This is a genomic window from Methylobacterium sp. D54C, from assembly GCF_053345595.1.
This window is the reverse complement of the sequence record NZ_JBKFAK010000005.1, coordinates 222286-277885: the sequence shown is the minus strand read 5'-3', so window position 1 is coordinate 277885 and position 55600 is coordinate 222286. Positions and strand designations below refer to the sequence as shown.

Annotated in this window: 55 protein-coding genes and 1 pseudogene (2 of these 56 running past the window's edge); 42 read left to right on the top strand and 14 right to left on the bottom strand. The window is 72.6% G+C overall.

Annotated features, from left to right (window positions below):
• A protein-coding gene (gene lipA, locus ACLBYB_RS14730) for a lipoyl synthase (RefSeq protein ID WP_447699199.1) crosses the window boundary here: on the top strand, positions 1-789 show its 3' portion. Its footprint begins 195 nt before the window's first position; the window shows 789 of its 984 coding nt (coding positions 196-984); the start codon falls outside the window, past its left edge; it ends in the stop codon at positions 787-789.
• A 15-nt stretch (positions 790-804) separates the two neighbouring features.
• Positions 805-1263: a type II toxin-antitoxin system RatA family toxin gene (locus ACLBYB_RS14725; protein WP_020095415.1), complete on the top strand. Its 459-nt coding sequence runs from the start codon at positions 805-807 to the stop codon at positions 1261-1263.
• 278 nt (positions 1264-1541) lie between these two features.
• On the opposite strand, the pseudogene ACLBYB_RS14720 reads toward ACLBYB_RS14725, so the two are convergent.
• A pseudogene (locus ACLBYB_RS14720) lies at positions 1542-1690 on the bottom strand (FAD-dependent oxidoreductase); the annotation flags it as partial.
• A gap of 77 nt (positions 1691-1767) precedes the next feature.
• Positions 1768-2265 carry a CinA family protein gene (locus ACLBYB_RS14715; protein ID WP_447681042.1) on the bottom strand — a complete coding sequence of 166 codons (498 nt, stop codon included), beginning with the start codon at positions 2263-2265 and terminating at the stop codon, positions 1768-1770.
• A 103-nt stretch (positions 2266-2368) separates the two neighbouring features.
• Between ACLBYB_RS14715 and ACLBYB_RS14710 the strand changes: the two genes are divergently transcribed.
• A complete protein-coding gene (locus ACLBYB_RS14710; RefSeq protein WP_020095413.1) occupies positions 2369-2767 on the top strand; it encodes an MAPEG family protein in 399 nt (132 codons plus the stop codon).
• A 59-nt stretch (positions 2768-2826) separates the two neighbouring features.
• On the opposite strand, the gene ACLBYB_RS14705 is transcribed toward ACLBYB_RS14710, so the two are convergent.
• Positions 2827-4158 (bottom strand): bifunctional 2-C-methyl-D-erythritol 4-phosphate cytidylyltransferase/2-C-methyl-D-erythritol 2,4-cyclodiphosphate synthase, encoded by a 1332-nt coding sequence (locus tag ACLBYB_RS14705; protein ID WP_447699198.1) that lies wholly within the window; start codon positions 4156-4158, stop codon positions 2827-2829.
• Positions 4159-4329: 171 nt separating this feature from the next.
• On the opposite strand from ACLBYB_RS14705, the gene dusB reads away from it, so the two are divergent.
• Genes dusB through ntrC form a run of 3 tightly spaced genes read left to right on the top strand, consistent with a single transcriptional unit; the run spans position 4330 to position 8018 of the window.
• Positions 4330-5364 carry a tRNA dihydrouridine synthase DusB gene (gene dusB, locus ACLBYB_RS14700; protein ID WP_447699197.1) on the top strand — a complete coding sequence of 345 codons (1035 nt, stop codon included), beginning with the start codon at positions 4330-4332 and terminating at the stop codon, positions 5362-5364.
• Entirely contained in the window at positions 5361-6503 is a 1143-nt protein-coding gene (locus ACLBYB_RS14695) for a two-component system sensor histidine kinase NtrB (RefSeq protein WP_020095410.1), read from the top strand. Before dusB ends, ACLBYB_RS14695 begins: the two co-directional genes overlap by 4 nt.
• 48 nt (positions 6504-6551) lie before the next feature.
• Positions 6552-8018, top strand: coding sequence for a nitrogen regulation protein NR(I) (gene ntrC / locus ACLBYB_RS14690; protein ID WP_012319142.1), 1467 nt, complete (start codon positions 6552-6554; stop codon positions 8016-8018).
• A 99-nt stretch (positions 8019-8117) separates the two neighbouring features.
• Here ntrC and ACLBYB_RS14685 read toward each other — a convergent pair whose 3' ends face one another.
• Positions 8118-8387: a hypothetical protein gene (locus ACLBYB_RS14685; protein WP_056532366.1), complete on the bottom strand. Its 270-nt coding sequence runs from the start codon at positions 8385-8387 to the stop codon at positions 8118-8120.
• An 88-nt stretch (positions 8388-8475) separates the two neighbouring features.
• Between ACLBYB_RS14685 and ACLBYB_RS14680 the strand changes: the two genes are divergently transcribed.
• The 10 genes from ACLBYB_RS14680 (at position 8476) to ACLBYB_RS14635 (ending at position 18033) form a co-directional block, all read left to right on the top strand.
• Complete coding sequence (locus tag ACLBYB_RS14680; RefSeq protein ID WP_012319140.1) at positions 8476-8649, top strand: ribosome modulation factor; 174 nt, start codon at positions 8476-8478, stop codon at positions 8647-8649.
• A 107-nt stretch (positions 8650-8756) separates the two neighbouring features.
• The gene (gene metC, locus ACLBYB_RS14675) at positions 8757-9947 is read left to right on the top strand and encodes a cystathionine beta-lyase (protein WP_132367446.1); all 1191 of its coding nucleotides are present in this window, start codon (positions 8757-8759) and stop codon (positions 9945-9947) included.
• A gap of 165 nt (positions 9948-10112) precedes the next feature.
• Positions 10113-11834 (top strand): glycosyltransferase family 39 protein, encoded by a 1722-nt coding sequence (locus ACLBYB_RS14670; protein WP_447699209.1) that lies wholly within the window; start codon positions 10113-10115, stop codon positions 11832-11834.
• Complete coding sequence (locus tag ACLBYB_RS14665) at positions 11831-12622, top strand: glycosyltransferase family 2 protein (RefSeq protein WP_447699196.1); 792 nt, start codon at positions 11831-11833, stop codon at positions 12620-12622. The genes ACLBYB_RS14670 and ACLBYB_RS14665 overlap by 4 nt, the downstream gene beginning before the upstream one ends.
• The gene (locus ACLBYB_RS14660; protein ID WP_020095404.1) at positions 12616-12948 is read left to right on the top strand and encodes a lipid-A-disaccharide synthase N-terminal domain-containing protein; all 333 of its coding nucleotides are present in this window, start codon (positions 12616-12618) and stop codon (positions 12946-12948) included. Before ACLBYB_RS14665 ends, ACLBYB_RS14660 begins: the two co-directional genes overlap by 7 nt.
• On the top strand, positions 12945-13547 hold the full coding sequence (locus ACLBYB_RS14655) for a pyridoxamine 5'-phosphate oxidase family protein (RefSeq protein WP_447699195.1): 603 nt from the start codon (positions 12945-12947) through the stop codon (positions 13545-13547). The genes ACLBYB_RS14660 and ACLBYB_RS14655 overlap by 4 nt, the downstream gene beginning before the upstream one ends.
• Positions 13548-13694: 147 nt before the next feature.
• Positions 13695-14591, top strand: a complete 897-nt coding sequence (gene rarD, locus ACLBYB_RS14650) for an EamA family transporter RarD (protein ID WP_020095402.1) — start codon at positions 13695-13697, stop codon at positions 14589-14591.
• Positions 14592-14643: 52 nt separating this feature from the next.
• On the top strand, positions 14644-17034 hold the full coding sequence (locus ACLBYB_RS14645) for a response regulator (RefSeq protein WP_447699194.1): 2391 nt from the start codon (positions 14644-14646) through the stop codon (positions 17032-17034).
• Positions 17031-17312: a hypothetical protein gene (locus ACLBYB_RS14640; RefSeq protein ID WP_020095400.1), complete on the top strand. Its 282-nt coding sequence runs from the start codon at positions 17031-17033 to the stop codon at positions 17310-17312. Before ACLBYB_RS14645 ends, ACLBYB_RS14640 begins: the two co-directional genes overlap by 4 nt.
• A 106-nt stretch (positions 17313-17418) precedes the next feature.
• Complete coding sequence (locus ACLBYB_RS14635) at positions 17419-18033, top strand: NIPSNAP family protein (RefSeq protein WP_447699193.1); 615 nt, start codon at positions 17419-17421, stop codon at positions 18031-18033.
• A gap of 66 nt (positions 18034-18099) precedes the next feature.
• Here ACLBYB_RS14635 and ACLBYB_RS14630 read toward each other — a convergent pair whose 3' ends face one another.
• Complete coding sequence (locus ACLBYB_RS14630) at positions 18100-18366, bottom strand: GCG_CRPN prefix-to-repeats domain-containing protein (protein ID WP_165923109.1); 267 nt, start codon at positions 18364-18366, stop codon at positions 18100-18102.
• Positions 18367-18488: 122 nt separating this feature from the next.
• Positions 18489-19511: a P1 family peptidase gene (locus ACLBYB_RS14625; protein WP_447699192.1), complete on the bottom strand. Its 1023-nt coding sequence runs from the start codon at positions 19509-19511 to the stop codon at positions 18489-18491.
• On the opposite strand from ACLBYB_RS14625, the gene ACLBYB_RS14620 reads away from it, so the two are divergent.
• Positions 19405-20490, top strand: coding sequence for an NAD(P)-dependent oxidoreductase (locus ACLBYB_RS14620; RefSeq protein ID WP_348273195.1), 1086 nt, complete (start codon positions 19405-19407; stop codon positions 20488-20490). The two genes, ACLBYB_RS14625 and ACLBYB_RS14620, sit on opposite strands and share 107 nt — an antisense overlap.
• A 97-nt stretch (positions 20491-20587) precedes the next feature.
• Positions 20588-22306 (top strand): methyl-accepting chemotaxis protein, encoded by a 1719-nt coding sequence (locus tag ACLBYB_RS14615; protein WP_447699191.1) that lies wholly within the window; start codon positions 20588-20590, stop codon positions 22304-22306.
• Between the two features lie 4 nt (positions 22307-22310).
• Here ACLBYB_RS14615 and ACLBYB_RS14610 read toward each other — a convergent pair whose 3' ends face one another.
• Entirely contained in the window at positions 22311-23168 is an 858-nt protein-coding gene (locus ACLBYB_RS14610) for a S49 family peptidase (protein WP_091977340.1), read from the bottom strand.
• Positions 23169-23401: 233 nt separating this feature from the next.
• Here ACLBYB_RS14610 and ACLBYB_RS14605 point away from each other — a divergent pair, with 233 nt between their 5' ends.
• The 6 genes from ACLBYB_RS14605 (at position 23402) to ACLBYB_RS14580 (ending at position 28847) form a co-directional block, all read left to right on the top strand.
• Positions 23402-23731 carry a hypothetical protein gene (locus tag ACLBYB_RS14605; RefSeq protein ID WP_056532391.1) on the top strand — a complete coding sequence of 110 codons (330 nt, stop codon included), beginning with the start codon at positions 23402-23404 and terminating at the stop codon, positions 23729-23731.
• 213 nt (positions 23732-23944) lie between these two features.
• Complete coding sequence (gene gyrA / locus ACLBYB_RS14600) at positions 23945-26677, top strand: DNA gyrase subunit A (RefSeq protein WP_091927538.1); 2733 nt, start codon at positions 23945-23947, stop codon at positions 26675-26677.
• 49 nt (positions 26678-26726) lie between these two features.
• Complete coding sequence (coaD, locus tag ACLBYB_RS14595) at positions 26727-27230, top strand: pantetheine-phosphate adenylyltransferase (RefSeq protein ID WP_020095391.1); 504 nt, start codon at positions 26727-26729, stop codon at positions 27228-27230.
• Positions 27231-27257: 27 nt separating this feature from the next.
• Positions 27258-27806, top strand: a complete 549-nt coding sequence (locus tag ACLBYB_RS14590; protein WP_020095390.1) for a peptidylprolyl isomerase — start codon at positions 27258-27260, stop codon at positions 27804-27806.
• Positions 27807-27813: 7 nt separating this feature from the next.
• The gene (locus tag ACLBYB_RS14585; protein WP_447699190.1) at positions 27814-28311 is read left to right on the top strand and encodes a hypothetical protein; all 498 of its coding nucleotides are present in this window, start codon (positions 27814-27816) and stop codon (positions 28309-28311) included.
• 77 nt (positions 28312-28388) lie between these two features.
• A complete protein-coding gene (locus ACLBYB_RS14580; RefSeq protein ID WP_010686120.1) occupies positions 28389-28847 on the top strand; it encodes a peptidylprolyl isomerase in 459 nt (152 codons plus the stop codon).
• A 152-nt stretch (positions 28848-28999) separates the two neighbouring features.
• Here the strand turns inward: ACLBYB_RS14580 and mobA are convergent, their stop codons facing one another.
• From mobA to ACLBYB_RS14565, 3 genes are all read right to left on the bottom strand, one after another.
• Positions 29000-29548: a molybdenum cofactor guanylyltransferase MobA gene (mobA, locus tag ACLBYB_RS14575; protein ID WP_244534938.1), complete on the bottom strand. Its 549-nt coding sequence runs from the start codon at positions 29546-29548 to the stop codon at positions 29000-29002.
• Between the two features lie 70 nt (positions 29549-29618).
• Positions 29619-30767, bottom strand: a complete 1149-nt coding sequence (locus ACLBYB_RS14570) for an Mrp/NBP35 family ATP-binding protein (RefSeq protein ID WP_447699189.1) — start codon at positions 30765-30767, stop codon at positions 29619-29621.
• A gap of 155 nt (positions 30768-30922) precedes the next feature.
• On the bottom strand, positions 30923-31225 hold the full coding sequence (locus tag ACLBYB_RS14565) for a hypothetical protein (RefSeq protein WP_447699188.1): 303 nt from the start codon (positions 31223-31225) through the stop codon (positions 30923-30925).
• Between the two features lie 127 nt (positions 31226-31352).
• On the opposite strand from ACLBYB_RS14565, the gene ACLBYB_RS14560 reads away from it, so the two are divergent.
• From ACLBYB_RS14560 to ACLBYB_RS14525, 8 genes are all read left to right on the top strand, one after another.
• Positions 31353-31856, top strand: a complete 504-nt coding sequence (locus ACLBYB_RS14560; protein ID WP_010686116.1) for a pyridoxamine 5'-phosphate oxidase family protein — start codon at positions 31353-31355, stop codon at positions 31854-31856.
• Between the two features lie 122 nt (positions 31857-31978).
• Positions 31979-33271 carry a nicotinate phosphoribosyltransferase gene (gene pncB, locus ACLBYB_RS14555; protein WP_447699187.1) on the top strand — a complete coding sequence of 431 codons (1293 nt, stop codon included), beginning with the start codon at positions 31979-31981 and terminating at the stop codon, positions 33269-33271.
• 276 nt (positions 33272-33547) lie between these two features.
• Positions 33548-35002, top strand: coding sequence for an MmgE/PrpD family protein (locus ACLBYB_RS14550; RefSeq protein ID WP_447699186.1), 1455 nt, complete (start codon positions 33548-33550; stop codon positions 35000-35002).
• A gap of 114 nt (positions 35003-35116) precedes the next feature.
• Positions 35117-37216: an AI-2E family transporter gene (locus ACLBYB_RS14545; protein WP_447699185.1), complete on the top strand. Its 2100-nt coding sequence runs from the start codon at positions 35117-35119 to the stop codon at positions 37214-37216.
• Between the two features lie 108 nt (positions 37217-37324).
• Positions 37325-38113, top strand: a complete 789-nt coding sequence (gene hisN / locus ACLBYB_RS14540) for a histidinol-phosphatase (protein ID WP_447699184.1) — start codon at positions 37325-37327, stop codon at positions 38111-38113.
• Positions 38114-38159: 46 nt separating this feature from the next.
• A complete protein-coding gene (locus ACLBYB_RS14535) occupies positions 38160-39269 on the top strand; it encodes a hypothetical protein (RefSeq protein WP_447699183.1) in 1110 nt (369 codons plus the stop codon).
• 86 nt (positions 39270-39355) lie between these two features.
• Positions 39356-40801 (top strand): YcjX family protein, encoded by a 1446-nt coding sequence (locus tag ACLBYB_RS14530; protein WP_447699182.1) that lies wholly within the window; start codon positions 39356-39358, stop codon positions 40799-40801.
• A 28-nt stretch (positions 40802-40829) separates the two neighbouring features.
• On the top strand, positions 40830-41858 hold the full coding sequence (locus ACLBYB_RS14525) for a YcjF family protein (RefSeq protein WP_100252337.1): 1029 nt from the start codon (positions 40830-40832) through the stop codon (positions 41856-41858).
• An 8-nt stretch (positions 41859-41866) separates the two neighbouring features.
• On the opposite strand, the gene ACLBYB_RS14520 is transcribed toward ACLBYB_RS14525, so the two are convergent.
• The 3 genes from ACLBYB_RS14520 to ACLBYB_RS14510 form a co-directional block, all read right to left on the bottom strand.
• On the bottom strand, positions 41867-42094 hold the full coding sequence (locus ACLBYB_RS14520) for a hypothetical protein (RefSeq protein WP_447699181.1): 228 nt from the start codon (positions 42092-42094) through the stop codon (positions 41867-41869).
• A gap of 154 nt (positions 42095-42248) precedes the next feature.
• Entirely contained in the window at positions 42249-42800 is a 552-nt protein-coding gene (locus ACLBYB_RS14515) for an RBBP9/YdeN family alpha/beta hydrolase (protein ID WP_447699180.1), read from the bottom strand.
• Positions 42801-42846: 46 nt separating this feature from the next.
• A complete protein-coding gene (locus ACLBYB_RS14510; protein WP_447699179.1) occupies positions 42847-43920 on the bottom strand; it encodes a UV damage endonuclease UvsE in 1074 nt (357 codons plus the stop codon).
• A 113-nt stretch (positions 43921-44033) separates the two neighbouring features.
• Here ACLBYB_RS14510 and ACLBYB_RS14505 point away from each other — a divergent pair, with 113 nt between their 5' ends.
• From ACLBYB_RS14505 to ACLBYB_RS14480, 6 genes are all read left to right on the top strand, one after another.
• Positions 44034-45224: a YihY/virulence factor BrkB family protein gene (locus ACLBYB_RS14505; protein ID WP_447699178.1), complete on the top strand. Its 1191-nt coding sequence runs from the start codon at positions 44034-44036 to the stop codon at positions 45222-45224.
• Positions 45225-45323: 99 nt separating this feature from the next.
• Entirely contained in the window at positions 45324-45734 is a 411-nt protein-coding gene (gene msrB, locus ACLBYB_RS14500; RefSeq protein WP_020095375.1) for a peptide-methionine (R)-S-oxide reductase MsrB, read from the top strand.
• 318 nt (positions 45735-46052) lie between these two features.
• Positions 46053-47042, top strand: coding sequence for a hypothetical protein (locus ACLBYB_RS14495; RefSeq protein ID WP_091680378.1), 990 nt, complete (start codon positions 46053-46055; stop codon positions 47040-47042).
• Between the two features lie 231 nt (positions 47043-47273).
• Positions 47274-48647 carry a dicarboxylate/amino acid:cation symporter gene (locus ACLBYB_RS14490; protein ID WP_447681063.1) on the top strand — a complete coding sequence of 458 codons (1374 nt, stop codon included), beginning with the start codon at positions 47274-47276 and terminating at the stop codon, positions 48645-48647.
• Positions 48647-49585 carry an ROK family protein gene (locus ACLBYB_RS14485; protein ID WP_447699177.1) on the top strand — a complete coding sequence of 313 codons (939 nt, stop codon included), beginning with the start codon at positions 48647-48649 and terminating at the stop codon, positions 49583-49585. Before ACLBYB_RS14490 ends, ACLBYB_RS14485 begins: the two co-directional genes overlap by 1 nt.
• 123 nt (positions 49586-49708) lie before the next feature.
• Positions 49709-50605 carry a bestrophin family protein gene (locus tag ACLBYB_RS14480; protein WP_447699176.1) on the top strand — a complete coding sequence of 299 codons (897 nt, stop codon included), beginning with the start codon at positions 49709-49711 and terminating at the stop codon, positions 50603-50605.
• Positions 50606-50608: 3 nt separating this feature from the next.
• On the opposite strand, the gene ACLBYB_RS14475 is transcribed toward ACLBYB_RS14480, so the two are convergent.
• On the bottom strand, positions 50609-51190 hold the full coding sequence (locus ACLBYB_RS14475; protein WP_447681065.1) for a histidine phosphatase family protein: 582 nt from the start codon (positions 51188-51190) through the stop codon (positions 50609-50611).
• 186 nt (positions 51191-51376) lie between these two features.
• Between ACLBYB_RS14475 and ACLBYB_RS14470 the strand changes: the two genes are divergently transcribed.
• The 4 genes from ACLBYB_RS14470 to metH all read left to right on the top strand — a co-directional run.
• A complete protein-coding gene (locus ACLBYB_RS14470) occupies positions 51377-52402 on the top strand; it encodes an ArsR/SmtB family transcription factor (protein ID WP_447699175.1) in 1026 nt (341 codons plus the stop codon).
• 56 nt (positions 52403-52458) lie between these two features.
• Positions 52459-53379 carry a methylenetetrahydrofolate reductase [NAD(P)H] gene (gene metF / locus ACLBYB_RS14465; RefSeq protein WP_447681066.1) on the top strand — a complete coding sequence of 307 codons (921 nt, stop codon included), beginning with the start codon at positions 52459-52461 and terminating at the stop codon, positions 53377-53379.
• Positions 53380-53421: 42 nt separating this feature from the next.
• Positions 53422-53673: a hypothetical protein gene (locus ACLBYB_RS14460; protein ID WP_091927525.1), complete on the top strand. Its 252-nt coding sequence runs from the start codon at positions 53422-53424 to the stop codon at positions 53671-53673.
• A gap of 165 nt (positions 53674-53838) precedes the next feature.
• Positions 53839-55600, top strand: the beginning of a protein-coding gene (metH, locus tag ACLBYB_RS14455) for a methionine synthase (protein ID WP_447699174.1). The gene runs 1991 nt beyond the window's last position; 1762 of the gene's 3753 nt are visible here — the first part of the coding sequence; it begins with the start codon at positions 53839-53841; the stop codon falls past the right edge of the window.

Sequence of the window (55600 nt, the reverse complement as noted above, 5' to 3'; positions counted from 1 at the left end):
GAGGCGGGCTGCCCGAATATCGGCGAGTGCTGGGAGAAGCGGCACGCCACCTTCATGATCATGGGCGACACCTGCACGCGGGCCTGCGCCTTCTGCAACGTGCGCACCGGCCTGCCCGACGCCCTCGACCTGGGCGAGCCGGACAAGATCGCCGATTCGGTGGCCAAGCTCGGCCTGCACCACGTGGTCATCACCTCGGTGGACCGGGACGACCTGAAGGACGGCGGCGCCGAGCATTTCGCCCGGACCATCGCGGCCATCCGGCTCGCGAGCCCCGGCACGACCGTCGAGATCCTGACGCCCGACTTCCTGCGCAAGGACGGGGCGCTGGAGGTCGTGGTCGCCGCCAAGCCCGACGTGTTCAATCACAACCTGGAGACGGTGCCGGCCAAGTACCTCACGGTGCGGCCGGGTGCCCGCTACTTCCACTCGGTGCGCCTGCTGCAGCGGGTGAAGGAGCTCGACCCGACGATCTTCACCAAGTCCGGCATCATGGTCGGGCTCGGCGAGGAGCGGAACGAGGTGCTCCAGCTCATGGACGACCTGCGCTCGGCCGAAGTCGACTTCCTCACCATCGGCCAGTACCTGCAGCCGTCGAAGAAGCACCACGAGGTCGTGCGCTTCGTCCCCCCCGACGAGTTCAAGGCCTACGAGACCACCGCCTACGCCAAGGGTTTCCTGCTGGTCTCGGCCACGCCGCTCACGCGCTCGTCGCACCATGCCGGCGAGGATTTCGCGCGTTTGCAGGCGGCGCGTCTGGCCAAACTGTCGCCCGCGCTCTCGGCCTGAGGATATCCGAAGACCATGCCGTCCTTCCGGGTCACCCGCGCGGTGAAGCACACGCCGCAGCAGATGTACGACCTCGTCGCCGACGTGGAGCGCTACCCCGAGTTCCTGCCGCTCTGCGAATCCCTGCGGGTGATCCGTCGGCAGGACATGCCCGAGGGCGGGCAGGTGCTGATCGCCGAGATGGGCGTCGGCTACAAGGCGATCCGCGAGCGCTTCACCACCCGGGTCACCCTCGATCCGGCGAGTCTCAAGATCGTCGCCGAGTACATCGACGGCCCGTTCCGGCACCTGGAGAACCGCTGGCTGTTCAAGGACGGCCCCGACGGCGGCTGCAACGTCGACTTCTTCATCACCTACGAGTTCAAGAGCCGCACCCTGGGGCTCCTCATGGGCACGATGTTCGACCGCGCCTTCCGCAAGTTCACCGACGCCTTCGAGGGGCGGGCGAACCGGATGTACGGGGCGCGGGCTTAGCCGCCGTCCTCGCGCGCGCCGTGAAGCGACCCGGGGAAATGGGACGCCTCCGAATGTGGCGTTGCCCTGGATCGCTTCGCTGCGCTCACAAAGACGGTGCGCAGGGATGGCGTCAGGCCCGCAGCGACACGCGCACGTGCTCGGGCCGCACATACATCCCGATCCTCCGCGCCGGCAGGACCTGAAGCCGCGGCAGGGCGTCGAGGAGGCGCAGGGCGAGCGGCGCCCGGAACGGCACGTCGGCCGCCAGCGACGCGGCGATCACGCGGGACTGAATGGGGGAGGGCGCGGAAGCGCTCGGTGAAGCCCGGCTCGTCCATCGGCCGGAGGGGTGGATGGTCTCGCCGCGGAAGTCGCGCAGGAAGTCCGCGTGCTGCTCCAGAACGGTGACGTCGAGGCTCGCGCGGACGAAGAGCAGGCCGGCCATCGTCCGGGCGGGGCCCCCGCCGACGAGGCAGAGGCGGGTCGTCACCGTACCCGAGGGCCGTCCTTCCCGTGCCGCGATCAGTCGCCGAGGGCGTCCTCCAACAGACCGAGCGCGTCGGCCACGGCGGCGCGGCGGATGCCCGCGCGCCCGAGATCGCCGTAGCGCCGCTCCAGGTGGCGCGTGTCGCCATCTCGCCGACTGAGGCCGAAATGCACCAGCCCCACTGGCTTCTCGGCGCTCCCGCCCCCCGGGCCGGCGATGCCGGTGATCGCCACCGCGACGGAGGCCCGCGACGCGGCCAGCGCCCCGGCGGCCATCGCCCGCGCCACGGGCTCGCTGACCGCGCCGTGCCGGCGGATCAGGTCGATGGGCACACCGATCGCCTCGGCCTTCGCGTCGTTCGAGTAGGTGACGAAGCCGCGCTCCAGGACGGCCGACGAGCCCGGCACCGCGGTGAGCAGCCCGGCCACGAGGCCGCCCGTGCAGGATTCGGCGGTGGCGACGGTGCGCCCGTCCGCCGCGTAGGCGGTCACCAGCGCCTCGGCCCGGGCGAGAAGCTCTGCGTCGTCGACCATCGCGAACGGGCTCCCCTCGGGCGCCGCCGCCCTATCTCCTGTTGTGACCCATGGCCGAGCCCGGCTCAAGGACCGGCGGCCGCCGACTGGAGACAGCCCTTCCATGATCTTCCCCGCGACCACGGCCTTCTACGCCGGGCTGCTCGCCCTCGTGTACCTGGGCCTCTCGGGATGGGTGATCGGGGCCCGCGTCTCCGGGAACGTGCTGCTCGGCGACGGCGGCGACGACACGGTCCTCAGGCGCGTGCGCTCGCACGCCAATTTCGCGGAATACGTGCCGCTGGCCCTGATCGTCATCGGCCTGCTGGAGGCGAGCGGCGGCAGCCACGGGCTCGTCCGGGCGCTGCTTGTCGCCCTGCTGGTCGCCCGGATCCTGCACCCGATCGGGATGTTCGCGCCCCCGAACTCGCCGCGCCAGTTCGCCTGCCGGGGCGGCGGCATCCTGCTGACGATGGCAGTCCTGGGCGTCGCGGCGATCGCGCTGCTGGTGCGGGTGGCCTAACACCGAGCGCGACGCGCCCGGTCCTGGCCGCCCAGCCCTGGCCGCCCAGCCCTGGCCGCTCAGCCCTGCCGCATCGTCGTCTCGGCCTGCGCGTCGAGGGCGGGGCCGTCCTCCTCGGGCAGCCGGACAGTCGCGGCCGCCTGGGCGGCGAGCCCCTCCGCCCGGCCGACGAAGCCGAGCTTCTCGGTGGTCGTCGCCTTGATGGAGACCGCCGAGAGCGGGACGCCCGCGATGGCGGCGATGCGCGCGCGGATCTCCTCGCGGTGCTTGCCGATGCGGGGAGCCTCGGCGAGCACGGTGATGTCGAGGTGGTCGATGCGGCCGCCGCGGGCACGGACGAGGTCGCAGGCATGGGCCAGGAACTGGTCCGAGGAAGCCCCGCGCCAGCGCTCGTCGGAGGGCGGGAAGTGGGTGCCGATATCGCCGTCCGCGATGGCCCCGAGCAGGGCGTCGGTCAGGGCGTGCAGCGCGACGTCACCGTCCGAATGGGCGAGCACGCCGCGGTCGGCGGGGATCTTCACTCCGCCCAGCCAGACATGGTCGCCGGTGGTGAAGGCGTGCACGTCGAAGCCGGTGCCGAGGCGGGTCACGTAGGTGGTCATGGCGCGGGCTCCCGGCGCTGGCAATGCGGTGGTCTCGGTCGCGAAGGCGCGGTCCGCCTCGATCAGGTCGGCGGGCTGGGTGATCTTGCGGTTGGCGACGTCGCCCGCGAACACCACCACCGGCAGGCCGGCCCATTCGGCGAGGGCGCCGTCGTCGGTGAAACCGTCGAGGCCCTGCGCGGCGGCGTCCCGGTGGGCGCCGAGCAGGGGGCCGAACACGAAGGCCTGGGGTGTCTGGACCGCGCGCAGGTGCTCCCGCGGCGGGGTCTCGTGCACCCGGCCGATGCCGGGCGCGATGTCGACGACGCGCTTGACCGTGTCGGTGACCGGCACGCCGGGAACGGCCGCCCCGTGGTCGCGGCCGGCCGCGATCGCCCGGGCGATCAAAGCGGAATCCACGTAGGGGCGAGCGGCATCGTGGACGAGCACGATCTCGGGCGCGTCGCCGGCGGCCAGGGCCTCGAGACCGGCGCGCACGGAGAGCTGGCGGGTCGCGCCGCCCTCGACCGGCGGCGTGATCTTGGCGCGGATCGCGGGCGCGAGCTCCTCCAGGCAGTCGCGGAAGAACTCCGCCGCGTCGGCGGCGATCACAGGCTGGATCCGCGCGATCGCGTCGTCCGCCGCGAGCGCAGCCAGGGTGCGGGTGAGGACCGCCTGGCCGCCGACGCGGCGGTACTGCTTGGGGGTGCCGCCGCCGATGCGGATGCCGCGTCCGGCCGCCACCACCACCGCGGCGACGCCGGCTCCCGCGCTGGCGGGTCCGGTGGCTGGCGTGCCGGTGGCGGGCATGGGCAACGAGCTCGTGACGTCCTGAGGGGCGGAATGGCGGCCAGCGCGCGGGCCAGGCGTGCCGCCGTGACCCTGCCGCGGAGGGTGCCCGTCGTTTAAGCGGGGGAGGGCCCGAAATCAACGCGCGGTCCCGCTTGCCAGCGGACCGGCTTTGCCTCATTGTTGTGCAGAATGACGACTGACCAATATTTGAGCGCGCTGCGCCGTGCGGGAGCGACCGCGGAGGGGGCAAACGGGACCGATCCCGCCCCGCTCTGCCTGCTCGCGCCGCTCTCGGGCGTCACCGACCTGCACATGCGCCGCATCGCCCGCCGCTGCGGCGCCGACGCGGTCGTCTCCGAGATGGTGGCGGCCCGGGAACTCGCGCGCGGGTCCGGCGAGGCCGCGATGCGCGCCGAGGGCTCCGGGGTCGACCTGCACGTGGTCCAGCTCGCGGGCTGCGAGGCGGGCCCGATGGCGGAGGCCGCCCGGATCGCGGAGGCCGGGGGCGCCGACGTGATCGACGTGAACATGGGCTGCCCGGCCAAGATCGTGACGGGGATCGCCTCGGGCTCGGCCCTGATGCGCGACCTCGACCACGCCGAGCGCCTGCTCGCCGCGGTCCGGTGCGCGGTGTCGGTCCCGGTGACGGTGAAGATGCGCCTCGGCTGGGACGACGCGAGCCGCAACGCCGCGGATCTCGCCGCCCGGGCCGAGCGGCTGGGCCTGAACGCCGTGACGGTCCACGGGCGCACCCGGCAGCAATTCTACAAGGGCAGCGCCGACTGGTCGGCGATCCGGGCCGTCGTCGCGGCGGTGTCGATCCCGGTGATCGCCAACGGCGACGTGACCGACCTCGCCAGCGCCCGCGCCTGCCTGGACGCCTCCGGCGCCGCGGGCGTCATGATCGGCCGTGCGGCGACCGGCCGCCCCTGGCTGGTCGGCCAAGTCGCCGCGGCGCTCGCGGGCCGGCCGGCCGCGGAGCCGTCCCGGGCCGCGCAGGCCGCCCTGGCCGCGGAACACTACGCGGGGCTGCTGTCGCTGTACGGCCGCGACATGGGCGTGCGCCACGCCCGCAAGCACCTCGCCGCCTACGCCGAGACCGGCGGCGCGCTGGGTTCCGCGGAACGCGCGACCCTCCTCACCACCACCGACCCGGAGATCGCGCTCAACCTGCTGGCCCAGGCCTTCGCGGGCGCGACGAACCCCGTGCAGGAGGCCGCGTGAGCGACGAGCCCCTCCCGCGCGAACCCGGCACCCGGCGCGACACGGCCGCCGAGGCCGTCCTGAACGCGCTGCCGCTGCCGGTCCTGACCATCGGCGCCGACGAGCAGATCCTCCACTGCAACCACGCCGCGGAGGCGTTCTTCGACTACTCGGCGCGGCTGATGCAGCGCCGGCGGCTGCGCGACATCATCCCGTTCGCCTCGCCGATCATCGCGCTCGTGGCCGAGGTCCGACGGCGCCGCGCGAGCGTCAGCGAGTACCGGGTCGAACTGACCCAGCCGCGCCTCGGCCTGGAGCGCAGCGTCGACGTGTTCGCGACGCCGCTCGGCGACGACGGCGAGGCCGTGGTGATGATGCTCCAGGAGCGCACCATCGCCGACAAGATGAACCGCCAGCTCACCCATCGCGGCGCGGCGCGCTCGATGGTGGCGCTCGGCGCGATGCTGGCCCACGAGATCAAGAACCCGCTCGCCGGCATCCGCGGCGCGGCGCAGCTCCTCGAGAGCACCGGCGCCGAGGAGGACCGGCTGCTCACCCGCCTGATCTGCGACGAGTCGGACCGGATCGTCCGCATCGTCGAGCGCATGGAGCTGTTCGGCGACGAGCGCCCCTCGGATCGCGGCGCCGTCAACGTCCACGGGGTGCTCGACCAGGTGAAGCGCTCGGCGCAGTCGGGCTTCGCGCGGCACATCCGGTTCATCGAGACCTACGACCCATCGCTGCCGCCGGTGCTCGGCAACCGCGACCAGCTGATCCAGGTGATCCTGAACCTCGTGAAGAACGCCGCCGAGGCGATCGGCCCGGACGCGGTCGAGGGCGAGATCACCCTGTCGACCGCCTTCCGCACCGGCCTGCGCCTGCAGGTTCCGGGCTCCCGCGAGCGGGTCAGCCTGCCGATCGAGGTGGCGGTGCGCGACAACGGCCCGGGCATCTCGGCCGACCTGCTGCCCGACCTGTTCGACCCGTTCGTCACCACCAAGGCGCAGGGCTCCGGCCTGGGTCTTGCTTTGGTGGCCAAGATCGTCGGCGATCACGGCGGGATCGTCGAGTGCGATCCCGCCCCGCGCCGCACGGCGTTCCGCATCCTTCTGCCGATGTCGAGTGCCCGGGACGGGCGCGAATCGGCGGTCGATCCGTGATGTCGATCCCCGAATCCGGCCCCCCGTCGGAGGTCTGAGTAGAGAGTCATGCCGAACGGCCACATCATCGTCGCCGACGACGACGCCGCCATCCGCACCGTGCTGAACCAAGCGCTGTCCCGGGCGGGCTACGAGGTCCGCTCGACGGGCAACTGCGCCACCCTCTGGCGCTGGGTCGCGCAGGGGGAGGGCGACCTCGTCATCACCGACGTGGTCATGCCCGACGAGAACGTGTTCGACCTGCTGCCGCGCATCAAGCGGGTGCGGCCGGAGCTGCCGATCATCGTGATGAGCGCGCAGAACACCTTCATGACGGCGATCCGCGCCTCGGAGCGGGGCGCCTACGAGTACCTGCCGAAGCCCTTCGACCTGAAGGAGCTGATCGCCATCGTGGGCCGGGCGCTCTCGCGCCCCCGCGGCGCGGCGCCGGCCGGGGCGCCCCCCGAGAACGAGGACATCCCGCTGGTCGGCCGCTCGCCGGCCATGCAGGAGATCTACCGGGCGCTCGCCCGGCTGATGCCGACCGACCTCACCGTGATGATCACCGGCGAGTCGGGCACCGGCAAGGAGCTGGTCGCCCGCGCGCTGCACGATTACGGCCGCCGCCGCACCGGCCCGTTCGTGCCGGTCAACATGGCGGCGATCCCGCGCGACCTGATCGAGTCCGAGCTGTTCGGCCACGAGAAGGGCGCGTTCACGGGGGCGCTCCAGCGCTCCGCCGGCCGGTTCGAGCAGGCCGAGGGCGGCACGCTGTTCCTCGACGAGATCGGCGACATGCCCATGGAGGCGCAGACCCGGCTGCTGCGCGTGCTCCAGCAGGGCGAGTACACGACGGTGGGCGGGCGGGTCCCGATCCGCACCAACGTCCGGATCATCGCGGCCACCAACAAGGACCTGCGGGTCTCGATCCAGCAGGGCATCTTCCGCGAGGACCTGTTCTTCCGCCTCAACGTCGTGCCGCTGCGGCTTCCGGCCCTGCGCGAGCGCTCCGAGGACGTGCCGGACCTCGTCCGCCACTTCTTCGTGCTGGTCGAGCGCGAGGGCCTGACCCGGAAGACCCTCGACGGCGACGCCATGGAGCGGCTGAAGCGCTACCGCTGGCCCGGCAACGTCCGCGAGCTCGAGAACCTCGTCCGGCGGCTCGCCGCCCTCTACCCGCAGGAGACGATCACCGGCCCGGTGATCGAGGCCGAGCTCGACACGCTGCCGCTGGCGACACCCGCGGCGCCGGCCGCCAACGGCGCCGCCCGCAAGGCCAACGGCGAGTCGGAGACCCTGTCCAGCGCGGTGGAGCGCCACCTCTCGGACTACTTCTCCGGCTATCGCGACACGCTGCCGCCCCCCGGGCTGTATCACCGGATCCTGCGGGAGATCGAAGGCCCGCTGATCGGCGCGGCGCTCGCCGCCACCCGCGGCAACCAGATCCGGGCCGCGGAGCTGCTCGGCGTCAACCGCAACACCCTGCGCAAGAAGGTCCGCGACCTCGACCTGCAGGTCTTCCGGACGGCGCGGTAGGGCGATCCCAGGCCGATCCGGCCAAGATCCCTCATCCCGAGGCGCCCGACGCGCCTCGCGATGAGGTCCGAAACGGGATGAGCGCGCTCCGGCCCGCTCTCAGCGGCCCGGCAGGATCGGGTCGCCGCGCATCAGCGCGTGCAGCCGCTCCGTGTCGAACCCGTTGGGGATGCTGGGCACGGCCGGCTTCGGCGCCGGTGCGGCCTTCGCCGGAAGCGGGATCGACCCCGTCGCCGACGGCTCGGCCTGGGCGGCACGGACCACCGGCGCCGGCGCCAGATGGGCGAGCCGGTCGGCGCTGACGAGGGCGACGGTCGCCGTCGAGACGAGGACGAGGACGGCGCCGAGGAGGGAACGCAGGATACGCAAGCGACCACCCGGGACGCGACTTGAGACGGCAACAGATTTACGGCGCGGCCGTTAACGAAGCCCCACTCCAAGTCTTCGGGAGGCGATATTGACCAACGTCCAGGCCACCGCGAGCGACAGCCCGTTCATCCAGGGCCGCAACGCGCGCCTCTACGGGAAGCCCGTGAGCGAATGCCCCTATCCGGAGGGCTCCCAGGAGCGCGCCGCGTGGATGGAGGCCTACGAGGAGGCCGTGGTCTCGGATCCGCCCGAGAAGCCGTGACGGCGGAAAACGCGGCGGCCCGGCACTGCGAGCCCGCGCGTCCGGCTTGACCTCGCCGGGCGCGGCGCGCTTCGTGCGGTGCACCGCAACGCGATCTCCGAGCCTCGATGTCCCTGAAGCCCTCGCCCGACGCCACGCAGACCTTCGCGCCCGCGACGCGCCTCGTCCACGCGGGCCGCGACCCGGGCGAGCAGCACGGCTTCGTGAACACGCCGATCTACCGCGGCTCCACGGTCCTCTACCCGACCTACGACGCGATCAAGAACCGGCGCGGGCGCTACAATTACGGCACCTCGGCGACGCCCACCATGGACGCGCTGACGGGGGCCTGGACGGAACTCGCCGGCGCCGCCGGCACTGTCGTGACGCCCTCGGGCCTGGCGGCGCTCACCGTCGCGCTGATGGCCGCGGTGTCGGCGGGCGACCACCTCCTCGTCACCGATTCCGCCTACCGGCCGACCCGCCAGTTCTGCGACGGCGTGCTGGCGCGCTACGGCGTCGAGATCACCTACTACGACCCGGTCATCGGCGCCGGCATCGCGGAACTGATGCGCCCGAACACCCGGGCCGTGCTGGTCGAGGCGCCCGGATCTCAGAGCTTCGAGATGCAGGACATCCCGGCTATCGCCGAGGTGGCGCACGCCCACGATGCCTGCGTGATCATGGACAATACCTGGGCGACGCCGCTGCTGTTCCCGCCGCACGCGCGCGGTGTCGACATCGCGGTCGAGGCCGGCACCAAGTACCTGAGCGGCGGCTCGGACCTGCTGATCGGCCTGACCTCCGCGAATGCCCGGTACTACCCGGCCGTGCGCCGCACCTTCGACCATTTCGCCATGTGCGCCGGCGCCGAGGACATCTTCCTGGCGCTGCGCGGCCTGCGGACGATGAACCTGCGGCTGCGCGAGCACGGCCGCGCCGGGCTGGAGATGGCCCAGTGGTTCCAGGCGCGGCCCGAGGTGCTGCGGGTGCTCCATCCCGGCCTGCCGGAGGATCCGGGCCACGCGATCTGGAAGCGCGACTTCGCGGGCGCCTCCGGTCTGTTCGGGGTGATCCTCAAGCCGGTGCCCGAGGCGGCGGTGGCGGCCATGCTCGACGGGCTGCAGCTCTTCGGGATGGGCTTCTCCTGGGGCGGCTTCGAGAGCCTCGTGATCCCGTTCGACTGCGCGGGCTACCGGACCGCGACCCGGTGGGCCCCCGGCGGACCGGCGCTCCGCTTCCACATCGGCCTCGAGGACACCGCCGATCTCAAGGCCGACCTCGACGCCGGCTTCGCGCGCCTCCGGGCGGCGTCGTAGGGCGGTCCCGTCCACGACAGGCGGGGACCGGCGAACCTCAGGGCCGGGACCCGCGGCGGGAGCGGCGCCACATCCGCGCATCGTGATGTGCGCGCGCGCCGTCGCGACCGGCGACGGCACCGCCGTATTTGACCTCGCGCCGTGTTCCTGATTGACCGGCCCGGCATGACCACGAGCCTCTCCGCCGGCGGCGCGCCGCGCCTTGCCCCCGTCGACCGGATCGGCCGCGGGCTCGACGCGCTGAGCCTCACCCACGGCAGGGCCGCCGCCGCCCTGCTGGCGCTGTGCCTGCTCCTGTTCCTGCCGGGCCAGATCTCGCTGCAGCCGATGGACCGGGACGAGCCCCGCTTCGCCCAGGCCTCGAAGCAGATGCTGGAGAGCGGCGACCTCGTGGATATCCGCTTCCAGGGCGAGGCGCGGCACAAGAAGCCGGTGGGGATCTACTGGGCGCAGGCCGCCGCCGTGGCGGCCGGCGAGGCGCTGGGCGTGCCCAGCGCCCGCACCCAGATCGCCCTGTACCGCATCCCGTCGCTGATCGGCGCCGTCGCCTCGGTCCTGCTCGCCTACTGGGGGGCGCTCGCCTTCCTGCCCCGACGGTCGGCGCTACTCGCCGCCGCCCTCTACGGCGCCTGCCTGATGCTCTCGGCCGAGGCCCACCTCGCCAAGACGGACGCGCTGCTCGCCGCCTGCGCCACCGCGAGCCTCGCCGCGCTCGCCCGCGCGTGGCTGGCGCCGCGGGACGGCAGGCCGGTCTCGGGGCCGACCTTCGCGGCGTTCTGGCTCGGCATGGCGGTCGGGATCCTGGTGAAGGGGCCGATGGTGCCACTCTTCGTCGCGCTGCCGGCGCTCGGCCTGTCGCTCGTCGCGCGGTCCGGCCGCTGGCTGCTGCCCCTGCGGCCGTGGCCGGGCCTCGCTCTGACGCTCCTGCTGGTGGCGCCCTGGTTCGCGGCGATCGCCTGGAAGAGCGGCGGCGCGTTCTACGCCGAGGCGGTCGGGCACGACATGCTCGGCAAGGTCGGCGGGGTGGCCGAGCGGCACTGGGGACCGCCCGGAGCCTACGCGCTCGTGTTCTTCGCGACCTTCTGGCCCGGGGCGGCCTTCGCCGCCATGAGCCTGCCCTTCGCGTGGCGGGCGCGGCGGGAGCCCGCCGTGATCTTCCTGATCGCCGCGGTGCTGCCGGCCTGGCTGATCTTCGAGGCGGTGCCGACCAAGCTGCCCCACTACGTGCTGCCGCTGATGCCCTGGCTCGCGATCCTGACCGTGCTGGCGCTGAACCGGGGCGCGCTGGACCCGCGCCTGCGGGGCGCCCGCCTGACTGCCCTGCTGCTGCCGGCGATCCCGGTCGCCCTGACCCTCGGCCTCTGCCTCGCCGGCTGGCGCCTCGACGCCCACACGATCCCGTGGCCGGCCCTCCCGCTGCTCGCCGTGGCCTGCGCAGTCGCATTCCTGGCCTGGCTCGCCTTCGCGCACGGGTCGGCCGAGCGCGCGCTCGTCCTCGGCGTGCTGGCCTCCGCCCTGCTCGGGCCCGCGGTGCTCGGCGTGGCGCAGCGCTCGCTGCCGGCCCTGAAGGTCTCGCCGCGGCTCGCGGCCCTGCGCGAGCGGATGCCCTGCCCGAACCCGCTCGTGGCGAGCCTCGGCTACCGCGAGCCGAGCCTCGTCTTCCTCGTCGGCACCGGCCTCGCCCTGCCGCCCGACGGCGCCGCCGCCCGATCTTTCCTCGAGGGCGGCGGCTGCCGCCTGCTCTTCGTGGAATCCCGGGACCGCGACGATTTCAACGCGGCCTGGCCGGTGGGACGCGGCGCGCCCGCGCCCCTTGCGGAGGTCGAGGGCTTCAACCTCAACACCGGCCGCCGGGTCTTCGTGACGGCCTACGCGGTGGCGCCGTGAGCGGATCCCCCCATCTCAGCGTCGTCGTTCCGGTCAAGAACGAGGCCGGCAACATCGCGCCCCTGGTGGCCGAGATCGAGGCCGCCTGCGCGGGCCTCGCCTTCGAGCTGATCTACGTGGATGACGGCTCCACCGACGGCACGCCGGCGGCCCTGGCGGCGGCCCGGGCGGGGCGCCCCTGGCTGCGGGTGCTGCGCCACGCGCGGAGCGGCGGCCAGTCGGCGGCGGTGCGCAGCGGCGTCCTGGCGGCCCGCGGCGGGATCGTCGCGACCCTCGACGGCGACGGCCAGAACGATCCGGCCTTCATCCCCGCGCTGCTCGCGGCCCTGGAGGCGGCGGGACCGTCGGCCGGCCTCGCCCAGGGCCAGCGGCGCGGCCGCAAGGACGGCCGCTTCAAGATGCTCCAGTCCCGGATCGCCAACGGCGTGCGCGGGCGGATCCTCAACGATTCCACCCGCGACACCGGCTGCGGTCTGAAGGTCTTCCGCCGCGCCGTGTATCTCAGGCTGCCGTACTTCGACGCCCTGCACCGGTTCATGCCGGCCCTGGTCGCCCGCGAGGGCTTCGCGGTCGTCCACCGCGACGTGGTCGACCGGCCGCGGCTGACGGGCGTGTCCAATTACGGCCTGTTCGACCGCCTCTGGGTGGGGCTTCTGGATCTCGCCGGCGTCTGGTGGCTGATCCGGCGCAAGCGCGCGGACCCGCGGCCCGAGGAGATCGCCGGCCCCGCCGGCGCGCCGGCGGAGCCGCCGGCCGGCCAACCCGCGGACCAGGACGTCGGATGCTGATCCAGCTCGCCCACGATCTGCCGGCCTATTTCTACGACGTGTTCGTCACCCGGCTCGACTTCTGGCTGGTGTTCGGAATCGTCGCCCAGGTGGTGTTCGGATCGCGCTTCATCCTGCAATGGATCGCCAGCGAGCGGGCCGGGCGGAGCGTGATGCCGCTGTCGTTCTGGTTCCTGTCGATCCTCGGCGGGATGATGACGCTGGTCTACGGGTTCGTGCGCCGCGAGCCGGTGATCATCATCGGCCAGAGCCTCTCCACCGGCATCTACCTGCGCAACCTCGCGCTGATCTTCCGCGAGCGGCGGAGGAAGCGGGGCGCCGCATGACACGGACGCCGCTGCCCGCCTTCTACGACGACCTCGACGCCACCTTCGCGGAGCTGTGGCGGCTGCTGGCGGACGGGGCCGCCCGTGGCCGTGGCGGCTTCCACCTGCCGACTCTGGCGACGCTCGGGGCCGACGGCGGGCCGCGGCTGCGCACCGTGGTCCTGCGCGCCGCCGACCCGGTCGAGGGGACGCTCCGGTTCCACTGCGACCGCCGCTCCGACAAGGCCGCCGAGATCCTGGCCGATCCGGCCTGCGCCCTCGCCGCCTACGACGCGGCCGCGAAGATCCAGATCCGCGTCGAGGGTCGCGCCGCGCTGCACACCGACGACGCTCTGGCCGAGGCGGCCTGGACCGGATCCCGGGCGATGAGCCGGGTCTGCTACGGGGCCGAGCCCGGCCCCGGCACGGCGCTTCCGGCGGGGGACGCCTACAGCCTGCCGGACGAGACCGCGGCCGCGACGCTCGGCCGGCCGCACTTCGCCGCCGTTCTGGTCCGGGCCGAGCGGCTGGATTTCCTCTATCTCGACCGCCGCGGACACCGCCGGGCCGCCTGGCATCGGCTGGCCGGCGGGTGGTCCGGTGGCTGGATCGCGCCGTAGCCGGAGCGCCGTCCGCGAGCCGGGCCGCCCCGGGGTCGGCCCGCCGGTCCGGATGGCAGCCCTGCACCGCCCGGTCTGTCGCGATCGGGCCGTCCGGGCTAAAGCCCGCGGACCCGGCCGCCCATCCGGGTCGACCGGGAGGACTCCGTGGGCCTCGTCTACGCGCTCGCCGCCTACCTGAGCTGGGGCCTCGTGGTCCCGGTGCATTTCCGGATGCTCGGGGCCTACACGCCGTACCACATCCTGTCGGAGCGGATCGTCTGGTCGAGCGTGTTCGCCGGCGCGCTGGCGCTGATCCTGGCGGCCCGCCACCGCCTCAACCTGCCGCTGCCGCTCCGGAAGCGCCACGCGCTGCTGGTGCTCTCGGCGGCGATGATCGGCGTGAACTGGCTGCTCTACCTCTACGCCGTCAGCGGGGGTCACCTGCTCGACGCGAGCCTCGGCTACTACATCAATCCCCTGGTGAGCGTGGCCTTCGGCCGGGTGGTGCTGGGCGAGCGCCTGCGGCCGGCGCAGGCCGTCGCGATCGGCATCGCCGCGACGGGCGTCGCCGTCGCGGTGGTGTGGGCCGGGGAACTGCCCCTGATGTCGCTGTCGCTGGCGGTGAGCTTCGCCCTCTACGGGCTCGCCCGAAAGATCGTCGGCGTCGACGCGCTGGTCGGCTTCCTGGCCGAGACCCTGCTGCTGCTGCCGGCGGCGATCGTCTGGCTCGTCCTGTCGCCCGAGCCGTTCCTGCCGGCCGCGCCGGGGGACCGTGCCCTGCTGATGCTGACGGGGCTGACCACCGCGCTGCCGCTGATCTGGTTCGCCGCGGCGGCGGTGCGCCTGCGGCTCACCACCCTGGGCCTCCTGCAGTACGTGGCGCCGACCTGCCTGCTCGTCCTGAGCGTCCTCGTCTACGGCGAGCGCGTCGAGCCGCATCGGGCGCTGATGCTCGCGCTGATCTGGGTGGCGCTCGCGCTCTACACGATCGACGCCCTGCGGTTTCGCCGGCCGCCGGCTCCCGCGGCCCCGCGGTCGGATCCGGACGCGATGCGTGTATAAGGAATACTGGTTCGAGCCGCCGCGGGGCGGGTGACGGGACAGCGTCGGGTCGATGAGCGAGACTGAGAGCGGCCCAGGATCCGTCACGGAGGCCGATTACCGCAACCTCGCCGAGACGCTGCCGCAGCTCGCCTGGATCGCCGAGGCCGACGGCACCATCGTCTGGTACAATCAGCGCTGGTACGACTACACGGGCACCTCCCTCGACGAGATGCGGGGCTGGGGCTGGCGCACGGTCCACCACCCGGACCACGTCGCGTCGGTGACCGAGCGCTACCGCGCCGCGATCACGCTGGGCCGGTCCTGGGAAGACACGTTCCCGCTGCGCGGCCGCGACGGGAGCTACCGCTGGTTCCTGTCGAAGGCGCTGCCCCACCGGGACGGATCCGGGCGGATCCTGCGTTGGTACGGGACCAACACCGACATCACCGTCCGCCGCGCGGTCGAGGAGCGCCTGCGCCATTCCGAGCAGCGCTTCCGGGCGCTGGTGGACGCCTCGGCGGCGGTGATCTGGAACACGGACGCGGCGGGCGAACTGATGCCGCCGCAGGTCCGGTGGAGCACCTATACCGGCCAGACCGAGGAGGCCTACCAGGGCTGGGGCTGGCTGGACGCCGTCCATCCCGACGACCGGGGCCACGCGGCCGATGCCTGGGCGGCCTGCGTGGAGGCGCGCGCGACCTACGAGGTCGAGTACAGGCTGCGCCGGCACGACGGGGCTTGGCGCGCCATGGAGGTGCGCGGCGTGCCGGTCCTCGCCGAGGACGGCTCCCTGCGGGAATGGGTCGGCACCTGCGTCGACGTCACCGAGCGCAAGGAGGCCGAGGAGGCGGTGGAGCGCGCCCGACAGGCCGCCGAGGCGGCCAACCGGGCGAAGAGCCAGTTCATCGCCAACATGAGCCACGAGCTGCGCACCCCGCTCTCGGCGGTGATCGGCTACTCCGAGATGCTCGGCGAGGAGTTGGAGGATATCGGCCAGGCCGCCCTCCTGCCGGACCTGCGCAAGATCGAGGCGGCCGCCCGCCACCTGCTGTCGCTGATCAACGACGTCCTCGACATATCGAAGATCGAGGCCGGGCGCATGACCGCCTCGGCCGAGACCTTCACGGTGGCCGACCTGCTCCGGGACGTCACCGACTCCACCGGCTCCCTGGTCGAGAAGAAGGGCAACCGCTTCGTCCTCGACGCCGGCGCGGCGGGCGAGGCCGGCCTCGGGTCCATGCACCAGGACCAGACCAAGATCCGCCAGTGCCTGCTGAACCTGATCGGCAACGCCGCGAAGTTCACCGAGCGGGGGACGATCACCCTGACGGTGCGGCGGCACCGGGACGCGGGGGCCGACTGGCTGTCCTTCGCGGTCGCCGACACCGGCATCGGCCTGACCGAGGCCCAGATCGACCGCCTGTTCGAGCGCTTCGTCCAGGCCGACGATTCGACCACCCGGCAGTTCGGCGGGACGGGCCTCGGGCTCGCCATCACCCGCGCGTTCTGCCGGACGATGGGCGGCGATATCGGCGTCGCCAGCACCCCGGGCGCGGGCGCGACCTTCACGATCCGCCTGCCCGCGACGCTGCGGCCCGAGGACGCGCCGCCGACGGAGGCCGAGGCGCACGCGCCGGTGGAGCCCCACGAGGAGCACGAGACGGTGCTGCTGGTCGACGACGACCCGGCCGCCCGGGAGCTGCTCCAGCGCTTCCTGGAGCGCGAGGGCTTCCACGTCCGCACCGCCAACGACGGCCGCGCCGGCCTGACGCTCGCCCGGGCCCTGAAGCCGCGGGCGATCCTGCTCGACGTCGAGATGCCGCGCATGGACGGCTGGGCGGTCCTGCACGCGGTCCGCAACGACCCCGACCTCGCCGGGACGCCGGTGATCATGACCTCGGTGGTGGCCGAGCAGGGGCTCGGCCAGGCGCTCGGCGCCACCGACTACTTCGTCAAACCGATCGACTGGGACCGGCTCAAGGGCCTGATGGAGCGCTACCGGCCCGCGGCGCCGAACGAGGCGCGGGTCCTCGTGGTCGACGACGACGCGGATGCCCGGGAGCGCCTGCGCCGGTCGCTCGGCCGCGAGGGCTGGACCGTCGACGAGGCGGAGAACGGCCGGATCGCCCTGGAGCGGGTCAGCCAGGCGCGGCCGAGCCTGATCCTGCTCGACCTGATGATGCCCGAGATGGACGGGTTCGGCTTCCTGCGGGCGCTGCGGTCGCGGCCCGACGGCGACGTGCCCGTGGTGGTGCTCACCGCCAAGGAGGTCACGGCGGCCGAGAAGGAGAGCCTGAACCGGCAGGCCGACCGGGTGATCGCCAAGGGCTCCATGAGCCTCGCGGAGATCGGCCGGCAACTGCGCGTCCTCTACGCGCGTTCGGCGACCGAGCCGGTGCCGGGGCAGCTCCAGGGATTGCTGGATCGGCTGGCCGAGAAGGACGCGGGAGAACCACGATGAGCGCGGACGGGATCGATCCGGAGAAGGCGGTGGCCATCCGGCTGCGGGCGCGGCTCGCGGTGGTGGAGCGGGCGGCGTGGTTCGGCTTCGTCCACGCGATGAAGACCAGGCCGGTCGAGACCGAGGCCTACATCGCCTCGGAGCGGGCGCGCTGCACGGACGGGTTCGGCAGCGGCGCCTGGGCCAAGGACCTCACCGACGCCGAGCGGACGATGCTCGCCGAGGAGGTCGACAGCGGGCTGGCGCAGCTGCTGGAGGATGCCCGCGCCGAGCTGTGAGGCTCGGCCGGCGGCGCAGAGCTGGTCCGCGCGTCCCGATGGCAACGAAAGACGATCTCCCGCTTTGACGGCGTGACGTCGACGGGACGACGTCGCCGAGGCGCCCATGCTGTACGAACTCGCGACCCTCTCGTGCCCGCTGCTCGCGGTGGGTCAGGTCTCGGCCGGCGTCGAGGCCTGGCTGGACGATCCCGACGCCAAGGGCGAGCTGGTCGGCTGCTGGCGCACCGAGATCGGGACGCTGGGGCGCCTGATCGTGCTGCGCGGCTTCGCGGCGCCCGAGGACATGACCGCCGAGCGCCGGCGCGCCCTGCTCAGCGCCAACCCGTTCAACGCCGGGCACGTGATCACCGCGCTGGAGATGGACAGCTACGCCCCGTTCCCCTTCCTGCCGCCGATCCGGACGGGCGACCGGGGCGGGGTGTACGAGATCCGGACCTATCGCCAGAAGCCGGGGGGCCTGCCGCCGACCCTCGCGGCCTGGGAGGCCGCGATCGAGCCGGCACGCGCCTACACGCAGCACCTCGTCGTCAACATGTACGCCCTCGACGGCGCGCCGCGCATCACGCACATCTGGGGTTTCCGCAGCCTGGAGGAGCGGGCCGCGCTGCGAGCCCGCGCCTACGAGGCGGGAATCTGGCCGCCGAAGGGCGGCCCGGACCAGATCGCCGAGGCGACCGCGACGATCGCGCTCCCTCAGGGGCGCTCGCCCCTGCGCTGACCGCCATCCGTCGAGAGCCGCAACCCGCGCTGGCGCCACCCCAGGGGGCGGCGCCAGCGCCGTCACTCAGCGGCGGCAGACGCCCCGCGGGCCGCGATAGAGGCCGGGCGGGCAGCCGCGGGGAGCGCCGGTGATGGCGCGGCGGATCGCACCGCGCGGGCCGCGATTCAGGCGGCAGCCGCCGTAGGCCCCGCGATGGGCGCCGAACCCGCAGCCGCCGCGGACGAGGGTGACGGCGGCGTCGCCGCCGGTCAGCGGTGCCACGGGCATCGCCTGGGCTCCGCCGGCGAACAGGGCGACGGACGCGGCGACGATCAGGCCGGTCATTCTCATGAGGTTCTCTCCCGCTGGGCACTCGGCGCGGCCCCGGGCGATCCGGACCGCGTCACGGCCTCCGGCCGCGGCCGGTAACCCCGTGCCCGCGGCATCGTTCCGCGCGCGGGCGGGGCCGCCGATCAGGCGCCGAACAGGTCGCGCCAGGCCGGTGGAAGCCCCGTGCCGGCCAGGGGCGGCGACGGCGCGTGTCCGGGCAGGCTCGTCGCCGAGAACACGCCGCGGGCCACCGCCCGGGCCAGGACGCGCGCGGCGACGTCGCCGAGGCGGGCGAGGTCGACCACCGGTTCGGCGAGGGGCACGGCGCCGGTCGCCGCGGCGAAGACCAGGTCGCCGTCGAGGGGCGTGTGCGCCGGCACGAGCGCGCGGGCGAGTCCGTCCTGCGCGGCCACCGCGAGGCGCCGGCACTGCGCCTTGGTCAGCGCCGCGTCGGTCGCCACCACGGCCAGCGTCGTGGCGGCGCCCGGCAGCGCCCGGGCCGGGAAGGCGAGGGCCTCCGGCGGCACCCGGACCGGCGCGCCGAGACCACCGAACTCGTCGCCCTCTTCGAAGGGCGCCGCCCAGAAATGCGGCCCGGCGCCGATCGTCGCGTTGCCGAAGGCGTTCACGGCCGCGAGCGCCCCGACCCGGAAGCCCGTTCCCGGCACCTGCGCCGAGGCGGATCCGATCCCGCCCTTCAGTCGCCCGGTGCGCGCGCCTGTCCCGGCCCCGACCGAGCCGAGGGCGAAATTCTCCGCCGCGGCCGCGGCGGCCTGAAAGCCCAGCTCGCGATAGGGCGGATAGCGGCCCCAGGCCTTGTCCCCGCCGTTGGGGAGATCGAACAGGACCGCCCCGGGGACGATGGGCACCCGCATGGCGCCGACCGGGAAGCCGCGCCCGGCCTCGGCGAGCCACGCCGCCACGCCCGCCCCCGCGTCGAGGCCGAAGGCCGAGCCCCCGGAGAGCACGAAGGCGTCGACCCGCTCCACGGTGCGCTCGGGATCGAGCAGGTCGGTCTCGCGGGTGCCCGGCCCGCCGCCGCGCACGTCGACCGCGGCGATGGCCGGCTCATCGAACACGATCGCGGTGACGCCGCTGGCGAGCCGCAGGTCGGTGGCGTGGCCGACCCGCAGGCCGGGAATGTCGGTGATGCGATTCTGCGGCATGGACCGAGCTTGCCACGCCGCGTCATCGCCGCAAATCCGGCCGGGGCCGTTGACCGTCGGCCGGGGTTTCCCAGGTTGGCAGACGGCACAGCGCGTCGAGGAGCACGGCATGGACGTCGGATTCATCGGAATGGGGCGGATGGGTCGCGCCATGGCGGCCAATCTCGCGCGGGCCGGCCACGCGGTCCGCGCCTGGAACCGCTCGCCGGAGGCCGCGCGCGGCATCGACGGCGTCACCCCGGTGGCGAGCGCCGCCGAGGCCTTCGCCGGGGACGCCGTGATCACCATGCTGGCCGACGACGCGGCGCTCGAGGCCGTGATCGTGGCCGGCGGCCTCCTCGACCGGCCGGAGCGCCCCGGCCTGCATATCGGGATGAGCACGGTCTCGGTGGCCCTGGCGAAGCAGCTCGCCGCCGTCCACGCGCGGGCCGGCGTCCCCTACGTCTCGGCCCCGGTCTTCGGGCGGCCGGACGTGGCGGAGGCCGGGAAGCTCAACATCGTTGCGGCGGGAGAGGGAGCCCTCATCGACCGCGCCGGCCCACTCCTCGACGCGATGGGCGCCAGGACCTGGCGCTTCGGCGACGACCCGACGCGGGCGAACGCCGTCAAGCTCGCCGGCAACTTCATGCTGATCTCGGCGATCGAGGCCATGGCCGAGGCCTGCGCCCTGACGGAGGGCCACGGCGTCCCGGGCGCCGAGTTCCTCGACCTGATGACCAACACGCTGTTCGCCTCGCCGGTCTACAAGGGCTACGGCGCCTCGATCGCGCAGAACCGCTACGAGCCGCCGGGCTTCATCCTCAGGCTCGGGGCCAAGGACGTGCGGCTCGCCCTGCAGGCGGCCGAGGGCGCCGGGGTGCCGATGCCCTTCGCCAGCGTGCTGCGGGACGGTCTCATCGAGGCGATCAGCCACGGCGACGGCGAGAAGGATCTGGCGGCGCTCGCCCGCGTCTCCGCCCGGCGCGCAGGGCAGGGTTGAAATCTGCGGCAATGGCTCGCCTTTCTGGCGAACCTTAACCCGTCATTTCAACCTCACGACAGAGTGTCCGGCCGGCTATAGGCACGGATACCAATAGATGCGCACACATTCCTATTCGCTGCGCAGGATGACTCTGTCGACGAAAGTCATCCTGCTGGCGATGCTCGCCGTGACACTCACCGCCGGCGCCATCTGGATTACGGTCTCGCGACAAACTTGGTCGCAGATGGAGGCGCGCCAGCGCACCAACGGCGAGCGCAACCTGAGAACTCTGGCGCTCGTCCTGGCGGCGCGGGTCGAGGGCGCGGCGGCGGATCTCGACGGCGCGCGCGTCGCCCGGGTGTCGACGCCGAGCCTGTCGGGCTTCGCCGATGCCCGCGTCGTGGACGACGCCGTCGCCTACTCGGGCGGCCTGGCGACGGTGTTCAGCTACGAGCCCGCCTCCGACAGCTTCGTACGGCGCCAGACCACCGTGCGCCGGGAGGACGGGACCCGCGCGGTCGGCACGGCGCTCGCCGCCGACAGCCCGGCCCAGGCCGCGATCCGCGCCGGGCGAACCTACGAGGGGCCGGCGACCCTTTTCGGGCGGCGCTACCACACGGTGTACCAGCCGACGGTCGACGCCGCCGGCAAGGTGAACGGCATCCTATTCGTCGGTCTGCCGATCGAGATGTACTTCGACGCCCATGCCCAGACGATGACGAGCCTCAGCGTCGCCGCCCTGGTCATCGCGGTGCTGGCCTGCGCCCTCGTCGGGCTGGCGGCGGCGCGACTGTTCCGGCCCTTCGCGACGATCGCCGCGCGGATCGAGGCCCTCGCGGCCGGCGACCTGGACTCGGCGATCCCCCACGCGGCGCGCGGCGACGAGATCGGCACGGTGGCGCGCGCCCTCGAGGTGCTGCGCGTCTCCGGCCTGCGGACCCGGGAACTCGAGAGCCTGCAGAGCGCGGGCGCGGCCGACGAGACGCGGCGGCGGGCCGCGCTCGACCGCGCCATCGAGGCGTTCCGGGGCCAGATCGTCCGCCTAAAGGACGCGCTGACCGCCAGCACCGGCGCGATGCGCGCCCGGGCCGGCGAGATGGCGGCCAGCTCCGCCGAGGCGGAGGCCGCCGTCGCCGAGACCGAGCGCGGCTCGCACGAGACCTCCGCCAGCGTCCAGACCGTCGCGAGCGCCGCCGAGGAGCTCTCCGCCTCCATCGCGGAGATCGGAACCCAGCTCGACCAGGCCGAGGCCCTGGTGGCCACGGCCGCCGCGGAGTCGGACGCTATGAACGCCGAGATCGGCGAGCTCGCCGAGGCCGCAGGGCGCATCGGCGCGGTGGTCGGGCTGATCCGCCAGATCGCCGAGCAGACCAACCTGCTGGCGCTCAACGCCACGATCGAGTCCGCCCGGGCCGGCGCCGCCGGCAAGGGCTTCGCCGTGGTGGCCGCGGAGGTGAAGGCGCTGGCGTCGCAGACCGCGCGGGCGACCGAGGAGATCGGCAGCCAGATCGCCGGCGTGCAGGCCTCGACGACGGCGGCCGTGGCGGCCATCGGCCGGATGGGCGAGCGGATGCGGGCGGTCAGCGCCACCACGGGTGGGATCGCGTCGGCGGTCTCGGCCCAGGGCGCGGCCACCGCCGAGATCTCCCGCAACGTCGCCGACACGGCCGGCGCCACCGAGGCCATCGCGGGCGGCCTGACCACGGTCGCCGGCGCCGCGCGGCGCTCGGCCCGCATGGCCGCCACGGTCACCGAGGCGGCTCAGACCGTCGACGCGGTCGCGGCCGACCTCGAGGGCGAGATCGAGCGCTTCCTCGGTCAGGTCGCGGCCTGAGCCCTCAGAGCCCGTAGCGGGCGAAGGCCGCGCGCTCCGCGAACGCGGCCATCGCCCCCTCGGCCAGGTCGATCCCGCCCGGCGCGCCGCCCCGGCGCAGGATGCGGGAGAGCAGGCCGCCGCGCGCCTCGGCGACGAGGCGCAGGTCGACCTTCTCGCCGAAGCGCGCGCGCATCGCGGTGCGCACGTCGCCCAGGGCGTCGACGAGGCCGAGGGGCAGCGCCTGCCGCCCGGTCCAGACCGCGCCGGTGAACAGGTTCTCGGACGTCGACAGGCCCGGGCGCCGGGCCGTGACGAGGCCGGTGAACAGGTCCTGCACGTCGGCCTGGATGCGCTTCAGGCGCTCCACGTCGGCGGGATCCTCCGGGCGGAACGGGTCGAGCATCGACTTCGCCTCGCCCTGCGTGTGCACCCGCCGCTCGACGCCGAGCTTCTCCAGGAGGCCGTGGAAGCCGAAGCCGGCGGAGACCACGCCGATCGAGCCGACGATCGAGGTCGGGTCGGCGACGATCTCGTCGGCCGCGCAGGCGATCATGTAGCCGCCGGAGGCCGCGACATCCTCCACGAAGGCGATCACCGGCACGCCCTTCTCCTCGGCCAGCGCCCGGATGCGGCGGTGGATCAGGTGCGACTGCGCCGGCGAGCCGCCGGGCGAGTTGATCACCAGCGCCACCGCCTTCACCCCCGGCATCCCGAAGGCGCGCTCCAGGCTGCCCGCGACGCCCCCGATCGAGAGCCCCGGCCGCAGCGGCGAGACCGCCCCGATCGTGCCCGACAGCCGGACCACCGCGACCCGCGGGCGTCGGTCCCGGAAGCGGCGCGGGAGGAGGGCACGGAATGTGTCGGGGAACGCGAACGCCATGGGGTCTTACGCGGCTCGTCGGGAAGCCGGGCGGGAGACGGCCCGGAAGCGCCTGTCGTCGGAAACTGGGCGCTTTCCGGCCCCGCGCAAGGGCGGTGCGCGAGGGCGGCGCGTCTGCGCAGTCAGAACGGATCGAACCGTTTGCCGACCTTGGCCGTTTCAGGCGACGGCGCGAGCCTCGTGCCGGCCCGGATCCGCTGGACTCGGACGGGCGCTCACACGGGAGAGAAACGATGCGACCCTGGCCGATCCTGGTCCTCCTCGCCGCGCTGCTCGGCGGGCTGGCGAGCGCGCCCGCGCGCGCGGCGCCCCTGCCGGTCCCCGCGAGCGCCGAGGCCGCCGCGCCCGCCCCCGCGGTGCAGCAGGCCCACTGGCGCCACCGCCGCCACTGGCACCGCCGCCACCACTGGCGCCGCCACTGGCACCACCGCCGCCACCACTGGCACCGTCGCCATCACTGGCACCGGCACCACCATTTCCGCCGGCACTGGCACCGCCACCACGTCTGGCATGGCCGCCCGTACGCCCGTCCGTACGGCCACCGGCACGTCACGTTCTACTGAGCGCGGCCCTGCGCGTCCCGGCCCGATCCGGCCGGGACGCATCCCTGCCGGGACGCGCGCCGGCAGCCGCGCTGCGACCTTGCGGGCGGCCTCGGAAAACCTTATTTAACCGTCTGATATCACTGCTCTTCCGAGAGGCCGTTCCGGCGCATCGCGCGCCACCCGGGAACGACCGTGAGCACCGCCCGTCCGGGCTTCAGAACGGATACCGACTTGGCCGAGAACGATCCGACTGGCGCCGCCCCGCCCGCCAGCGACATCCGCCCCGTCTCCATCACCGACGAGATGCGCCGCTCCTACCTCGATTACGCGATGAGCGTGATCGTGAGCCGGGCGCTTCCCGACGCCCGCGACGGTCTCAAGCCGGTGCACCGGCGCATCCTCTACTCCGCCTTCGAATCCGGGCACCTGCCCGAGCGGAAATACGTCAAGTCGGCCCGCATCGTCGGCGACGTGATCGGTCTGTACCACCCGCACGGCGACCAATCGATCTACGACGCCCTCGTGCGGATGGCGCAGGACTTCTCCATGCGCCTCATGCTCATCGACGGGCAGGGCAATTTCGGCTCGGTGGACGGCGATCCGCCGGCCGCCATGCGCTACACCGAATCGCGGCTGGCCAAGCCCGCGACCGCGCTGCTCACCGACATCGACAAGAACACCGTCGATTTCGGACCGAACTACGACGAGTCGCGCGAGGAGCCGACCGTCCTGCCGGCCCGCTTCCCGAACCTGCTGGTCAACGGCGCCGGCGGCATCGCGGTCGGCATGGCGACCAACATCCCGCCGCACAATCTCGGCGAGCTGATCGACGCCTGCGTGGCGCTGATCGACGACCCGGGCCTGACCATCGAGCAGCTCACCGAGATCGTGCCCGGCCCGGACTTCCCGACCGGCGGCATGATCCTCGGCCGGGCCGGCACGCGGCAGGCCTACGCGACGGGCCGCGGCTCGGTGATCATGCGCGCCAAGTCGCATGTCGAGGAGCTGCGCAAGGAGCGCGAGGCGCTGATCTTCACCGAGATCCCCTATCAGGTGAACAAGGCGACGCTCGTCGAGAAGATCGCCGAGCTGGTGAAGGAGAAGCGCGTCGAGGGCATCTCGGACCTGCGCGACGAATCCGACCGGACGGGCATGCGCATCGTCGTCGAGATCAAGCGCGACGCCATGGCCGACGTGGTGCTGAACCAGCTCTACCGGTTCACGCCGCTGCAGAGCTCCTTCGGCTGCAACATGGTGGCGCTGAACGGCGGCCGCCCCGAGCTGATGAACCTGAAGGACCTGCTCCAGGCCTTCGTGGACTTCCGCGAGGAGGTCGTCTCCCGCCGGACCAAGTTCCTCCTCGGCAAGGCGCGCGAGCGCGCCCACGTCTTGTGCGGCCTCGCGATCGCGGTCGCCAACATCGACGAGGTGATCCGCCTGATCCGGACCTCGCCGGACCCGAACACGGCCCGCGAGGCCCTGATGGCCCGCGACTGGCCGGCCCACGACATCGCGCCGCTGATCGCGCTCGTGGACGACCCGCGCCACCGCGTCGCCGAGGACGGCACCTACCGCCTGTCCGAGACCCAGGCCCGCGCCATCCTCGACCTGCGCCTGCAGCGCCTCACGGCTCTCGGCCGCGACGAGGTCGGCGACGAGCTGAAGACCCTGGCCGACGAGATCGCCGACTACCTCGACATCCTGCGCTCGCGCGCCCGCATCCAGGGCATCGTCAAGGGCGAGCTCGCCGAGGTCCGCGAGCAGTTCGCCACCCCGCGCCGGACCGAGATCGTCGATTTCGACGGCAGCGTCGAGGACGAGGACCTGATCGCCCGCGAGGACATGGTGGTGACCGTGTCGCACGCCGGCTACGTGAAGCGCGTGCCGCTCTCGACCTACCGGGCCCAGCGCCGCGGCGGCAAGGGCCGCTCCGGCATGGCGACCCGCGACGAGGATTTCGTCACCCGCCTGTTCGTGGCCAACACCCACACGCCGGTGCTGTTCTTCTCCAGCCAGGGCCAGGCCTACAAGGAGAAGGTGTGGCGCCTGCCGATGGCCGCCCCGAACGCCCGCGGCAAGGCGCTGGTGAATATCCTGCAGTTGCAGGACACCTCCGAGCGCATCACCACGATCATGCCGCTGCCCGAGGACGAGGCGTCCTGGGAGACGCTCGACGTGATGTTCGCGACCGCGCGCGGCAACGTCCGGCGCAACAAGCTCTCGGACTTCACCACGGTGAACCGCAACGGCAAGATCGCCATGAAGCTCGACCCGGGCGACCACATCGTCCACGTCGAGATCTGCCGGCCGGACCAGAACGTGCTGCTGACCACCGCTCTGGGTCAGTGCATCCGCTTCCCCGTCGAGGACGTGCGCGTCTTCAAGGGCCGCGACTCCACGGGCGTGCGCGGCATCCTGCTGGCCAAGGACGACCGGGTCATCTCGATGACCATCCTGAACGCCTTCGACGCCAGCGCCGAGGAGCGGGCCGGCTACCTGAAGATGCGCCGCGCCGTGACCGGCGAGGCCGAGGAGAACGGCGACGCGGAGCCCGAGGACGGCGCCGAGGCGGCGGCGATCTCGCTCGACCGCTACAACGAGATGGGCGCGGCCGAGCAGTACGTGCTGACCCTGTCGGAGCGGGGCTTCGGCAAGCGCTCCTCGTCGTTCGAGTACCGGACCTCGGGACGCGGCGGGAAGGGCATCACGGCGATGCGGGTCAATGCCCGCAACGGCAGCCTCGTGGCGTCCTTCCCGGTCGAGGCCTCGGACCAGATCATGCTGGTCACCGACGGCGGCCAGCTGATCCGCGTGCCGGTGGACGACATCCGCATCGTCGGCCGCGCCTCGCAGGGCGTGACGGTGTTCAACACCGCCAAGGACGAGAAGGTCGTCTCGGTGGAGCACATCGAGGGCGAGGACGAGGGCGCCGAGGCCGGTCCCGAGGGCGGCGAGGAGGCCTGAGGCGCCGCCCGGTTCCGTCCGGCGCGAAAATGCTCTAGGTCGGGTCGCGATGACCCGCACTGCCCTCTACGCCGGCTCGTTCGATCCGGTCACGAACGGCCATCTCGACGTGGTCCGCCAGGCCTGCAGGCTGGTGGACCGCCTCGTGATCGCCATCGGCGTCCACCCCGGCAAGGCCCCGCTGTTCTCCGCCGAGGAGCGGGCGGCGCTGCTGAGCGAGACCTGCGGGCCAGTGGCCCAGGCCGAGGGTGCGGCGCTGGAGATCGTTACCTTCAACGATCTCGCCGTCTCGGCCGCCCGGCGCTGCGGCGCCGCGATCTTCATCCGCGGCCTGCGCGACGGCACGGATCTCGACTACGAGATGCAGCTCGCCGGCATGAACGGCGCCATGGCGCCCGAGGTGCAGACCGTGTTCCTGCCCGCCTCGACGCAGGCCCGCCCGATCACCGCGACGCTGGTGCGCCAGATCGCCGGCATGGGGGGCGACGTCTCGCCCTTCGTGCCCGCGGCGGTCGCCGCGCGCCTCCGGCAGCGCTTCGCCGCCCATTCCTGACACCGGCCCGACCCTGGAAGGACTTCGATGAACCGACGCCACGCCCTCCTCGCGCTCGCCCTGACGCTCGGCACCGCCCAGGCGGCCCGGGCCGCCGACGCCAACACGGTCTATCTCCAGACCAAGGACGGGCGGATCACCATCGAGCTGCGGCCCGACATCGCGCCCAAGCACGTCAAGCAGATCAAGACCCTCGTCTCGCAGGGCTTCTACAACGGCCTCAAGTTCCACCGCGTCATCGACGGGTTCATGGCCCAGACCGGCGACCCGAAGGGCAACGGCACCGGCGGCTCCAGCCTGCCGAACATCCCGGCCGAGTTCACGCAGTCGGCCCAGTTCCGCCGCGGCACCGTGGGCATGGCCCGCTCGCAGGATCCGAACTCGGCGAACTCGCAGTTCTTCATCTGCCTCGGCGACGCGCCGTTCCTGAACGGCCAGTACACGATCGTCGGTAACGTCACGGACGGGCTCGACGTCCTCGACAAGATCAAGAAGGCCGCCCCGGGCGCGCCGGGCGGGGCCGTCCAGGATCCCGACAAGATCGTCAGCATGACGCTCGCCGAGAAGGCCAAGTAGCGGCCGCATGCCGGGCCGGCGCGCCGCCTCGATCCTCCTGCTGAGCTTGATCCCGGCGGCCGCCGCGGCCTATGACGGCGCGCCGTTCTACGGCTACGCCGACGAGCCCGGGGGCGGCTACCCGCTGAGCCTGCCCCAGACCCTGCGCGCCACGGTCCCGGTCCCGGTCGCCCGGATGGCGACCAAGCCCGCCGACACCCTGGCCGAGCTCTACCCGGCGCTCGCCGCCTGCTGGCAGGCACCGGGCGGCCTCGGCCGCCCGAGCGCCGGGTCCGACGACATCGAGATCACCCTGCGGCTCGCGCTGCGGCGCGACGGCAGCCTGATCGGGCCGCCCCGCGTCACCTACGCGGCGGGGGTCGCGGGCGATCGGCGGAATACCCTGGTGCGCGGGACCCTCGACGCCCTCGCGCGCTGCACCCCGGTCCACATCACGCCGGGTCTGGGCCGGGCGATCGCGGGGCGGCCGGTGGCGCTCCGCTTCGTCTACCGCCCGCCGGCCTGAGCGCCGGCGAGACCGACACGGGCGCTGGCCGGATCCGGCACGCGCCGATACAGTTCCCCCAACCGGAAGGAAAGACTATGGCCGACAACGAGACCATCGTGCTGGAGACCACCAAGGGCCGCGTCGTGATCGCGCTGCGCCCCGACCTCGCCCCGGGCCACGTCGAGCGCATCAAGACGCTCGCCGCCCAGGGCTTCTACGACGGCGTGCCGTTCCACCGGGTGATCGACGGGTTCATGGCCCAGACCGGCGACCCGACCGGCACCGGCTCGGGCGGCTCCGACCTGCCGGACCTGAAGGCCGAGTTCAACGCCGAGCCGCACGTGCGCGGCACCTGCTCGATGGCGCGGACGAACTTCCCGCACTCGGCGAACTCGCAGTTCTTCATCTGCTTCGACGACGCCCGCTTCCTCGACAAGCAGTACACGGTGTGGGGCAAGGTCGTGGAAGGCATGGACGTGGTCGACACGATCAACAAGGGCGAGCCGCCGCGCTCGCCGGACAAGATCGTGAAGGCGACCGTCGCGGCGGCCTGAGCTCGGATCAAGCCTCACAGCCGAAGCCATCTCTCGATGGCTTCGGCTGTACCGTCTTTGCGAGCGGAGCGAAGCAATCCAGTAGCGCCGCGTCTTCACGCGTCGCGCTGCCCTGGGTCACTTCGCTTCGCTCGCGATGACGGCGGGCCGCATCACCCGCGGTCCAGGGCTTCCGCCGCCGCCAGATCCGCCGGCGAATTGATGTTGAGGAACGGGTCCACCGGCTCGACCGGCCAGGTCGCGACCGCGGCCCCGTGGCGCGCGATGAAGGCGCCGACGCGCCGCTCGCCGCGTTCGAGATAGTCCCGAAGCGCGTCGCTCAGAGCCGTCGGCCAGAGCGCGATCGTGTAGTGCTGCCGCTCCCCTGAGGCCGCGAGCGCGATGCCGGTCTCCGGTCCGGCCGCGCCGAGGCGCGCTACCAGATCCTCCGGCAGGAACGGCGCGTCGCCCGACACGCTCACCACCCGCGCGATACCCCGCGCGCCGGCGTGCTCCAGCCCGGCGAGGATGCCGGCGAGCGGGCCCGGCTGATCCGGCACGGGGTCCGGCAGGACCGGACCGGGAAAGCCGGAGAACCGCGCCGGGTCGCCGTTGGCGCTGAGCGCCAGTCCCGCCCCGCATTGCGGCCCGAGCCGCTCGACCACCCGCTCCAGCAGGGTCCGCCCCCCGAGCCGCAGCAGCGGCTTGTCGCCCCCGCCCATCCGCCGCGCCCGCCCGCCGGCGAGGATCAGGCCCAGGACCGGCGGCGGAAGAGGCGGGGAGGGCACAGGATCACTCGAAGACGATCTTCGGCGCCGTCCGCCCGGCCGGAGCGCCGGACAGGTTCGCCCAGAGCTGGGCGGCGATGTCCCGGTAGACCTTGGCGTGCGGCCCCTCCGGATCGGTCGCCACCACCGGCCGACCGGCATCCGAGGTCTCGCGGATGATCATGTTCAGCGGCACCTCGCCGAGGAACGGCACGCCGAGCCGCTGCGCCTCGTTCCGCGCGCCGCCGTGCCCGAAGATGTGCGAGGCGTGGCCGCAATTCGGGCAGACGAAGGTCGCCATGTTCTCGATCACGCCGAGGATCGGCACCGCGACCTTCTTGAACATGGTCACGCCGCGCCGCGCGTCGATCAGCGCGAGATCCTGCGGGGTGGAGACGATCACGGCGCCGGAGAGCGGCGTCGCCTGCGCCATGGTGAGCTGCGCGTCGCCGGTGCCGGGCGGCATGTCGACGAGCAGCACGTCGAGCTCGCCCCAGAGCACGTCGCGCAGCATCTGGGTGATGGCCGACTGCACCATCGGGCCGCGCCAGATCATGGCGGTCTCAGGCTCGATCAGGAAGCCGATCGACATGACCTTGAGGCCGTAGCCGACCATCGGCTCCATGGCCTTGTTGTCGACGACGTTGGGCTTGCCCGAGAGCCCGAACAGCTTCGGCACGGAGGGGCCGTAGATGTCAGCGTCGAGGAGGCCGACCTTCAGCCCCTGCGCCTGGAGCGCCAGGGCGAGGTTGCAGGCGGTGGTCGACTTGCCGACGCCGCCCTTGCCGGAGGCGACCGCCACGATGTGGCGCACGCCCGCGATCTGCGGGCCCTGGTTCGGCGGCGCGCCGGGCCGCGGCGGCGCGACCGGAGGCGGCGTCACGGGCCGGGGAGCGGCGCCGCTCTGGGCCGGGTGGCTCTGGTTCCGCTCGGAGGTGAGGCTCGCGAACACGCCCGAGACGCCCGGCATCTTCAGGACGCGCCCCTCGGCCTGGCGCCGCACCGGCTCGAACCGCTCGGCCTCGCTGGGATCGACGAGGATCGAGAACATCACGCGGCTGTTCGGATCGACCACGACCTGGGACAGCCGTCCCGAGCCGGGCAGGGTGGTGCCGGCGGCATCGACGGTGACGTCGGCGAGCGCCTTCAGCACGTCGTCGCGGGTGATCGCCAAAATCGTTCTCCACCGGGGCAAGCAGGTATGCCAGTGCATGTAACCGAGCGGGCCCAGAACACCAGACCCCGGGCCCGAGATCGGCGCGCGCCGGTGGCCCGCGTCCCCGCGGCCATCCCGCGCTGGAGCGGGGCGCCGCCCGGACCGGGCCGGCGTCAGTGCGGCCGGGCGATGAGGTTGCACGCCTCCATCGGGCCGCGGACCACGGTCCCGTCGCCGCGCCGGTAGACCCCGTGCCGCAGGCGACGGCAGCCGAGGGGGCCGCGCAGGCGCTTCACGCGCTCGATGTGGACGCTGCCGTAGCGGCGGTTCGAGAAATCGTGGCCGCCGATGCGCACGCCCGGGCCGAAGCGCACTTCGGCGCCGGCCGGCCGAGCGCCGAGACAGAGGGCGCCGAGACAGAGGGCGCCGAGCGCCAGCGCCGCGGCCGTACGCCCCAATCTCCGAACACCTCGCATACGAACCTCCTCACCGCACGGGCAAGCTGAACCAACCGGAGACTGATCCGTTGTCGGGGCAGCCTTCGGGCGGGGCACCCTTCGGAGACCCCGCCGGGACCGAAACGACGCGTAGGAGACCACTTTCATGCATCAGGGCAACCACCGCGACCACGAGGGCGCGAAGAAGCTGTTCGAGCTCATCAAGGACGTGAAGATCGCCATGATGACCACCGTCGACTCCGACGGCACGCTCAACAGCCGCCCGATGTGGAACAACGACGCCGACGAGAACGGCGACCTGTGGTTCTTCACCAAGCTGCACTCGCCCAAGACGGCCGAGATCAGCAAGGATAACCAGATCAACCTCGCCTATTCCGACCCGTCGAGCCAGAACTACGTCTCGGTGGCCGGCAAGGCGGAGATCGTCCGCGACCAGTCGATCATCGACGCGAAGTGGAATGAGAGCCTGAAGACCTGGTTCCCGAACGGGAAGAACGATCCCGAAGTCGCGCTGATCCGCGTCCACCCGGAGAAGGGCGAGTACTGGGACAGCCCCAACAGCACGATGCTGCACCTCTACGGCTACGTGAAGGCCTCGCTCACCGGGGAGAGCCCGAAGACCGAGACCAAGAAGGTCGACCTCGCCTGAGGATCGGTCGTCAGGATCGGCGGTTTCGCGGGCGGTCTCCGGGCGGAGGCCGCCCGTCTTCTTGACGTGTGCGGTCCCGGCATGCGCTCTGCGCGTTCCAAGCGCGGCAGAGTGCCTGACGAATGCTCGATCTGGCGAAACGGGTCTACGATCACAGTTTCCGCATCGACCCGATCGTGCGGTCGCTCCTCGACACCGATTTCTACAAGCTCCTGATGGCGCAGACGATCCTGCGCCGGCACCCCGACATCCAGACCACCTTCGGCATCACCAACCGCACCCGCCGGATCCGGATCGCCGACGAGGTCGATGCCGGGCTGCTGCGGGAACAGCTCGACCACGCCCGGACGCTGCGCCTCAGCAAGGGCGAGATCACGTGGCTGCGGGGCAACGTGTTCCGCGGCCAGGGACGCATCCTCGGCCCCGAATTCGTCTCCTGGTTCGAGACCTTCCAGCTCCCCGAATACGAGCTCGCCGTCCATGACGGCCAGTACGAGCTGACTTTCCACGGCCCCTGGGTCGAGACCACCATGTGGGAGGTCCCGGCGCTCGCGATCCTGAACGAGCTGCGGGCGCGGGCCGTGCTGCGGGGCCTCGGCAAACTCGACCTGCAGGTGCTCTACGCCCGCGCCATGACCCGGGTCTGGGAGAAGATCGAGCGGCTGCAGAGGCTTCCGGACCTGTCGGTGGCGGATTTCGGCACGCGTCGGCGCCACGGATTCCTGTGGCAGGACTGGTGCGTCCAGGCCATGGCGGAGGGCCTGGACGGCGCGTTCCTCGGCACCTCCAACTGCCTGATCGCGGCCCGGCAGGAGGTCGAGCCGGTGGGGACGAACGCCCACGAATTGCCGATGGTCTACGCGGCGCTCGCCGAGGACGACGCGGCGCTCGCCGCCGCGCCCTACGCGGTGCTCGCCGACTGGCAGGAGGATTACGGCGGCAACCTGCTGGTGATCCTGCCCGATACCTACGGAACCACCGGATTCCTGGCGAACGCCCCGGACTGGGTCAGCGACTGGACCGGCATACGCATCGACTCGAAGGACCCGATCGAGGGCGGCGAGGAGGTCATCCGCTTCTGGCAGGATCGCGGGCACGACCCGCGGGAGAAGCTCGCGATCTTCTCGGACGGCCTCGACATCGACGAGATCGAGCGCATCCACGCCCGGTTCCACGGGCGCATGCGCATCGGCTACGGCTGGGGCACGCTGCTCACCAACGATTTCCGCGGGCTGCTGCCGGACGGCAAGCTCGACCCGGTCTCCATCGTCTGCAAGGTCACGCAGGCCGACGGCCGGCCGACCGTGAAGCTCTCCGACAATCCCACCAAGGCGCAGGGCCCGTCCGACGAGGTCGCCCGGTACCGGCGCGTCTTCGGCGTGGGCGCGCAGGAGGCGTTGCCGGTGGTGGTGTGAAGGAAGTTCGTACCGTTTCCGGTTGATCAGATCGTTCCGCCGTCCTTGCGAGCGGAGCGAAGCAATCCAGATAGCGCCACGCTCCCTGCTGTCCCGCAGCCCTGGGTTGCTTCGCTGCGCTCGCAAGGACGGAGCGGGCCGCACCGACCGAAGCGTTCAACCGGAAACGGTATCAGACCCGCCGCGGTGAAACACGGAGGCCGCCGCCCCAGGGATGAATTCATTATCATGCCCGGCAATCGGGGCGCCTCGGGCGGCCCTGTCCGGGAGAACGCCATGTCGATGAATCGCCGCTCGCTCATCGGGGCCGCGGGCCTCGCCCTGGCGGCGCCCGCCCTGCAGGGCGCGCAGGCGGCCGAGGCCGCGAAGCCGGCCGCGAAGGCAGCGCCGCCGCACGTCACGAAGATCCTCGCGCAGTGGATCCTGGGATCCTCCTACGACACCCTGCCGGAGCCCGTCCGCCGCGAGGGCGTGCGTAGCTTCCTCAACTGGGTCGGGGTGGCGATCGGCGGCTCGCACCACGAGACCGTCGACGTGGCGGTCTCGGCGCTGCAGCCCTTCTCCGGGCCGCCGCAGGCCGGGCTGTTCGGACGGACCGAGCGGTTCGACATCATGAACGCCGCCTTCCTCAACGGCGTGTCGAGCCACATCTTCGACTTCGACGACACCCACCTGAAGACGATCATCCACCCGGCCGGCCCGGTCGCCTCGGCGATCCTGGCCTACGCGGCGATGAAACCGGTCTCCGGCAAGGACTTCCTCGAAGCCCTGGTGGTCGGGATCGAGGCCGAATGCCGGATCGGCAACGCGGTCTACCCGAACCACTACGATGCCGGGTGGCACATCACCGGCACCGCGGGCGTGTTCGGATCGGCCGCCGCCGCCGGCAAGCTGATGGGGCTCACCGAGCAGCAGATGGTCTACGCCCTCGGCCTCGCCGCCTCGCAGCCGGTGGGCCTGCGCGAGTCGTTCGGCTCGATGAACAAGAGCTTCAACCCGGGCCGGGCCGCGTCCAACGGACTGTTCGCGGCGATCCTGGCGGCCAAGGGCTTCACCTCGTCGGACGGCATGATCGAGGCCAAGCGCGGCTGGGCCAACACGATCTCCACCAAGCAGGACTGGTCGCAGATCACCGACGGCCTCGGCACCCGCTACGAGGCGCAGCTCAACACCTACAAGCCCTTCGCCTGCGGGATCGTCATGCACCCGACGATCGACGCGGCGATCCAGATCCGCGACCAGGACCACGTCAAGCCGGAGGACATCCAGCGCGTCGACCTGAAGGTCCACCCGCTCGTCCTGGAGCTGACCGGCAAGACCGCGCCGAAGACCGGCCTGGAGGGCAAGTTCAGCATCTACCACGCCGCCGCGGTGGCCTTCGTGGAGGGCGCGGGCGGCGAGAAGCAGTTCAGCGACCGGTCGGTGAACGATCCGCGGGTGGTGGCCCTGCGCCAGAAGGTGGTCCCGGCAATCACCCCCGGCGTCGATCCCGCGCAGGTCGACATGACCGTGACGCTGAACGACGGGCGGACCTTCCACCGGCATATCGAGCAGGCGATCGGCAGCGTCGAGAAGCCGATGTCGGACGCGCAGCTGGAGGCGAAATTCACCGACCTCGCCGCCGGGATCCTGCCGGACGCGCAGGCCAAGCGGGTGATGCAGCTGTGCTGGTCGCTGCCGGAGCTGAAGGATGCGGGCGACGTGGCGCGGGCCGGCGTCGCGGGGGCCTAACCTGAACGCGAAACCCTCGGGATCGATTTCGCGTCCTGTGCCGTTCCCCGTCCGCGAGGCTTCCGCCGCTCCCGGCGGCCGCCCGCGCGTGGCGTTCGGGACGTGGATCACGGTATGGGCACGAGAACCCCGGTCGGGGTCGAACCGGCAGCGCGGCCCGGGACTCCCCTGATCCCGCCGCGGCCGACCCGCGTCGCCGCGGCCGAGACGCCGCGGGCCGCCATGGCGTCGCCGGTCGTGGTCGGCGCCACCATCATCGCCGCCCTGTATTTCGGCCGCGAGATCTTCATCCCGATCGCGATCGCGCTGCTGCTGTCGTTCGTGCTGACGCCGCTGGTGAACCGCCTGCGGCGGCTGCGGCTGCCGCGGCTGGTGGCAGTGGGCGTCAGCGTGCTCCTGACCGTGGGCATCGTGGCCTCCCTGGCGACGCTGATCGGCATCCAGGCGGCCGATCTCGCGGGGGACGTCCCGCGTTACCGGGCCACGATCGAGCGCAAGATCAACGGCCTGCGCGACTCGCCCGTGGGCCACGTCACGGAATACGTCGCCAATATCGGCCGGGCGCTGCACGGCGGCGCCAAGGAGGCCGGGAGCCCGGAGGCGCAGCCGGCCGCGCCACCGCCGTCAACGTCGCCGGCATCGCCGCCGTCGACGCCGCCGTCGACGCCCTCGGCGGCTCCCGAGCCGGCCCAGGCCGCGCCCAAGCCCGTCCTCGTCGAGGTCGCCACGACCCCGCCGGGCTCCCTGGAGATGCTCTCGACCGTGCTCACGCCGGTGATGCATCCCCTGGCCACGGTCGGCATCGTCTTCGTGGTGCTGCTGTTCGTGCTGATGCAGCGCGAGGACCTGCGCGACCGCATGATCCGGCTGGCCGGATCGAGCGACCTGCACCGGACCACCGTGGCCATCGACGACGCGGCCAAGCGCCTGAGCCGCTACTTCGTGGTCCAGCTCGCCCTCAACGCCGCCTTCGGCGTGGTCATCGGCATCGGCCTCTACCTCATCGGCGTGCCGAACCCGGTGCTCTGGGCGATCTTCGCGGCCCTGATGCGCTTCGTGCCGTATCTCGGGGCGGTCCTGTCGGCGATCCTCCCGATGGCGCTCGCCGCGGCGGTCGATCCCGGCTGGAACATGATGATCGCCGTGGCGATCCTGTTCGTCGTCCTGGAGCCGCTGACCGGCCAGGTCTTCGAGCCGATCTTCTACGGGCAATCCACCGGGCTCTCGCCCTTCGCGGTCCTGGTCTCGGCCCTGTTCTGGACGTGGCTGTGGGGGCCGGTCGGCCTGCTGCTCTCGACGCCCCTGACCGTCTGCCTCGTGGTGCTCGGACGCTACGTCGAGCACCTGGAGTTCCTGGATGTGCTGTTCGGCGACCGGCCAGCGCTGACGCCGGTCCAGAACTTCTACCAGCGCATCCTGGCGGGCGATTCCGAGGAGGTGCTGGGCCATGCCGAGCTGATCCTGCAGCAATGCTCGCTCTCGTCCTACTACGACGACGTCGTGCTCAAGGCGCTGGAACTCGCCGCCCGCGACGCGGCCCGCGGGGTGCTGACCGCGCAGCAGAAGGGCGCGATGCGCGCCGCGCTCACCGAGCTGATCGCCGACCTCTCCGACCGCAGCGACGCCGTCGCGGGGGCGACGGGCGATGGCGAGGAGAGCGCCTGCAGCCCGCTCCCGATGGGGCCGGCCCCGGACGCGCTGCCCGCCGCCTGGACGCGCGAGGGCGCGGTGCTGTGCGTGGCGGGGCGCGGCTTCCTGGACGAGGCCGCGGCCGCGATCCTCGCGCAGATCCTGGAGAAGCGCGGCCTCGGCGTCCGCACGGTCCCGTTCGCCGAGACGGCCTCCGTGCGGATCGGCCGGTTCGAGGCCGGGCCTGCGCGGATCGCCTGCGTGGTCTCCCTGGCACTCGACGGCGAGCCGACGCACCTGCGCCGCCTGATCCGCCGGCTGCGCGGCCGGGTCCCGGGCGTTCCGGTCCTGCTCGGCCTGTGGCTCGCCCAGGACAGCGGGGCGAAACGCCTCGCCGGCGGGCCGGGGGGCGCCGAGGCCGACGCGCAGGTCGGATCGCTGCGCGAGGCCGTCGAGGCTATCCTGGCGGCCGCGCAGGAGGACGCGACCTGCGCGACCGCGACGGACGCATCGACGGACGCATCGGAGGGCACGTCGGACGCCTGCGGCCAGGCGGCGCGTCTGCCCGCGCCGGCCGGGGCGTGAGTCGCGGATGCGCGGGGGCGGGGGCTTGACGGGCAGGGGCGCGCGCCGGTTTCGTCGGGACGGGCCGTTTGGCCGGGCGGCCTTCGGGCGCAACAGGGGACGGAACGGATGAGTGTCGTCGAACTCGGCCGGTTCATGGACGACCTCGCGGACGCGTCCGGGAAGGCGATCCTGCCGTTCTTCCGCGCCCAGTTCGGCCTGGACGACAAGGCCCGCGGCGGGGCGCCGTTCGATCCGGTCACCGAGGCCGACCGGGCCGCCGAGGTCGTCCTCCGGGCGATGATCGGCCAGACCTTCCCGGGCCACGGCATCCTCGGCGAGGAATTCGGCGCGGAGCGCACCGACGCCGAGTGCGTCTGGGTCCTCGACCCGATCGACGGCACCCGCGCCTTCATCGGCGGCCTGCCGACCTGGGGAACCCTGATCGGGCTGACCCGCAACGGCGTGCCGGTGCGGGGGATGATGCACCAGCCCTATCTCGCGGAGCGGTTCACCGGGGACGGGCGCAGCGCCAAGCTCCGCGCGCCGGCGGGCGAGCGGACCCTGCGCACCCGCCGCTGCGGTGACCTCGCCCAGGCGATCCTGGCGACCACGGATCCCCGGCTGTTCGCGGCCGGCGACGAGGCCGAGCGATTCCGGGCGCTGGAAGGCCGGGTGCGGATGTCCCGCTACGGCGCGGATTGCTACGCCTACTGCATGCTGGCGGCCGGCCAGATCGACCTCGTGGTCGAGGCCGGGCTGAAGCCCTACGACATCGTCGCGCTGATCCCGATCGTCGAGGGAGCGGGGGGGCGGGTCACCGCCTGGGACGGCGGCTCGGCCGCCGGCGGCGGCCGCGTGATCGCGGCCGGCGACCCGCGGCTGCACGAGGCCGCGCTCAAGGTCCTGAACCCGTGACGCGCGTCGGCATCCAGGCCGTCCGCCGCCACGAAGGCCCGACCGCGTGCTGCTGAACGCGCTCATCCTGATCACGACCCTGGTGCCGAGCGCCGAGGCCAGCGCGGACGCCCTCGCGCGCGCCCTTCCGCCCCGCGCGACGGTCGCCGCCCCGGCGGACAGCCGGCCCCCGCGCTTCGACCCCGCGACCCGCTCCGTGTCCAACTGGCACGCCCAGACCGGCGCGCAGCTGACGCCGCGGGCGCTGGCGATCACCGCCTCGCTGGCCGACGATCCGCCCTACGTCGCCCGCTGCGTGCGGCTCAACAACGGCTGGTGCATCAAGTCCGCCCGCTGGTCCGGCGAGATCGGCGCCGACGGGGAGGGCCACACCGCCTTCGCTACCCTCGACGACGGCGCCGACGCCGCCGCGAGCCTGCTGCGGCGCTACTACCGCGACTACGGCCGCCGCACGGCGCTGGCCATCGTGCGCCGCTGGGCGCCGGCCGAGTGCCGCGTCGGTGCCGCCCCCGCGCGGCCGGGCCGGCCGGCGGCGGCGCCGGTCGTCTCGGCGGCCCTCGCGCCCCGCGGCCTCGGGCGGACCCTGCGGGCGCGCTACCTGGCCGCGCACCGCCCCGGCGGCGCGCCGCGGGGCCGGGCGGCCCTGCGGGTTCAGCCCTGGTCGCCGCTCGCCCGGATGGCCGGCCGCCCGACCCGGCGCCCGGCCGCCATCCCGCGGGTGGCGATGCTCCAGCCGGTTCCCGACATCGCCGCGGGCATTTCGGCCTCCACCGGCCGCCCGGCCGGGAGCGTCGCCGACCCTTCGGCGCTCCTCGACCGGAAGCCAAGTCGCGTCCCGAGTGCCGACCGGATGGTCGCCGAATCCGCGCTGCTGCCGGCGATCGCGGCCGGCCTGCCGGTCCTCGACCTGCGCCTGCCGGCTCCGCTCTGCACCGGCGACGAGGTCCGGATCCAGGCCTACGCCAATCGCATCAGCGCCAGCGTCGGCCTGAAGCCCGGCGACGACCTCGACCTGTTCGGGCCGGACGGCGCGCCGCGCGCCAACCTGGCGCCCGTGATGCTGGCGATGTCGGCGGTGGAGCTCGGCACGCTGCGGGCCGGCCCGGACCTCGTCGCCGGGGCGATCGCCCGGCTGAGGCCGCTCACGCCGCCCTAGGGGAGGCTTCCCGGGCGGCAAGCCTTGCGGTTCGGCCCCGGCCGCGCCACCTCTGCCCGGCCCGTTCCCTCACCCCGAGCCCGCCCGTGCCCCTGATCGACCTTGCCGCGCGTGCCGGCTCGGCCGTCAAAGCCTTCGCCGAAGCCTCGCACGACCTGCTGGTCCAGCCGACCCTGCGGCTGGGCGTGACCGGGCTCGCGCGCTCGGGCAAGACCGTGTTCACCACGGCGCTGATCCACCACCTCGTGGAGACGCACGCGCTGCCGGCCTTCGCGCCCGCGCAAGAAGGCCGCCTGCGCCGCGCCAAGCTGGTGCCGCAGCCCGACGACGACGTGCCGCGCTTCCCCTTCGAGGAGCATTTCGCGACGCTCACCGAGGCGCGGCGCTGGCCGCGCTCCACCGACCGGATCAGCCAGTTCCGCCTGGAGATCGCCTACGAGCGCGCCGCCGGCTGGCGCTCCGGCCCCGCGACCCTGATGCTCGACGTGGTCGACTACCCGGGCGAGTGGCTCCTCGACCTCGCGCTGATCGAGACCAGCTACACGGCGTGGTCCCGGGCCACGATCGGCGGCACCCGCCGGCCCGGCCGCGCCGCCGTGGCGGCGCCCTGGCTGGAGGCGCTCAAGGGCTTCGACCCGAACGGCCCCCTCGACGAGGTCGCGGCCGAGCGGGCGAGCGACGCCTTCAAGACCTACCTCGCGGGCCTGCGCGCCGGCCCCGAAGCCGTGGCGACGACGCCACCGGGCCGGTTCCTGATGCCGGGCGACCTCGCGGGCTCGCCGGCGCTCACCTTCGCACCCCTCGACCGGCTTACCGAGACGATCGCCCCCGACAGCCTCGCCGGGCTGATGGAGCGGCGCTTCGAGGCCTACAAGTCCAAGGTCGTGACGCCGTTCTTCCGCGACCATTTCCAGCGGGTCGACCGGCAGATCGTGCTGGTGGACGTCCTGTCGGCGGTCGATGCCGGGCCGACCGCCCTGGCGGAGCTGGAGGAGGCGCTGGACGCGGTGCTGCTCAGCCTCAACATCGGCCGCAACACGGTGCTGTCCCGGCTGTTCGCCCCCCGGGCCGACCGCGTGCTGTTCGCCGCCACCAAGGCCGACCACCTCCACCAGACGAGCCACGACCGGCTCGACGCGCTGCTGCGGCTGCTCGTGTCGCGGGCCATGCGGCGGACCGAGGCCGCGGGCGCCCGGGTCGGTACGGTGGCGCTCGCCTCGGTGCGCGCCACCCGCGAGACCACCGTCCACGACGGGTCGGAGACGCTGCGGGCGGTGGCCGGCACGCCGGAAGCCGGCGAGGTGGTGGGCGACGAGGTCTTCGACGGCAACAGCGAGGCCGCGATCTTCCCGGGCGAGCTGCCGGCCCGCGCCGAGGCGGTGCTGGAGGGGGCGGTCGAGCCGGGCTCGCTGCGCTTCCCGCGCTTCCGGCCGCCGCTGGTGCGCCCGGACGGGCTCGGCCGCGCGGGGCACCTGCCGCAGATCCGGCTCGACCGGGCGATGCAGTTCCTGATCGGCGACCGGCTGGCGTGACGATGTGTGCGATGCGGAGCCCGCGACCATGACCTCCGGCCAGAAACCCCGCGCCTTCCGGATCAGCCCCGAACCGGTCGGCGAGCCGAGCGTGACCACGACGCCGCTCGGGCCCCGGCCGCCGCAGGCCAGGATCGTCGAGGAACCCTTCGAGATCCTCGACGCCGCCGACGGCGTCGCCGTGCCGGTGGCCCCGCGCTCGCGCTCGCCCTGGGGCGCCCTGTTCTTCTCGGCGGTGGGCGGCCTCGTCTCCCTGGGCGTCGGCCTGTCGGTCGAGCGGATGATCAGCGACCTGTTCCAGGCCGCCCCCTGGCTCGGCTGGGTCGCGCTCGCGCTGCTGGGCCTCGCCGCGCTGGCGCTGCTGGCGATCGTCGTGCGGGAACTCGCCGGCCTTCGGCGCGAGCGCAAGATCGAGCGGCTGCGCCAGTCGGCGCTGGACGCCCTCGCCACCCGCGACCACACCGGCGCGCAGGCGGTGGTGCAGGCGCTCTCGACCTTCTACGCGGACCGCGACGCCCTGTCGGCGGGCCGCGCCCGGATCGACGCCGCCGCCGACGCGATCCTCGACGTCGACGACCGGATCGGCCTGGCCGAGCACGAGCTGCTCGCCGGCCTCGACCGGCAGGCGCGCAACGCCATCGCGACGACGGCCAAGCAGGTCTCGGCGGTGACGGCGCTCAGCCCGCGGGCGATCGTCGACGTGGCGTTCGTCGTGTTCGCGGCGGTGCGGCTGCTGCGCCGGATCGCGGCGATCTACGGCGGCCGGCCGGGCTTCCTGGGCTTCCTGCGGCTGGGGCGCGCGGCGCTCGCGCATCTCACGGTCACCGGCGGCATGGCGGTGGGCGAGAGCGTGATGCAGCAGGTTCTGGGGCTCGGGATCGCCGCCCGGGTCTCCGCCAAGCTGGGGGAGGGCGTGCTCAACGGGCTGATGACCGCCCGGTTCGGGCTCGCGGCGCTCAACGTCTGCCGGCCGCTGCCGTTCGTGCGGGAGGCCCCGCCGCGGCTCGCCGACGTCGCCGGCGAGCTGCTGCGCTCGGCCGAGGCCGAGCCGAAATAGTGGCGGGGCTACTTGGCGCCCGCGGTGGCGCGGCGGTTGGCGATGCGCGAGAACATGTTGCCGGTGTAGTCGGCGGTCTTCGGCTTCTCGGGCTCGCCGAGCTTGGCCTCGAAGGCCTCGATCCGCTTGAGCAGCGTCACGTCGTTGAACAGCGAGCTGTTGAAGTTGCTCTGGGCCCGGGGGCCGAGGGCGGTCTGCACCGCTTCGAGTCGTTCCAGAAGCTCTTTGCGCGTCACGGTGCTCTCCAGGGGCGGCTTCGGGACGAAGGACCGCCCGTGCCGCCACTGAAGAGGGCGGTGGTAAACAGCGCGTTAATGCGACCCGCGCCGGTCCCATCCCGCCGAGCCACGGGGACGCCGATCGTCCTCGCGCGCCGCAGGGCTCGCAGGCTCAGAGCCCCTTCAGGAACCCGGCGAGCCGCATCAGCCCCTCGGGCCAGGGGCCGTGCCCGCTCGCCACGTTGAGGTGGCCGGATTCGCCCGCGTCGACCGTGAGCGCCCCCCAGGCATGGGCGAAGTCGTCCGCCCGCTCGTAGGGGCAGTACGGGTCGGTACGGCTGGCGACCAGCAGGGACGGGAAGGGCAGGGGATCGCGCGGCACCGGCGCGAAGGCCCGGACCGCGTCGGGCAGGCCCGGCGCTTCCTCGACGTCCGGGAGCGCCACCAGGAGGGCGCCGCGCACCACCCCCGCGGGGAAGCGCGGCACCGCCTCGACGCACGCCACCACGCCGAGGCTGTGGGCGATCAGGATGACCGGCCGCGTCGCCGCCGCGACCGCCTCGGCGATGCGGCCGCACCACGCCTCCGGGGTCGGTTCGTGCCACTGGTCCTGCTCGACCACGCGCGCGGTGGCGAGGCGGCCCGCCCAGCGGGCCTGCCAATGGTCCTCCTCGGAGCCCCCGAGCCCCGGGACGATGAGGATGTCGCAGTCGGCGGTCTTCATACCGGGATGCCTAGTGCGGACCGGCGGACGCGTCGAGACCGTCCCGTCATTCGGCCGCGATCGGCGCCGCTCCCTCGAGGGCCAGGATGTGTCGGGCGATCTGCACGGAGGCGCGGTTCTTCGCCTTGGCCTCGATCTCGAAATCCGCCCAGGCGAGGTGCCGGGCGACGAGGTCGTTCACCGCCCGGTTCCACATCATGTCGGAATGGGCCGCGAGGTCGCGGACCGCGTGACCGGCCGCGCGCAGGGCCGGGAAGTCGGGCAGGGCGTCCGGATCGCAGGCGGCGGAGACCGCCTCGCGCGACACGCTGATATGGGCCACGGGCCGGACGCCGCGCCAGGATTCCTGCACCCGGGCGATCCGGGGATCGTCCGGCTCGAGATACTCCCCGCCGCTCTCGACCCAGTGGTGGTGCAGGTCGAGCACCACGGGCACGAGGTCGGCGAGCTGCAGCACCGCGTCGAGGCCGAACACGTTCTCGTCGTTCTCCACCGTCACGAGGTCGCGCGCCACCCGGCTCGCCCGGGGCAGGGTCTCTCGGAAGCCCTCGACCCCCGGGTCGCCCGCGCCGACATGGATGTTGATGTGGGCGCCGTGCGGGTGCCAGCCGCCGCCGTAGCCCATCCGGTCGAAGATCTCGGCGTGGTAGTCGAGCTCGGACAGGCCGTTGGCGATCGCCGCCGGGTTGCGGCTCGCCAGCAGGCAGAACGGTCCCGGGTGGAAGCTCAGGCGCACCCCGAGCCGGCGGGCCAGCGCGCCGGCCTCGGCGAGGCCGCGCTCGACCAGCGCCGTCATCTCGGGCTCGGCGTAGAGCGGCTGCGCGATCGGGTGGGTGTAGCCCGGAAGGACGTTGCTCGCCATGCGCAGGAGACGCTCCAGCGGCGGCCGGGCCCCGACCCAGGCGATCTGGCGGGCGAGGGCGTCGAGGTTGTGGGCGACGAGCCCGGTGAGCTTCACCCGCCGGGCGGCCGGCTCCAGCTTCGTGAGATGGGCCATGGTCACGCTGGTGAGGTTCATGTGCAGCGTGGCCTCCCGCTCCGCCTTGAGGGTGGCGTGGGTGCCGGGCGGCTCGTCCAGGACGAACTTGCAGCAGAATCCGAGTCGGGGCTGATCGCGCATAACGAGCACAACGCGCGGAGGGCCGCGGCGTCCCCGCGCGACGCGCGGAACGGCCGCGGCACGACGACGTTGGGATTCCCGAGCGCGGCAGTTCCGCGCACTGGCCCCGATCCATGCCCCCGTCACCGTCGCGTTCGACCGGCCCCTCGGAGGGCGGCTCGATCCTCTGGATCCTGATGCTTGGTTCGGCGCTGGTCGCCCTCGCGGCGGCGCCGGGGCGGCGCCGCGTGCCGGCGGCTCTCCCCGCCGACGAGCCGCCGCTCGACCGCGATCCGTCCTGCGACGATCGGGGCCTGCGAAAGGGCGTCGCCGCGGGGGCGCGCTCGATCTCGGGGCGCGCCGCGCAGCTCACCGCCGCGACCCAGCCGGAGCGCGGCCGCGCCGCCGACAGCCCCGTCGAGATGACGCGGTCCGGCTGGAAGGACATCGTCGTCCGGGTCTACCTGGAGTTCAACAAGGACCGGGTCCTGGCGGTCGCCGCCGGGGTGACCTTCTACACGCTGCTGTCGCTGTTCCCCGCCATCGCCGCGCTGGTCTCCTGCTACGGCCTCTTCGCCGACGTGACCGTCATCAACGATCACCTCGCCCAGCTGCACGCGGTCCTGCCGTCCGGCGCGGTCGAGCTCATCGGCGACCAGGTCAAGCGCATCGCCGCCAAGGGCAGCGGCTCCCTCAGCATCACGTTCTTCTCCAGCCTGCTCCTGTCGATCTGGAGCGCCAACGCGGCCATGAAGGCGATGTTCGACGCGCTGAACGTCGTCTACGAGGAGGAGGAGAAGCGGAACTTCTTCTGGCTCAACCTCCGCTCGCTCACTTTCACGGTCGGCGCCCTGCTGTTCATCATCGTCGCGCTCAACGTGATCGTCGTCGTGCCGGTGATGCTGAACTTCCTGGGCCTCGGCTCGACCGCGTGGCTGCTCGCGGCCCTGCGCTGGCCGGCGATCCTGATCGTCCTGCTCGGCGGCCTGTCGGTGCTCTACCGGTTCGGGCCGAGCCGGGAGCACGCCCGCTGGCGCTGGGTCGGGTTCGGCAGCGTCGTCGCGGGCCTACTCTGGCTCGCCGCGTCGCTCCTGTTCTCCTGGTACGTCGCCAATTTCGGCACCTACAACGAGACCTACGGGTCGCTCGGCGCCGTGATCGGCTTCATGACGTGGATCTGGATCTCCTCGACGATCGTGCTGCTCGGAGGCGAGATCAACGCGGAGCTGGAGCACCAGACCGCCCGCGACACCACCACGGGCGCGCCGCTGCCGATGGGCGCGCGCCGGGCGCGGATGGCCGACACCGTCGGCGCCGCCGCCTGAACGCCGCGTCTCCGATTCCGGAGACGCCCTGCGGCATCCTCCGGGACTGCCGGATAGGGCGCGCGATCCCTATATAGCGTGGCGAGAAGGGAGATCGTCATGGCCGACACGCCGACCACCAGCCCGGAGACCCGCAGCGACGCCGAGTGGCGCTCGGCGCTGACACCGGAGCAGTACCGGGTCCTGCGCGAGCACGGCACGGAGCGGGCCGGCACGAGCTGTCTGCTCGCCGAGAAGCGGGCCGGGACCTTCACCTGCGCCGGCTGCGGTCAGCCGCTGTTCGAGCAGGGCACCAAGTTCGAGTCCGGAACGGGCTGGCCGAGCTTCTTCGAGCCCCTCGACGGCGCCGTCGAGACCACGGTGGACCGCAGCCACTGGATGGTCCGCACCGAAGTGCACTGCGCCCGCTGCAAGGGCCATCTGGGCCACGTCTTCGACGACGGCCCGGCGCCGACCGGCCTGCGCTACTGCATGAACGGCGCGGCGATGAATTTCGAGCCGGCTGAATGAATCGCGGGGGCCGCTAACCTGGGTTCGGAAACGCGGCGCGAAAGCCGGGATATCGGGGACAGGGACCGCCGGGGCCGGATCATCGGCCGGATCCGGTCTTGATTTCGTCGCGTTTTTGCTTAGCGCTCTATAGTCTCAGGATGTCGCTGTCCGGTGATTGGCGACGGAAGCGGTCAGGCTCTGGCGAATACGGCGTGGCAGTCAGCTTATACGCCGTGCGGGCCGGCTCCACGTGCCCCCTTCCGTGCGGCCCGGCGGCGCTGAGGGCTGTCCGCCGGATCGGCGCGCCGCCGACCAAGCGGGAGGGGTTTTGAGTTCATGAGCACCGTTCGCCGATTTCTGGTCGCACCATCCCTGGTCCGCCTGATCCGCAAGGAGCGGGGTGGCGCCCGCATCACAGAGGGTCACTTCGCGCCCCAGGGCGGCCGGGCCTCCTACGTGCGCGTCGACGGCCAGGTCTGCCAGCTGGTCCTGGTGAACAAGGGGCCGGACGGCGTCCCGGTCGAGGAGCGCACCGACGTCCCCCGCGCCCACGGCGACGCCCTGCTGGACGTGTGCCCCGGCAAGGCCGCCTACGACCGCACCACGCTGAATGCCGGCGGGCGCGAGATCGCCATCGACCGCTACGTCACCCCCGGCAGCCTGGACCTGATCAGCGTCACCTTCGACGATGACGGCGAGGCCGCCGGCTTCCACGCCCCGAGCTGGTTCGGCCGCGAGGTCAGCAGCGAGCCGGCCTTCGAGCGGGCGGCCCTGGCCATCCAGGGCGTGCCGGCGGCCGAGGAGGTGGCGCTGAGCAACGCCGCGCTGGACGCGGTGCTGGACCTGATCGAGCCGCGCTTCGGCTTCGGCCGTTACGGTAGCAGCAGCAGCCGGAGCACCGAGTCCGACGAGGGCGCGATGGGTGCTATGCGCCGGGCCGCAGCTCCGGCGGCGCTGGCCGCCGCCGCGCCGGTCGTCGCCGCACCGCCGCCGGCTCCCGAGCCCGCCGCGGCCGCCCCGCGCCCGCCCGAGCCGGCCCCGGAGCATCACCCCGAGCCCGAGCCGCAGCCGGAGCCCGCGCCGGAAGCGGCCGCGCACGCCGCGCCGGCCGCCGAGACGCCCGCCCCGCAATCCGGCAGCGGCGACGCCCTGCACGGGGATGCCCGCATCGACGACGTCATCGAGAGCCTGTCGCAGGCCCTCGGCGCGGCGATCCACCAGCAGCCCGATCCCGCCGCCGAGAACAAGGACGGGAAGAGCGAGGATCCCGCCTCGATGTTCGAGCGCTGGACCGTCCGCCCCCGCCGGACCCAGCAGCAGACCTGACCCGCGTCGCAACGACGCGAGGCACGGCCGGGCCGCAGCGCAGATCGCGCTGCGGCCCGTCTGTTTTCGCGGGTCCGCGGCTCTCGGGTACGAGAGATCTTCGTCCGGGAATGACAGGTTTTTGTCACGGATGGTTCCGGGCGGATAAGCGTGCAGCCGTTGAGGCGCCGAGTGATAGTCGCTAGCGTGCCGGCAAATCGGGAGGGTGCGCGGTCGTCGCACGGGATGGACATGGCACAGGCAATCCAGGCGACGGCTCCCGCGGCAGCGCCCCGCGAGCCCTGGTACAAGGTGCTCTACATCCAGGTGCTGATCGCCATCGCGCTCGGCGTGCTGCTCGGCTGGTACGACCCGGCCACCGGCAAGTCGATGAAGTGGCTCGGCGACGCCTTCATCGGCCTGATCAAGATGATGATCGCGCCGATCATCTTCTGCACGATCGTCCACGGCATCGCGTCGATCGGCGACCTCAAGAAGGTCGGCCGCGTCGGCCTGAAGGCGCTGGTCTACTTCGAGGTGGTGTCCACCATCGCGCTGCTGATCGGCGTCATCGTCGGCGAGGTGATCCGGCCCGGCGCCGGCTTCAACGCCGACCCGTCGAAGCTCGACGCCAGCAAGGTCGCGACCTACGCCAGCAAGGCGGCCGCCGATTCCACCGTCGCCCACATCCTGGCGATCATCCCGAAGAGCTTCCTCGACCCCTTCGCCACCGGCGACCTGCTGCAGGTGCTGCTGATCTCGATCCTCACCGGCGTCGTGGTGACGAATCTCGGCGAGCGCGCGGCCTCGGTGAACCACGCGATCGACACCGCCGGCCAGATCTTCTTCCGGATCATCGGCATCGTCGTGAAGCTCGCCCCCGTCGGCGCCTTCGGCGCCATGGCGTTCACGATCGGCGAGTACGGCATCCAGAAGGTCTACGACCTCGCGTGGCTCGTCGGCACCTTCTACATCACGGCGATCCTGTTCGTGCTTCTGGTGCTCGGGTCGATCGCCCGGGTGGCGGGCTTCTCGATCCTGCGCTTCCTCGCCTACATCAAGGACGAGCTGCTGATCGTGGTCGGCACGTCGTCCTCCGAGACGGTGCTGCCGCAGCTCATGACCAAGATGCGCCGCCTCGGCGCCTCGGACTCGGTCGTCGGCCTCGTGGTGCCGACCGGCTACTCGTTCAACCTCGACGGCACCAACATCTACATGACGCTGGCGACGCTGTTCCTCGCGCAGGCCGTGGGCGTGGACCTGTCGATCAGCCAGTACGCGACCATCATCCTGGTGGCGATGCTGACCTCGAAGGGCGCCTCGGGCGTCACGGGTGCCGGCTTCATCACCCTGGCGGCGACGCTCTCGGCGATCCCCAACAGCCCGGTGCCGGTCGCCGCCATGACCCTGGTCCTCGGCATCGACAAGTTCATGTCCGAGTGCCGCGCGCTCACCAACCTCGTGGGCAACGGCGTCGCCTGCGTGGTGGTCAGCCGCTGGGAAGGCGAGCTCGACGTCGCCAAGCTCAACGAGGTGATGGCCCACCCGGTCGCCATCGGCACCCACATCGCCGACGAGTCGCCGCAGCCGATGGGCACCGACAGCAAGGTCGCCGCCGCCGAGTGATGGGATCGCCGACGGCGGAGAACGCGGGTCGCCCGCGTCTCGGGATCGATCTCGGCGGCACCAAGATCGCCGGGATCGTGCTCGGCCGGGACGGGTCGACCCTGGCCGAGGCGCGGATGCCCGCCCCGCGGGGCGCCTACCGGGCCACCGTCGAGGCCGTGGCCGACCTCGTCCTGCGTCTCGAGGCCGAGGCCGGCACGCCCTGCAGCGTCGGCATCGGCATGCCCGGGAGCCTGTCCCCGGCGACGGGCCTCGTGCGCAACGCCAACTCGCACTGGCTCAACGGACACCCATTCGCGGCCGATCTCGGCGCGCGCCTTGAGCGCCCGCTCCGGATCGAGAACGACGCCAACTGCCTGGCGGTGTCGGAGGCGATCGACGGCGCCGGCGCCGGGGCCCGCGTGGTCTGGGCGGTGATCCTGGGCACCGGCGTCGGGTCCGGCATCGCCCTCGACGGTCGGGTGCTCACGGGCCGCAACGGCATCGCGGGCGAGTGGGGCCACGGCCCCCTGCCGGCGCCCCGCGACGACGAGCGGCCGGGCGCCCCATGCTATTGCGGTCGCCGGGGCTGCGTCGAGACCTGGCTGTCCGGTCCCGGGCTGGCCGCCGACCACGCACGGCGGCACGGCGGCAACCTCACCGCCGAGGCGGTCGTCGCCGAGGCCCGGGCCGGAAGCCCGGCGGCGCGGGAGACGCTCGCCGTCCACCTCGAGCGCCTCGGGCGCGCGGCCGCCCAGGTGGTGAACCTCCTCGATCCGGACGTGATCGTGATCGGCGGCGGCCTGTCGCGCATCCCGGAGCTGATCGCGGGCCTGCCGGCGGCGATCGCCCCCCACGTCTTCTCCGACGCCTTCGACACGCCCGTGCGGGCGAGCCTGCACGGCGACGCGTCGGGCGTGCGCGGCGCGGCGTGGCTGTGGGAGGCGGAGACCGTCTGAGACTTGTCCGCGGCCCGTCCGCGACCCGGCCTTGGTCGATCGAACTGCCGAGCTCACAGAGACGTCGGTTGCGGGACCGGAGGGGGCAGGGCAGGACGGCAGCACCGCATCGCCGAAGCCCCGATGATCGTCCGCACCCGGCCCAACCTGCTGACCCTGCTGTTCACCCTGCGCGGCTCGATCGTGCCGCGGGTGGCGCCCAAGCTCGCGGGGATCGTCGCGGTCTCGTGCGCGGTGGTGTGGGCGGAATCGCGGTGGCCCGCGCTGTTCCCGGTCAGCGCGGGGGTGACGCCGTTCACCGTGGTCGGCCTCGCCCTCTCGATCTTCCTGAGCTTTCGCAACAACGCCTGCTACGAGCGCTGGTGGGAGGCCCGGAAGCACTGGGGCAACCTGATCGGCGAGGTGCGCAACCTCGCCCGCGCCCTCCCGGCCCTGCTGCCCGAGCGGGAGGCCGCGCTCCAGCTCCGGCGCCTGTCGGCCTTCGCGCACGGCCTCCACGCCCGCCTTCGCGACTTGGACGAGGCCGCCGCCGTCGACCGGACGAGCCCCGGATCGGACCTGTCCGGCCCGAACCCCACCGACTCGGTCCTGGCCGCCATCACCCACGATCTCGCCGCGCTGACGCGCGCGGGCCGCCTCAGCGACATCCAGTTCGGCCTCCTCGAGGCCCGGATCGAGGCGCTGTCGGGGGTGCACACCGCCTGCGAGCGCCTCGCCAACACGCCGCTGCCCTTCGCCTACACCCTTCTCGTATACCGGACCGCGTGGCTCTACTGCCTGCTCCTCCCGGTGGGCCTCACCGGCGCCCTGGGCTGGGCGACTCCGATCGTGGTGGCGCTCGTGGCCTACACGTTCTTCGGACTCGACGCCCTCGGGGACGAGCTCGAGGAGCCGTTCGGCACCGAGCCCAACGACCTGCCCCTCGACGCCATGGTCCGCGCCGTGGACCGCATCGTCCACCACGCCCTCGGCGAGCCGATGCCCCAGGCGCTGGCGCCCGACGGGTACTGGCTGCGCTAGCGCCTACCCGTTCCAGGCGCGCAGCACCGGCTCGGTGCGGTCGTGCTCGTAGCCGAGCACCGAGACGCTCGCGGTGCCGAGGACGAGGAGCGCGCCGCACCGCGGCTCCAGGCCGATCCAGCGCGCGGCCAGCACCCGCAGAAAATGTGCGCTGGAGAAGACGATGAGGTCGGCGTCGCGGGCGCGGGCCCGGGCGATGACCCGATCCGCGCGGGCACCGACATCCGCCGCCGTCTCGCCGCTTGGGCAGCCGTCGCGGAACAGCCGCCAGTCCGGCCGCTCGGCCAGGATCGCCTTCGTGGTCCGGCCCTCGTAGGCGCCGTAATCCCACTCGGCGAGATCCGGGTCGATCGCGCGGCGGTCGCCGAAGCCCGCCAGCGCGCAGGTCGTGGCCGCCCGGCCCGACGGGCTCGACCATACCTCCGCGTAGGCGCGGCGCGCCAGGCGCGGTGCGAGGGCGCGCGCCGCGTCCTCACCCTCCGGCGTCAGGGGGATGTCGCTGCGCCCGGTATGCTGACCGGACCGGCTCCAGGCGGTCTCGCCGTGGCGGACCAGCGTGATCTGCGGGAACGGGCTCTCGGCCATGCGTGCCTCCCCGGGCACGCGGTCCGCGGCCCTGTCATCGATCCAGTCATCGACCCTGCCATCAACGCCGCCGCCGCGCTTCGGTCTCATCGGTTCGGCAATGCCGTCGGGAGCCGTCACGCGCCGTCTTGGACCCGATCAAGATCGGGCTTGCGCCCGCAGGAAAACGGACATAAACATATCTTTATGTCTATCGAACGCAGGCAAGAAGCGGGGTCGATCCCCTTTCCGGAAGCCCTGGGCGTCCTGCGTGCCGCCGCGGAGGAGACGCGCCTGCGCATCCTGGCGCTGCTCGTCGAGGGGGAACTGTCGGTGTCCGACCTCACCGACATCCTGGGTCAATCGCAGCCGCGGATCTCCCGCCACCTGAAGCTCTTGGTGGAGGCCGGGCTGGTCGAGCGGCACCGCGAGGGGGCCTGGGCGTTCTTTCGGCTGTCCGACGCCCGCGCCGGCTTGGCGGACCCGCTTCTGTCCGGTCTCGACCGGACCGCGCCGCCCCTGTCGGAGGACCGCGCGCGCCTCGACGCCGTCCGGGCGCAGCGGGCGGATGCGGCCACGACCTTCTTCGCCCGGCTGGCTCCCAAATGGGACGAGCTGCGCTCCCTGCACGTGCCCGAGGCGATCGTGGAGGCCGCAGTGCTCGACGCCCTCGGCGACCGCCCGATCGGCAGCCTGATCGATCTCGGCACCGGCACCGGCCGGATGCTCGGCCTGCTGGCGCCCCGGGCCGGCCGGGCCACCGGGCTCGATTCGAGCCACGCCATGCTGTCCGTCGCCCGGGCCAACCTGGAGCGCCAGGGCTTGGCAAGGGTGGACCTGCGGCAGGGCGACATCCACGCGCCGCCCTTCGCGCGGGCGAGCTTCGACCTCGTCGTGGTCCATCAGGTGCTGCACTATCTCGACGACCCGGCCCGGGCGCTCCGCGGGGCCGCGCGGCTCGTGGCGCCGGGCGGCCGCCTGCTGGTAGTGGACTTCGCGCCGCACGAGCTGGAATTCCTCCGCACCGGGCAGGCCCACCGGCGCCTCGGCTTCTCCGCCGAGCAGGTCTCCGGCTGGCTCGCCGAGTCCGGCCTCGCGACGGTCGCCACCCGCGATCTGACGCCCCGCGAGTCGGGCCAGCTCACCGTCACCCTCTGGCTCGCACAGGACGGGCTGGCTCAGGACGAGCTGGCCGACACCGACACAGAACAGCCTCAGCGCGCCGTCGCCTGAGACACCGACCTCCGCAGACTTCGTCTGAACCGACCGACATAGAGGACGAGACCCCGATGCGCCGCTCCACCCACCGCGCCAGCCGCGACGGCTACCACCCGATCCGCGTCTCGATCGAGTTCTTCCCCCCGAAGACCGACGAGATGGAGAAGATCCTCTGGAACTCCATCGAGCGCCTCGCGCCGCTGCAGCCGAGCTTCGTCTCGGTGACCTACGGCGCCGGCGGCTCCACCCGCGAGCGCACCCACAACACGGTCGCCCGCATGGTCCGCGAGACCGGCCTCAAGCCCGCCGCCCACCTCACCTGCGTGGACGCCTCCCGCGAGGAGATCGACGCGGTGGTCCAGTCCTACTGGGACGCGGGCGTGCGCCACATCGTGGCGCTGCGCGGCGACCCGGCCGAGGGTGTCGGCCACGCCTACCGGCCGCACCCGGAGGGCTACGCCTCGACCGCAGAGCTGGTGAAGGGGATCAAGCGGATCGGCGACTTCAAGGTCTCGGTCTCGGCCTATCCCGAGAAGCACCCCGAGGCGGCCTCCCTCGACGCCGACATCGACGCCCTGAAGGCCAAGGTCGATGCCGGGGCCGACCAGGCGATCACCCAGTTCTTCTTCGAGAACGAGATCTACCTGCGCTACCTGGACAAGGTCCGGGCCGCCGGGATCACGATCCCGATCATCCCGGGCATCCTACCGGTGCAGAACTTCAAGCAGGCGGCGAACTTCGCCCGCCGCACCGGCGCCTCGGTGCCCTACTGGTTGGCCGCCCGGTTCGAGGGGCTGGAGGACGACGTCGAGACCCGCCGGCTCGTGGCCGGCGCGGTGGCGGCCGAGCAGGTGCTCGACCTCGTGGACGAGGGCGTCAACGACTTCCACTTCTACTCGATGAACCGCTCCGACTTGGTCTACGCGATCTGCCACCTGCTCGGCCTGCGCGCCCAGGCGCCGAAGCTGGCGGCCGCGAAGGCCGCGGCTTAAATTCAGGCGGCGCCCGGTTCGGGCGCAGCAGGGGGCACCGCCATGGCTGAGCCGCAGGATTTGATCGTTCCGCTCCTCCGGGAGATGAGAGCGGAGATGAAAGCAGGTTTCGAGCGCATCGACCGCAAGCTGGAAGTAGACGGTGTGCGCTTCGATAGGCTCGAGCGCCGCTTCGACAATTTGCGTGAAGCCGTGAACGGCGAATCGGTCCTCGGCCGCTACGCCGCCGCGGAGGTCGAGGAGCGGCTCGAAGCGATCGAGAAGCGGCTTGCCGCCCTGGAAAAGGCGGGCTGACCGCAGGACCCAAAACACCGATCGAGCCCACCCTCCACCTCATCCTTAGGTGCCGCGCGAGCGGCCCCGAAGGAGGGCTCCAGGGAACACCGAGATATCTGGAGGCCTCCAAGGCCTCCGCTTCGCTCCGGCACCTCAGGACGAGGTGATCTGACAGGACGCACAATGACCGATTTTGCCCCCGTCGACGGCACCGAGATCGCGAAGGCCCTGCGCCAGCGCGCCGCGGAGAAGATCCTCGTCCTCGACGGGGCGATGGGCACCGTCATCCAGCGCCTGAAGTTCTCGGAAGAGGACTTTCGCGGCGACCGGTTCAAGGATCACGGGCACGATCAGAAGGGCAACAACGACCTGCTGATCCTGACCCAGCCCGACGCGATCCGGCAGATCCACCTCGACTACTTCCTGGCCGGCGCCGACGTCTGCGAGACCAACACCTTCTCGGGCACCACCATCGCCCAGGCCGATTACGGCATGGAGTCGATCATCCACGAGCTGAACGCTCAAGGAGCGCGGCTCGCCCGGGAGGCCGCCAAGCTCGCCGAGGAGAAGGACGGCCGCCGCCGTTTCGTGGCCGGCGCCATCGGCCCGACGAACCGGACCCTGTCGATCTCGCCGGACGTGAACAACCCGGGCTTCCGGGCGGTCACCTTCGACCAAGTGAAGCAGGCCTACGTGGAGCAGGTCCGCGGCCTGATCGACGGCGGCGCCGAGCTGATCCTGATCGAGACCATCTTCGACACGCTCAACGCCAAGGCCGCGGTCGCGGCGGCGTGGCAGGTCTTCGACGAGACCGGCATCCGCTTGCCGATCCAGATCTCCGGCACGATCACAGATCTCTCGGGCCGCACCCTGTCGGGCCAGACTCCGGCGGCCTTCTGGCACTCCCTGCGCCATTCCGAGCCGCTGACCTTCGGCCTCAACTGCGCCCTCGGCGCCCGCGAGATGCGCGGCCACATCGCCGAGCTGTCGCGGATCTGCGACACGCTGGTCTGCGCCTACCCGAATGCCGGCCTGCCGAACGAGTTCGGCCTCTACGACGAGAGCCCGGAGGCGATGGGCAAGCTGGTCGGCGAGTTCGCCGAATCCGGCCTCGTCAACATGGTCGGCGGCTGCTGCGGCACCACGCCGGACCACATCCGCGCCATCGCGGAGGCCGTCGCCGGCAAGGCGCCGCGGCCGATCCCCGAGGTGCCGCGCCTGATGCGGCTGTCGGGCCTCGAGCCCTTCGTGCTCACGCCGGAAATCCCCTTCGTGAACGTCGGCGAGCGCACGAACGTCACCGGCTCGGCCAAGTTCCGCAAGCTCATCACCAACGGCGACTACGCGGCGGCCCTCGATGTCGCCCGCGATCAGGTGGCGGCCGGCGCCCAGGTGATCGACGTCAACATGGACGAGGGCCTGCTCGACTCCCAGAAGGCGATGGTCGAGTTCCTGAACCTCGTCGCCGCCGAGCCCGACATCGCCCGGGTACCCGTGATGGTCGATTCCTCGAAGTTCGAGGTGATCGAGGCCGGCCTGAAGTGCATCCAGGGCAAGCCGATTGTGAACTCGATCTCCATGAAGGAGGGCGAGGAGAAGTTCATCGAGGCCGCCAAGGTCTGCCGCTCCTACGGCGCCGCCGTGGTGGTGATGGCCTTCGACGAGCAGGGGCAGGCGGATTCCTACGAGCGCAAGGTCGAGATCTGCACCAAGGCCTACCGGATCCTGACCGAGCAGGTCGGCTTCCCGCCCGAGGACATCATCTTCGATCCGAACATCTTCGCGGTCGCCACGGGCATCGAGGAGCACAACCCGTACGGCGTGGCCTTCATCGAGGCGACCCGCACGATCCGCGAGACCCTGCCGCACGCCCACATCTCGGGCGGCGTCTCGAACCTGAGCTTCGCGTTCCGCGGCAACGAGCCGGTGCGTGAGGCCATGCACG

Bases quoted from the DNA above. Each gene is read 5' to 3' on its own strand.
- ACLBYB_RS14725 (WP_020095415.1), top strand. From the start codon at position 805: ATGCCGTCCTTCCGGGTCACCCGCGCGGTGAAGCACACGCCGCAGCAG.
- ACLBYB_RS14715 (WP_447681042.1), bottom strand. From the start codon at position 2,265: ATGGTCGACGACGCAGAGCTTCTCGCCCGGGCCGAGGCGCTGGTGACC.
- ACLBYB_RS14710 (WP_020095413.1), top strand. From the start codon at position 2,369: ATGATCTTCCCCGCGACCACGGCCTTCTACGCCGGGCTGCTCGCCCTC.
- ACLBYB_RS14705 (WP_447699198.1), bottom strand. From the start codon at position 4,158: ATGCCCGCCACCGGCACGCCAGCCACCGGACCCGCCAGCGCGGGAGCC.
- dusB (WP_447699197.1), top strand. From the start codon at position 4,330: ATGACGACTGACCAATATTTGAGCGCGCTGCGCCGTGCGGGAGCGACC.
- ntrC (WP_012319142.1), top strand. From the start codon at position 6,552: ATGCCGAACGGCCACATCATCGTCGCCGACGACGACGCCGCCATCCGC.
- metC (WP_132367446.1), top strand. From the start codon at position 8,757: ATGTCCCTGAAGCCCTCGCCCGACGCCACGCAGACCTTCGCGCCCGCG.
- ACLBYB_RS14670 (WP_447699209.1), top strand. From the start codon at position 10,113: ATGACCACGAGCCTCTCCGCCGGCGGCGCGCCGCGCCTTGCCCCCGTC.
- ACLBYB_RS14660 (WP_020095404.1), top strand. From the start codon at position 12,616: ATGCTGATCCAGCTCGCCCACGATCTGCCGGCCTATTTCTACGACGTG.
- ACLBYB_RS14655 (WP_447699195.1), top strand. From the start codon at position 12,945: ATGACACGGACGCCGCTGCCCGCCTTCTACGACGACCTCGACGCCACC.
- ACLBYB_RS14645 (WP_447699194.1), top strand. From the start codon at position 14,644: ATGAGCGAGACTGAGAGCGGCCCAGGATCCGTCACGGAGGCCGATTAC.
- ACLBYB_RS14640 (WP_020095400.1), top strand. From the start codon at position 17,031: ATGAGCGCGGACGGGATCGATCCGGAGAAGGCGGTGGCCATCCGGCTG.
- ACLBYB_RS14635 (WP_447699193.1), top strand. From the start codon at position 17,419: ATGCTGTACGAACTCGCGACCCTCTCGTGCCCGCTGCTCGCGGTGGGT.
- ACLBYB_RS14630 (WP_165923109.1), bottom strand. From the start codon at position 18,366: ATGAGAATGACCGGCCTGATCGTCGCCGCGTCCGTCGCCCTGTTCGCC.
- ACLBYB_RS14620 (WP_348273195.1), top strand. From the start codon at position 19,405: ATGGCCGGCTCATCGAACACGATCGCGGTGACGCCGCTGGCGAGCCGC.
- ACLBYB_RS14625 (WP_447699192.1), bottom strand. From the start codon at position 19,511: ATGCCGCAGAATCGCATCACCGACATTCCCGGCCTGCGGGTCGGCCAC.
- ACLBYB_RS14615 (WP_447699191.1), top strand. From the start codon at position 20,588: ATGCGCACACATTCCTATTCGCTGCGCAGGATGACTCTGTCGACGAAA.
- ACLBYB_RS14610 (WP_091977340.1), bottom strand. From the start codon at position 23,168: ATGGCGTTCGCGTTCCCCGACACATTCCGTGCCCTCCTCCCGCGCCGC.
- ACLBYB_RS14605 (WP_056532391.1), top strand. From the start codon at position 23,402: ATGCGACCCTGGCCGATCCTGGTCCTCCTCGCCGCGCTGCTCGGCGGG.
- coaD (WP_020095391.1), top strand. From the start codon at position 26,727: ATGACCCGCACTGCCCTCTACGCCGGCTCGTTCGATCCGGTCACGAAC.
- ACLBYB_RS14590 (WP_020095390.1), top strand. From the start codon at position 27,258: ATGAACCGACGCCACGCCCTCCTCGCGCTCGCCCTGACGCTCGGCACC.
- ACLBYB_RS14585 (WP_447699190.1), top strand. From the start codon at position 27,814: ATGCCGGGCCGGCGCGCCGCCTCGATCCTCCTGCTGAGCTTGATCCCG.
- ACLBYB_RS14580 (WP_010686120.1), top strand. From the start codon at position 28,389: ATGGCCGACAACGAGACCATCGTGCTGGAGACCACCAAGGGCCGCGTC.
- mobA (WP_244534938.1), bottom strand. From the start codon at position 29,548: ATGGGCGGGGGCGACAAGCCGCTGCTGCGGCTCGGGGGGCGGACCCTG.
- ACLBYB_RS14565 (WP_447699188.1), bottom strand. From the start codon at position 31,225: ATGCGAGGTGTTCGGAGATTGGGGCGTACGGCCGCGGCGCTGGCGCTC.
- ACLBYB_RS14560 (WP_010686116.1), top strand. From the start codon at position 31,353: ATGCATCAGGGCAACCACCGCGACCACGAGGGCGCGAAGAAGCTGTTC.
- pncB (WP_447699187.1), top strand. From the start codon at position 31,979: ATGCTCGATCTGGCGAAACGGGTCTACGATCACAGTTTCCGCATCGAC.
- ACLBYB_RS14550 (WP_447699186.1), top strand. From the start codon at position 33,548: ATGTCGATGAATCGCCGCTCGCTCATCGGGGCCGCGGGCCTCGCCCTG.
- ACLBYB_RS14545 (WP_447699185.1), top strand. From the start codon at position 35,117: ATGGGCACGAGAACCCCGGTCGGGGTCGAACCGGCAGCGCGGCCCGGG.
- hisN (WP_447699184.1), top strand. From the start codon at position 37,325: ATGAGTGTCGTCGAACTCGGCCGGTTCATGGACGACCTCGCGGACGCG.
- ACLBYB_RS14525 (WP_100252337.1), top strand. From the start codon at position 40,830: ATGACCTCCGGCCAGAAACCCCGCGCCTTCCGGATCAGCCCCGAACCG.
- ACLBYB_RS14515 (WP_447699180.1), bottom strand. From the start codon at position 42,800: ATGAAGACCGCCGACTGCGACATCCTCATCGTCCCGGGGCTCGGGGGC.
- ACLBYB_RS14510 (WP_447699179.1), bottom strand. From the start codon at position 43,920: ATGCGCGATCAGCCCCGACTCGGATTCTGCTGCAAGTTCGTCCTGGAC.
- ACLBYB_RS14505 (WP_447699178.1), top strand. From the start codon at position 44,034: ATGCCCCCGTCACCGTCGCGTTCGACCGGCCCCTCGGAGGGCGGCTCG.
- msrB (WP_020095375.1), top strand. From the start codon at position 45,324: ATGGCCGACACGCCGACCACCAGCCCGGAGACCCGCAGCGACGCCGAG.
- ACLBYB_RS14495 (WP_091680378.1), top strand. From the start codon at position 46,053: ATGAGCACCGTTCGCCGATTTCTGGTCGCACCATCCCTGGTCCGCCTG.
- ACLBYB_RS14490 (WP_447681063.1), top strand. From the start codon at position 47,274: ATGGCACAGGCAATCCAGGCGACGGCTCCCGCGGCAGCGCCCCGCGAG.
- ACLBYB_RS14485 (WP_447699177.1), top strand. From the start codon at position 48,647: ATGGGATCGCCGACGGCGGAGAACGCGGGTCGCCCGCGTCTCGGGATC.
- ACLBYB_RS14480 (WP_447699176.1), top strand. From the start codon at position 49,709: ATGATCGTCCGCACCCGGCCCAACCTGCTGACCCTGCTGTTCACCCTG.
- ACLBYB_RS14475 (WP_447681065.1), bottom strand. From the start codon at position 51,190: ATGGCCGAGAGCCCGTTCCCGCAGATCACGCTGGTCCGCCACGGCGAG.
- ACLBYB_RS14470 (WP_447699175.1), top strand. From the start codon at position 51,377: ATGTCTATCGAACGCAGGCAAGAAGCGGGGTCGATCCCCTTTCCGGAA.
- metF (WP_447681066.1), top strand. From the start codon at position 52,459: ATGCGCCGCTCCACCCACCGCGCCAGCCGCGACGGCTACCACCCGATC.
- ACLBYB_RS14460 (WP_091927525.1), top strand. From the start codon at position 53,422: ATGGCTGAGCCGCAGGATTTGATCGTTCCGCTCCTCCGGGAGATGAGA.